A 57,671-nucleotide genomic window follows, 5' to 3' on the forward strand; every position below is an offset into this window, starting at 1 on the left:
CGCTTGTTAGCTCATTCAAAAAACTAGCTTTGCGAAACGTTAGTTTCGCGATTTATGACCATTTGACTGGTCGCTCATTGTTCAGTTTTCAAAGAACAAATACTTCGTGTTTGTGCGCCCATGTCTCAGCGGCGACTTGATTAATATATCACATTCGGTCATTCAATTGCAAGCACTTTTTTTAAATTTGTTTTTGCAACTCATGTACCTTCGAGTGACGCGAGAACTAATTTAACATATACGCGAGCCCCCGGTCAAGTGTTCTTTTACTTTTATCGTTTACTAATGTGATCCACTCACAACAATGTCATTTGCAGCCCCAAAATTAATGCTATGCCAGGGATTCCGAGCAGCACTGTCGTCCCGATCGTTATCGGGTTCAGCGGTACTTCCAGACCTGAGATCAACCCCGAATAATTCAGAACGTACAACGTCAATGCTGCCGCAATGAGATGCAAAGCAAATCGCCTCACCCACTGCAGCGGCAATCGATGCCTCAGCATAACAGTAATTAAGAGCAAGGAAGATACAATTAGACTAACCAGCCAAATGATTTTCATCCACTAAGTCCTCCTTTTAAAGCCGACCATTCTACCGGCAATCGTTTCGCTTTTCTGATTAGCATTTCGTAACGCTTCTCAGCCGCACCTATCGCAAATATGGCATAGTCGATTTGATCTTTGCCGAGTGCATTGTCGAAGTACCGGTATGCATTATCCCACTCTTGCTTTGCTGTCTTAATCTCTGCATAAAGTTCCACCTGCTCATCCTGCTCACTCTTCTTTAACTTCAGTGCTGCAGCCTGTTTCTTCGTACGCAGCCATTTGGCCCACATCGCAATCACTCCTCGCTCATTCCTGTTTCCCTTATAGCTCGCAATTTGCACGGCATATAGTTGAAATGTATGAAAGAGAAAGAGAATTAGAACAAGCTTCCTATCCCGCGTTCAATCGCAGTCCAAAGAAAAGCCCCGTGAGAGCAATCTCTCACGGGGCTTTTCTTACAACACGATTATCCTAATTCCCTGCGGCCTTCAAGCGCCTTGGACAAAGTAACCTCATCGGCATATTCCAAATCGCCCCCCACGGGGAGCCCATGCGCAATACGGGTGACTTTGATGCCAAACGGTTTGACTAGCCGCGATAAGTACATCGCTGTCGCTTCGCCTTCTATATTGGGATTCGTTGCGAGAATCATCTCTTGCACACGTTCGTCGCTTAATCGTCTCAATAATTCAGCAATGCGAATCTCGTCAGGGCCAATCCCCTCCATCGGCGATATCGCTCCTTGGAGGACATGATATTGTCCCTGAAACTCCTTCGTACGCTCCATTGCAACCAGATCCCGCGATTCCTGAACGACACAGATAACAGAGTTATCTCTGCTCTTGTCCTGGCAAATTCGGCAAGGATCGGTATCGGTAATGTTGCAGCATACGGAGCAGTAATGCAGGTTGCGCTTGACGCTGACCAGCGCCTTCGCGAAATCTATGACATCGTCTTCCTTCATTTTCAACACATGAAAAGCCAGTCTGGCCGCCGTTTTCGGACCGATGCCCGGCAATCGGCTGAAGGCATCGATAAGTTTGGCTATCGGTTCGGGATAATACAAGGCGCAGCTCCTCTACTCGTTTGGAACGTTAGAATAGGCCCGGGATCTTCATGCCGCCCGTAAATTTGCCCATATCTTTGTTTGCCAGCTCATCTGCTTTAGTCAGTGCATCGTTAACCGCTGTCAGGACAAGGTCTTGCAGCATTTCGATATCGTCTGGATCTACAGCTTCCGGCTTGATGACGATGCTTTGCACGTTCTTATGTCCGTTTATTTGTACAGTAACGACACCGCCGCCTGCAGAACCTTCGATCAGCTTCGTTCCAAGCTCCTCTTGTGCTTTAAGCATTTGCTCCTGCATTTTCTTAACTTGCTTCATCATCTGGTTCATGTTGTTCATCGTGAAAGTCACTCCTCAATTATAGTTAGATTCGTATACCCATTTGCTTGGGATGACATCAGTTGTCTTCAATAACGACAAGGTCTTCGCCAAACAGCTTAACTGCTTCTTCCACCCATTCCGGTTCGGCCGGTGCCGCACCTGCTTCATCTTGTTGAAGCATTAGCAGCTCGCCTGCAGGCGCAGGCCCGTTCTCGGCTGCCGTCTGCCATTCTTTCAGCATGACGGTAGCCAGACGGATCGGGCGATTAAACGCCTCATGCAGAGCCCGTTCGATAACCTCGCGATTGGCAGGCTTCTCTGTCGTTTCCCGGTGGATGGAGTTCTTGAATGCAACAAGGATTGTATTATCAGCGGCCGAGACGGGATCTCCATTCACAAACCAAGCATGTGTCGAAATATTATTCCCTTTCACACGCTGCAAAATGTCGCTCCATCTCATGCGCACCTGCCCTGTCGCTTGGCTCTCCGCCGCAGCAAGGAATGGATCCAGCTTGACGCGGGCTATCGAGCTTGTGCCCCCGCCGGCTGCACCGCCCTTGCCGAAGTTCGAAGCACCTCGCGCGCCGCGCTGCGCCGCTCCGGCCTGATCGCCGCTGGCCGCAGCGCCACCCTCAGGACGCACGCCGCTGGCCACGAGCTGTTCAATCTTGCGCTCCAGTGCATCAATACGCTGCTGCAGGCGCTGCACTTCTCCGGAAGGAGCACCGCCAGCAGCAGCATCAGAGACAACAGACGCAGTAACCTGCGCACTACCTGCCTCCTGCATCGTGCAGATTTTCATCAGGGCGATCTCGAATATCGTTTGCGGCAGCGCAGCATGCTTAATCTCAAGCTGATAGCCGTTAAGCACGTCTATCATGCGAAACAGCAGCTCAGCGCTGAACGCTTCGGCAACCTCACGGTATTTGGCCTGATCGACGATTCGCTCTGTTGCGGCTTTCCCTTGCGGAGCAAGCTTCAACACGAGCAGGTCCCTGAAATAGTATATTAAGTTCTCCAGACACTTATCTGCACTCTTGCCGGCTTGCATTAGCCCTTCCACCAAAGGCATTACCGCCCCGGCATCTCGTGCTCTGATTGCATCTGCTAATTGCTCGAACTGTTCCGCAGCTAGTCCACCGGTAACATCGACGGCAGCATTCAGCGTAATTCGTTCACCGCTGTAAGCCGACACCTGCTCGAGCAAGCTGATCGCATCCCGCATCCCGCCGTCCGACAGTCTCGCAATATAAGCGATTGCATCGTCTTCGGCTTCAATGCCTTCTTCGGTACAAATTTGGCGGAGACGTTCTGTCTGCTCCGGCAAAGAGACTTGACGGAAATCGAACCGCTGACAGCGTGAAATAATCGTAGCCGGCAGCTTATGCGGTTCCGTCGTCGCCAAGATGAAGATGACATGAGCCGGCGGCTCCTCGAGTGTCTTCAGCAGGGCGTTGAACGCTTCGGTCGTCAGCATGTGCACTTCATCGATAATATACACTTTGAAGCGTACTTCAGAAGGGGCATAGCGAACCTTGTCTCGAATATCCCTTATTTCGTCTATACCGCGGTTGGACGCCGCATCGATCTCCACAACATCCATAATCGTTCCGGCCGTTATGCCCCGGCACGCGTCACAGACGTTGCAAGGCTCGGTCGTCGGTCCTCGTTCACAGTTGATGGCTTTGGCCAAAACTTTAGCCGCGGTTGTTTTCCCCGTTCCTCTTGGACCGTTAAATAAATAGGCATGGGATACACGATCTTCGCGTATCGCATTCTGTAAAGTTTGAATGATATGCTGCTGGCCGACCATGTCCTGGAACGTCTGCGGACGCCAGGCACGATATAAGGCGATATGTGACATACGTTCCGTTCCTTTCGGCTGCTTTCGTTCGCGGGGCTGAAATGCCAGCCCCTTCTATTATACACGATGCCGCCAGCCAAAAAAACCGTTCTCCTGCACGTTTCTTCCTTCCCCTTAGCAGAAGGCACTCAAAGTGAGGTTTAGCAAGGAAGCACAACCTGCAGAAGTGCTCCTGTCTGTCTGTCCGCTGCTGTGACACTTCCGCCAAAGTCATGCAAAATTCGCTGGCAAACCGAAAGCCCAAGCCCAGTTCCGTTCTGTTTCGTCGTAACGAAGGGATCGAATATTTTATCAATCAGAGCAGCCGGTATGCCCGGACCTGTATCTTCAATTTCAATAAGCAGGTGCGATTTCCTGCCTTCCCGCACAACAGTGCCTCTTACCGTGAGCGTACCCCCTGCCTCCATCGCTTCAATGCCGTTCTTGCATAAGTTCAGAAACACCTGCTTGAGCATTTCTGCATCCGCCAGCACCCTCGGCAGTTCCAGCTCCTCATCCCAGATTACGTTTACATTATGAAGGAGCGCCTCACTTGCTACAACAGGCATAATATCGCGCAGCACGGATCCCACTTGCACAGAGCTTGTCATCACTTCCTTCGGTTTACTCAGCAGAAGAAACTCGCCGACAAGATGATTGATCCGATCCAGTTCTCCTAACATGATGTCCGTGTACTCCTTTTCTTTGTTCATTTCGCGTTCGATCATCGTTTTGCGGAACATTTGCAGAAACCCTCGAATCGCCGTCAGCGGATTTCGGATCTCGTGCGCAGCCCCCGCCGCAATTTGGCCAATCATGGCGAGTCGATCACTTCGCTGCACCTGCGTCTCGAGCGACCGCAAATTGGTGACATCCTTGAATATGATATAAGCACCTTCTCGGCCTTCTCCACAACTGCGAAGCAAGCCAACATCCATGAGCAGATCGCTTCGCTTGTCGTCGTGAATCCAGGTGATCGGATAGTTCCGAACCGGTTCCCCACTCTCCAGCGCCTGACAAATAAGTGCATATTCCTTCTCCGCGCTTGCGAAAAATGACGACAGCTGTTCATTAACGAGAGCTGACTTCGCAACGCCAAGCAATTGACAAGCAAGAGGACTGATATCGAAAATTTGCAGTGTCTCCGGGTGAAGCAGGATCACGCCGATATGCTCATCCTGCAGCATGGTTTCCCCAAAACGTTCAATGAGGCTAGTGCCTTGCCCGGCTTCTTGATTATATATGAAGAGCAGACAACGAATTCCCTGCTCTGTTTGTGCAATTATAGGTGCGGCCGTGGCATGCATGACAGTGCCGCCGGCTTTGCGTATATGTATCGAAATGGAATCTCGAGAAGGAAGAAGCAGATGCTTCACGATTGCTTCTATAGAATGTTCAGGTTCAGAACGAAAGAGCTTGCTCTCCGCAATGCCGCGGAAAGCAGAATGAAGCAAGTCCGACTCCGTATAGCCCGTTTCTTTCAAAAACTGTGTATTAACATGGACCATTCTGGCGGACTCATCCAACACAACAATCATTGTACCAGCGAACTGCGCACAATAATTATCAAGCGCCTGCAGACTCAAGTGAACAATAGAAGCAGATGGTATATCGTACATGCGTTATCCCCTTTACGTAGATCCAATCCGTCTCTATTCCTTTCGTCCACAAAAGTTGATAATCCTGCCAGAACATAAAAAAACATCCATATTGACTCGTTAAGAGTCAACCATGGATGTCGTTTGTTGTTGTTAGGACCGTGCACCTAACTTCGATTAATGTGACATGGACGGCACTTCCACTCCCAGCTCTGGTCAAGCACTCCTCCGGCACATGAGCTAACCTGCTTATGGCTGCTTCCTTCCGGACCTGACCCGTTCACAAGCGCCCATTGCGGAGGACCCAACCGTCAACACTGTTCATGAACACCAGCCCCACATCAGCATAACCTCAGAAAAGGGATTCAACCTCGCTACAGCGGATTGCGAGCTACAGGGCACCGCTACCTCCCCGTCTAGCACGGCAAAAATAAGTATAGCTTGTTCTATCTCAAAGTGCAACCGCCTATTGGATGGAAGTTGTCACTGGGTTGTCATTGGAGTCAACCTGCCGCTACCCCGCCATTCGGACATGCACCTTATAGCGAGGGAAATTATCCCGCAATACGGCAAGTGATTTTACCCGCAGTTTCTCTTTATCTACACCAGGTTTAGCCTTGATGTTCACGTACATTTCAGGTCCTTGGAACATAATGTTGGTTCTTTCAATGCCACTGACCTTCTTCAGCTGCTGCTGCGCAAAATCCCCGTCACTATCATAATTCAAGAATTGACCATTGCGGTTCGGCAGATGTGGGTTGCTGTTGGAAAGCCCCATGTAGCCGTCATGACCATACGAGTTCGAATTATAATTGTTGGTCGCGTCTTTATTGTGTCCGCATGCGGATATCGAAATCGCAGTCATGAGTGTTAGCGCGCTAAGCAGAACATGCTTCTTTCGCATAAAAAAACCTCCCTTTAACCAATAGGATGGCTGAGGGAGGTTCTTGTATTCTGCTAATTTCCGGAAATCCCGGCCAACAAGGCTTAGATACCGTATTTCTTTTTGAATTTGTCGACGCGACCGCCAGCATCCAGGAACTTCTGCTTACCCGTGAAGAATGGGTGACAATTGGAGCAAATCTCTACGCGCAGGTTCTGTTTGATCGAACCAGACTCGAAGCTATTGCCGCAAGCGCAAGTTACCGTTGTGATGTGGTATGTCGGATGAATACCTTGTTTCATCTCGTTCACCTCTTTCTGCCCTGAATCAACATGTGGATCCAGAGTGTGTTACAAACATAAGAAGAGTATAGCATGGCCGTCTTCTGAAAAGCAATGCTTTTGTGGGCCGCCCACAGCTTACCAAGCGAGCACTATTAGGACTGCTTTACCGGCGCCGGAGGCACGTGGGTATAGGAGCCAATCACAACATCGGGCAGTTCATCCGCAAAGATTTCCAGCATCTGCTTCATGCCGTAGATCTCCCCTTGCGGTTTCGGAATAAGCTCCAGGTAGCTTTCCGGATCGATATTCAAATTTCGCATTTGGATGAGCTTCAAGCCTGTGCGTTTGACGAAACCGAGCATCGCTTCGATCTCTTCCTCACGATCCGTAACACCAGGGAAAATAAGATAGTTGATGGATGTGTACACACCTTTATCCGTTGCGTAGCGAAGTGATTTCTCGACATTCGCCAGGTTATAGCCGCGAGGCTTGTAATATGCGTTATAGTGATCATCGAGCGCACTGATGGTACTGACGCGCATCAGATTAAGACCCGCATCAACGATGCCGCGGATGTGATCCGTCAGACCCGCATTGGTATTGATATTAATATAGCCCATCGAGGTCCGTTTGCGGACTTCGCGCATAGCGTCGATAATAATTCTGGCTTGCGTCGACGGCTCGCCTTCGCAGCCTTGTCCGAAGCTGATGATGGACTCCGGAGCAATGAGATGCTCCATCATCACGTCAACGATTTCTTCTACCGTCGGCTTAAAGTTCATGCGTGTTTGCGGTGCTACGAAGCCGCTATCGTCGGGTTGCTCCGAGATACAGCCATAGCAGCCGGCATTGCAGGAGAAGGAAACAGGAACTGCACCTTCCCAGCGCTGCAAGAAAGTATTGGATGCCGTTAGGCACTCATAGCCAAGCGCGCAATTCGACAGATGCTTGTAGAGCCGGTTCTCCGGATATTTGGCAAGCAGTCGCTCGACACCGACATTCAGTTCATTCGTGTCGCAGTTGAGCGGATTCCAGCGTTCCGGATCGTCGGATTTCTGCGCAGTCACATAGAAGCCGTCTTCCTTCCAAACGACAGCAGAATAACCAAAGAGCGGCAGCTTCTGTGTTTTGTCACTTTTCATATAACCCGGGATGCATAAACGAGTATAGCCCTGTGGCAAAAGTGCTCCAACCGCCTGCACATTGCCCGGCAGCGGACGCATCTCACCGGACGCATTATGAATGCCGATCGGCCGCGTATGCGGCAGTCCGACCATCGTTGCACCCTCAGGAAGAGGAATCAGCTCATCCTCCATCAGCTCAACAATCATATCGCCGCTGCGGCCAAGACCCGTCCAATCGGGATGATCGAACAAATTACCGTGTTCGTCTGCGTAAACGAGATTCATGGTGTACCTCCTAAAAGTTTTGCCGCACGCTTAATGAAATACTGCGTGAGCAAAACGACTTCCAATCTATGTTACAGGTGTCGTGCGTGTTGACGGTCTTCTCGATGCGCTTGTGGCACTGCTGCTCGAGCCTGAGCTCGGTCTGCTGCCACTTGAACTTGTGCTGGGTCTGTTTCTCGGCGCAGGTGGCGGCGTAACAGCAGAAGTGTCCAGTGAGGCCAGGAACTCCTCGTTATCCTTCGTATCCGCTAGCTTCTTCAAGAAGCCATCTACAAACTCCATGGAATCGTTCATGTTCTTACGAATCGCCCATACTTTATCCAGCTGCTCTTTGGTCAAGAGCATCTCTTCGCGGCGCGTTCCCGAGCGGCGAATATCCAGTGCAGGGAAAATACGGCGTTCTGCAAGCTTACGATCCAGATGAAGCTCCATATTGCCCGTACCTTTAAATTCTTCATAAATAATATCATCCATACGCGAGCCCGTTTCGATAAGCGCAGTTGCCAGAATCGTCAAGCTGCCGCCTTCCTCCACATTACGCGCAGAACCGAAAAACCGCTTCGGACGGTGGAATGCCGCCGGATCAATACCACCGCTAAGCGTACGTCCTGATGCAGGTACAACCAAGTTGTATGCACGAGCAAGACGCGTGATGCTATCCAGCAAAATTACGACATCTTTCTTATGCTCCACAAGTCGCAAAGCACGCTCCAGCACCAATTCCGCTACTTTAATATGATTTTCCGGCAATTCATCGAACGTCGAAGCGACAACCTCGCCTTTCACAGAACGAGACATATCCGTTACTTCCTCCGGGCGCTCATCAATGAGCAGTACAAATAATTCGATTTCCGGATTATTGGTGGAAATGCTATTGGCAATTTCTTTAAGCAGCAATGTTTTCCCCGCTTTAGGCGGCGCTACGATAAGTCCGCGCTGGCCAAGGCCAACAGGCGCAAGTAAATCCATAATCCGTGTAGATAATTTAGGCTGGGCGGTTTCGAGAACTAATTTCTTTTCGGGATAGAGAGGAGTAAGGGCTGGAAAATGAAGGCGTTCTGCAGCATGTTCGGGGCTTTCTCCATTAACGGCATTTACTTGAAGTAATCCAAAAAAGCGTTCGTTTTCTTTGGGAGCTCGGCATTTGCCTGAAACTAAATCTCCTGTACGGAGGTCAAACTTGCGGATTTGCGAGGCTGAGATGTAGATGTCCTCTGGACTTGGTAAGTAGTTAATCGGTCGTAGAAATCCGAAACCTTCCGGTAAAATCTCAAGTACTCCCTGCATAAACATAAGTCCGCTCTGCTCCGCTTGCGCGCGCAGTATTGCAAAAATCAATTCTCTCTTCTTCAGCTGGCCATAGCCCTGAATTTGATGCTGTTTGGCCAGTTTATAAAGCTCCGTGAGCTTCATCACTTCAAGATCCGCGATCTGAAGTTCAGACATAATATCACCACTTTTATCAAGGTTCAAGGTGAAACGGCTATCGCTGTCGTAATGGCGGCGCAGCGCATTTCACTCCGTGCAAATATTTCCAAGCCTCATCCATCATTGCCGGAATCAGCCTACTCTATTCCATCGGCTGATTCCTATAGCAGAATAGCATCCTGCTATTCTCCCATTCCGGCTACTCGCGCCAAACGTCTGCGCCGAGCATCCGCAAATTCTCGACTAAATTGTCATAACCACGGTCAATATATTCCACGCCCGTTATCTCCGTAACGCCTTCGCTCACAGTTAATGCCGCCACCACAAGCGCCGCGCCTGCACGCAAATCAGCTGCACGCACTTTCGCCGCATTCAGCGCACCGCCTTCGACAATAGCCGAACGGCCTTCCACCCGAATGTTAGCGCCCATTCGCGTTAATTCCGGGACATGCTTGAAGCGATTGCTATAAACATAGTCACTTAAGATGCTTACTCCCGAAGTCTGTGTCAACAGGCTGGTCATAGGGGATTGCAAATCCGTGGCGAAGCCGGGGTACACAAGGGCTTTCACATCGATTGCTTCATACTTCGGTTGTCCTACAATACGAATGGACTCGTCCATTTCATACACATGAACACCCATTTCTTGCAGCTTTGCCGTTACTGCTTCCATATGCTTCGGAATGACATTATCAATTAATACGTCACCGCGCGTTGCCGCGGCGGCAATCATGTAAGTGCCTGCTTGAATTCGGTCAGGTATGATGGAGTGTCTGCAGCCATGCAGCCGTTCAACACCTTCGATACGAATCGTTTCTGTTCCGGCACCTTTGATCTTGGCACCCATCGCGCTTAGAAGCGTAGCTACATCTATGATTTCAGGCTCTTTTGCCGCGTTTTCGATAATGGTAGAGCCCTTGGCCCGGGAGGCCGCAAGCATAATATTGATCGTCGCCCCGACACTTACAACATCGAGGTAAATCTTCGCGCCGCGCAGTTCCTTCGCCACAATCCGTACGGAGCCGTGGTCGTTGGTTACTTGTGCACCAAGCGCTTCAAAGCCTTTAATATGCTGATCGATTGGGCGAGGCTCGAAATTACAGCCGCCCGGCAAACCGATTGTCGCTTCGCCAAATCGGCCAAGCAGCGCACCCATCAAGTAATACGATGCACGAAGCAGCTTTACTTTCCCGTTGGGCATCGGAATGGATTGCATGGCGGAAGGATCAATGACGATAGAGTCCCCGCTCCAATGTACATGTCCACCAAGCTCTTCTAAGATTTCACTGTATACGGCGACATCGCTAAGGTGAGGCAAATTATCAAGCGTGACCGTTGATTCCGCCAATATTGCCGCAGGTAGTAAGGCAACTGCACTATTCTTCGCGCCGCTGATTTGCACGGTGCCGCGCAGCGGACGTCCGCCGCGGATCATTAATTTATCCATCAGTTCTTATTATCCTCCCATCCGGAAGAGAGCAACAAAACGAGCAGCCGCTATCCAGTACATAACATAAACCCTATATGCCACAAAGCAAGCGCTCCTTCTATCAAGAGATTTCTTGACGGACGGGAGCGCCTGCTTCTGATTCGCGCTAAACGCGGCTGTTCGATTCTATAGCTTTCGGAAGTTAAGCCTGGTTGCTGCTGCCGAACAACCGGATTTTCTCTTGAACGACTGCTTTCATTGCGGAACGAGCTGGTACCAAGTATTTACGCGGATCGTACACCGATGCACTTGCGCCAAGCACTTCGCGGATCGCGTTTGTGCAAGCCACTTGGTTCTCTGTATTTACGTTGATTTTGCCTACGCCTGCAGCGATGGACAAACGAATCGCTTCGTCTGGTACGCCGGAACCGCCGTGCAATACAACAGGTACCGGAATAGCATCCGATACTTTTTGAATGATATCATAATGGATTTTTGGGTCGCCTTTGTACATACCATGAGCAGTACCTACAGCGATAGCCAAGCAGTCAACGCCTGTTTCTTCGTAGAAACGGATTGCTTCAGCCGGCTTAGCAAGCGATGCATCTTCTTCGTCAACGCTGATATCATCCTCAACGCCGCCGATTGTGCCAAGCTCACCCTCAACGGATACGCCCATAGCGCGAGCCGCTTTAACCACTTGTTTAGTCAATTCGATATTTTCTTCTAGTCCGTAGTGGGAACCGTCAAACATAACGGAAGAGAATCCTGCTCGGATACATTTCATCGCAACTTCAAAGCTGCTGCCGTGATCCAGGTGAAGTGCGATTGGCAAACCGGATTTCTTCGCTGCTGCTTCAGCAATAGCAACTGTGTACTCAATACCCATATATTTAAGGGCGCCTTCAGATACACCAAAAATAAATGGCGAGTTTTCTTCCATTGCGGCTTCTGTGATCGCTTGCGCGAACTCCAGGTTGTTCATGTTGAACTGGCCGACCGCGAATTTGTTTGCTTTTGCCTTTGGCAGGAATTCATTCATCGAAACGAGTGGCATGGTTCTCTACTCCTCCTAGTGTTTTATGAAGCTTACCGCTTCATAAATTTGTCTTTGATATGCGACGCTTCGCAAAACCGCCTCAGCACGAGTGCCGACAACCGGCATTGAAGACATGCGCTTATATAACGAAAACACGCTTCAAATATCGCACCAAATGATTATAACACAATCATGAATCGTTTGGTACAAGTCTTGGAAATCGATGCTTCGTACAGTCTGTAACGCGGACAAAAAAAAGCAGCAGGACCCTTGTGCTTAGGATCCTACTGCATACCAGCCGCCAGCTTCTTCGCTGCGCAGTTGTAAGTTAACCGCCATTCGCATCTCATCAATATCGAACGGCTTAGTGAAATGCATAAGCGCGCCGTGATCAGTCGCTTCTTTAATCATGTCAAGCTCGCCATAAGCGGTCATCATGATGACTTTGATGTCTTTATTGATCGCTTTGACATGCTTTAATATTTCCAATCCGTCCATACCCGGAATTTTCATATCAAGCAATACGAGATCCGGTGCTTCGTTTCTCACAATTTCCAGTGCCAACTTGCCGTTAGGCGCTTGGAACGTTGTGTAGCCCTCGCTGCTGAACACTTCCATCAGCAAAATACGAATACCATTCTGATCATCGACAATTAAGACTTTCTTGTTTTCCAACTTGAAACCCTCCTATGAATGTACGACAACCATCGTCACGATTGGATTTGAATTCCATATTCGTTAATGATTTCGAGCCATGGCACTCATATTCCTGCTTTTGCTGGAAAAAAACTTCAAAACGATTAATTCTCTGCTTTCTCCAGCGCCGCTCTTACGAAACCACGGAACAATGGCTGCGGTCTGTTCGGACGGGAAGTAAACTCAGGATGGAATTGAACGGCCAGGAACCAAGGGTGTCCCGGAAGCTCAACCATCTCAACAAGACGGCCATCCGGGGATGTACCCGTAATGCGCAGACCTGCGGATTCGATCGTTTCACGGTATTCATTGTTGAACTCATAACGGTGGCGGTGACGCTCGTATACAAGCTCATCATCATACTCACGCGCGGACAAGGAGCCGGGTGTCAGTTTACAAGGGTATAGTCCAAGGCGCATCGTGCCGCCCATATCTTCAATGTCCTTCTGCTCCGGAAGCAGGTCAATAACCGGATATTGCGTAAGCGGGTTAATTTCGGAGCTGTTCGCATCCTTTAATCCCGATACATTTCGTGCATATTCAATGACTGCTACTTGCATGCCCAAGCAAATACCGAAGAACGGTACTGCATTCTCACGCGCATAACGAATCGCAATGATTTTGCCTTCGATACCGCGATCGCCGAAGCCGCCCGGTACCAATACGCCGTGCACACCGTGCAATTTATCTGCAACGTTCTGATCGGTCAATTCTTCTGCATTCACCCAGCGCAACTTCACATCCGCATCCGCGTCGAAGCCTGCATGGCTTAGCGATTCTACAATACTCAAGTATGCATCATGAAGCGCAACGTACTTACCGACAATCGCGATTTCAGTTGTACGGCTAAGCTGCTTCACACGGCGAACGAGTGCTTCCCATTCCGTCATATCAGGAGGCGTGGTTGTCAGCTTCAAGTGATTAACAACGATATCATCGAGTCCTTGCTCTCGTAGATTCAGCGGCACTTCGTAGAGTGTCGATGCATCGCGGCATTCCACGACGGCATTCGCATCAATATCGCAGAACAACGCGATTTTGCGTTTCAAATCGTCTGCCAGCTCATGCTCCGTACGACAAACGATCACATTCGGCTGAATGCCGATGCTTCTCAGTTCCTTCACGCTATGCTGTGTCGGTTTGGTCTTTACTTCGCCGGCTGCTTTAATGAACGGAATCAGCGTAACGTGAATGTACATCACGTTATCCCGACCGATATCGCTCTTAATTTGACGAATCGCTTCCAAGAACGGAAGGCTCTCGATATCGCCTACGGTACCGCCGATCTCCGTAATAACGACGTCCGCGCCTGTTTCTTTGCCTGCACGGAATACGCGATCCTTGATCTCGTTCGTGATGTGGGGAATAACTTGAACCGTTCCGCCCAAATACTCACCGCGACGTTCTTTCGAAATAACGGTGGAGTAGATTTTGCCCGTCGTCACGTTGCTGTTCTTCGACAGATTGATGTCAATGAATCGCTCATAGTGACCCAAATCCAAATCCGTCTCGGCACCATCGTCCGTTACGAAAACTTCACCGTGCTGGTATGGACTCATCGTTCCCGGGTCCACGTTGATGTACGGGTCGAACTTCTGGATCGTCACTTTCAGACCGCGATTCTTGAGCAAACGTCCGAGAGATGCGGCCGTGATCCCTTTGCCCAGCGATGATACAACACCGCCTGTTACGAAAATGTACTTAGTCACTGATGATACCCTCCACGCCTGTATGTTAAGTATAGGTTCTCCAATTTCCGAAGAAAAATGGTCGATAAAAAAGAAAAAAGTGACACCCGTATAAACGGGGCACTTTCTGTTTTTGGCTTATTGCCTGCATGTCCGAACTTGAAGCCCATGCAATAGTTTACTCTGCGCAGATACCCCATGTCAAGAGACTCAGGGGTCCCGCAGATTCGAATCTATTTGTCTTCTTCTTCTTCCTCGTCGAAGTCATCCTCAGCATCTTCTTCGTCAGCCGCTCCATCTGCGCCTTCTCCGTCTTCAATGCCGTCTTCTTCAATTTCTTCGTCGTCGATGACAACTTCTTCGTCTACTTCCGCTTCTTCTTCAGCTTCGTCGAAGAGCTCTTGATCCTCATCATAAGAATCGAAGTCATCTTCTTCTGCAGCGTAAGTTTCCTCTTCCTCATCCGGATAGAGATCGTCGTCGTCCTCTTCATCATTGATGATACGGGAACGCTTCGCATTACCGACCGGATCCTCGTTCTTCTCAACCGGATACCAGCGTTTCAATCCCCACATATTGCTGCCGACGCACGCGAAACGTCCGTCGATATTAATTTCTGTATATACTTGCGCAATCACTTGGTTGATTTGATCTTGGGAAAAGCCCCGAACTTTGGCAATCTCCATCATTAGGTCGCGATAGTAAAACGGCGTATTAGCCGCTTTCAGCAATTCAAATGCCAAATCAACCATCGGCATTTCCTTGATGCGCTCAGAATCGATTTTCAAGACAATCTCGCTGCTCATTTCGGACACTTCCTCTCATGTCAAACTGCTTGAACGCTAGAAAACCGACTTCGCTGTCCTAGCAGGAGAAATCGTTTGTGCGTTAGCAATCCATTATCAAATTATAGTAAAACCTATTTCTTTGGAAAAAGCAAGCGCCCCCGCCTATGAGAGCAAAAAGAAAAAGCGAAGGAGGCGCCTTCGCTTTGACTGTATCCTTCCGGATGAGGCGTTGCCGCTGTTTCCGGTTATAAGAGCCCGTTAATGACTCTTGGTCTATACTATGTGCCCGTACGGCGAATGACACGGTTTGCAGCCTAATTATGTGAAAAAAGGCAAGTTGCTCATACAGCTTGTTGCGCTCGTTCATACAATACTGCAGCATGATTCGCCATGGAGGGGAAGCCAACTTGGACAGATCCGCAGTTCTCCGCCTGCTGCACAGCGCATTAACTCATACCACGTCAGCCGCCAAGCGACGAATCGTCCGCTTCCGGCAAAAGAGCGACTATGAGCGCTTCCTTCAAGAATGGTCGAATATCGACAAAACCGCGGCGAATGCGGCCGATGCCATCCGTCATTTGCCATTCATCCAAGGCTTCTCTTTGCGCGTGCCGAATGACCTGCTTCGCTCTCATACCCATGACGGAATTTGGATCGAGAATGACCCGCTCCTAACGGTGCATTCCTCCTCCATATATAAACCGGTGATCCGTGAGAAAGGTATCCCTTGGGGCGTCCAGGAAATTAAAGCGCCGCTTGCTTGGAGTACAACCACCGGGCACCGCGTGAAGGTCGGCGTCATTGATACCGGCGTTGATTTCAGCCATCCGGATTTGAAGCAATCGCTGGGCCGGGGCATCAACCTGCTTAATCGCGGGTCGCTTCCGCATGATGACAACGGACACGGCACCCATATTGCCGGCACCATCGCAGCGGCTAATCAAGTGCATGGCATGATCGGCGTAGCTCCGCGTGCGACAGTCTATCCCGTGAAAGCGTTCGATCAGAATGGAAGCGCCTTTGTCTCTGATATCGTACTCGGTATCGATTGGTGCGTGCGCAACAATATGGACATCGTGAATATGAGCTTCGGCATGAAAACACGGAGCAAGTCGCTGCTGACCGCCGTAACCAACGCTTACAATGCAGGTGTCATTATCGTCGCTTCATCCGGAAACGATGGTAAACGGAAGTCGATCGACTATCCGGCACGTTACCCGCAAACCATTGCCGTCGGTGCAACGAACCGGCTGCGAAGGATCGCCCCGTTCAGCAACCGCGGATTGTATATCGACGTGTACGCTCCGGGCGACAAGATTCTCTCCTCTTGGCTGCGAGGCAAATACAACGAGATGAGCGGCACCTCCATGGCCACCTCGCATGTGAGCGGCGCCATCGCTTTGCTGCTTGCTCATCGGCCAGGAATGTCGCCAAGCGACATTAAGGCTGTCGTCAAACGATCCATGCTGCCTTTAAGGGGCACAAAAGCTCCCCGGATAACCGGAGAGCTCGATGTAATGCGAATGCTTCAGGCCGGGGACCGATAAGGTTCGCGGCCTTGATTGTTGAATAGGCTACATGCGCTCCGGCGCGGAAACGCCGACAAGACGCAGTACGTTCGCAATAGCTGTACGAGTCGCACCAAGCAGGGCGAAGCGCGCTTGCGTTTGAGCCGCGTCTTCGGTAATGACGCGATCTGCACGGTAATAGCTGTGGAACAGCGACGCCAGTTCATAGACGTAGCGAATCAGGCGATGCGGTGCGTATTGCGAAGCGGCATCCGCGATTTCCTGCGGCAGCTCGCCGATTTTGCGTAGAAGATCGAATTCATGTTCCGTGGTCAGCTGGCTCAGATCCACTTCCGCAAGCGGCAGGATCGCAATGCCTTGCTCTTCGGCCTGACGGAAAATGCTGCAGATCCGCGCATGTGCGTACTGCACATAGAATACCGGATTCTCATTGGAAGTCGAGATCGCGAGATCCATATCAAAATCAAGATGGGAGTCCATCGAACGCATCGTGAAGAAGTAACGAATGGCGTCGATGCCGACTTCTTCGCGCAGATCCTCCATCGTAACGGCTTTGCCTGTCCGCTTGGACATTTTGACCTTCTCGCCATTCTGGAACAAGCTCACCATCTGTGCGATCAGAACGACCAGCTTCTGCGGATCGTTGCCCAGTGCTTCCATTGCCGCTTTCACACGCGGAATGTAGCCGTGGTGGTCGGCGCCCCAAATGTTGATCATTTTGTCGAAGCCCCGGCCGAATTTGTCGCGGTGGTAGGCGATGTCCGGCGTCAAATACGTGTACGATCCGTCATTCTTCACAAGCACGCGATTCTTGTCGTCTCCGTAAGCCATCGTGTTCAGCCACGTAGCGCCGCCTTCTTCGAATACTTGACCGCGCTCGCGGAGCGCTGCCAGCGCCTGCTCGACTTGGCCGGACTTGTAGAGTGACGTCTCGCTGAACCATTCGTCGAATTCCACGCGGAAGTCGCCGAGGTCGCGTTTGATCTTATTCAGCTCACGCTCCAAGCCGTAGTCACGGAAGAAGGTGAAACGCTCTTCGTCGGACAGCGACAGCAGACGGTCTCCTTCGGAATCGGCGAGTTCCTTCGCGAAGCCCTTGATGTCTTCGCCGTGGTAACCGTCTTCCGGCATTGCCGCATCTTGGCCAAGCGCCTGCTTGTAACGTGCCTCAATAGAAAGTGCCAGATTAGCTACCTGGTTGCCCGCATCGTTAATGTAGTACTCTCTCGTAACCTTGTACCCTGCAAAATCAAGCACATTACATAGTGCGTCGCCAACCGCCGCACCACGAGCATGACCCAAATGCAGGCTGCCTGTCGGATTGGCACTGACGAACTCTACTTGCACCTTTTCTCCTGCCCCAGTATCTATGCGTCCGTAGTCGGCACCTTGCTCAAGCACTTGACCGACAACCGGATACAAGTAGCTGCGGTCCATCCGGAAGTTAATGAAGCCGGGACCGGCGATTTCGGCGCCTTGAATAGAAGCCTTCTTCATATCCAGGTTCGCAATGATCGCTTCAGCGATTTGACGCGGGTTCTTCTTCGCCAGCTTCGTCAGCTGCATCGCCGCATTGGTGGCGAGATCGCCATGCGCCTTATCCTTCGGTACTTCCAGCACAAATACCGGAAGCTCTTCCCGGGCTGCTAGCCCTGCTGTTACGACCGCATCCGCGATCGCTTGTTTCACCTGCTCATGCAGCTGTACTATCACATTCGTTGTCATGTAAGTCTTCAATCCCCCTGGTTCGCTTATCAAACATTCAATTCATCAATCTTTCAATCATTCATTCGAAAAAAATCAATCTAGGTCAACGGCTTCTGCTCCTGCTCTTGCGCTTGCAGCCGAAGCTGGAACTCGCCTGTCGGTTCATCATTAACAAGCAGTGTATAATGCCATTCGAGCAGCATCGGCAGATCCGGCTTTAACTCGCCGTCGCTCGGTCCGGGCTTAGTCAAATCGCCAAACTGAACCCAGAGCAGCTTCGTCTCCGTCTCCAAATGAAAGGCGGCATGCGCCGATTCATAATGACCGGTACGCTTGGTGCCTGCGACAAATGTCTGCAGCGACTCCACATCGCCGCGGCGCGTGACACTAAGCTCGCCGTCGCGATAGCGAATAATCGTCCGCACGACGCTGTCGCCTTCACCATCGCTCGTTTCCTCGTATCGGACAAATACAGAGGAGCCTTTGCGAAACCACTCACCGCTAAACGTATTCTGTTCCACTTCCCCATCGATGTCGCTTCTCAGTGATATCGTTACATTCGCTCTGTCTGTCATGATCACGGTCTCCCGTCGCCTGAAATGCTTATGTCCTCACTATATACAGGAGCACCTCTAATTTCAATGCCTGCGCCTATGGACAAGCGCTTCTAGATCTGTTCCGGCGTCCGTAACCCGAGCAGGGCCAGCCCTGAACGCAGTACGCCTGCAACCGCCGCAGTCAGCAGCAGCTTCGCTTCGGTTTCCGCTGGGTCATCTGTCAGAATGCGTTCCTGGTGATAGAAACGATTGAAGCGTTTGGCCGCATCGAGCAGGAAACGTGCCACAACCGCCGGTTCATTCTGGCGAAGCGCGCCGGCAATCGCTTCGGGATAGGCGGCCAGCAGCTTCATGCACTCCCATGCCGCCGACCCCGAGAGATAGCTGGCCAGCTCACTGCCGGTAACTGCCCCGGATAAGCTGCGCGATTCGGTTTCCGCCAGCGTCAGCTTCCCTTTGGCCAGCAGCTTGAATGCTCTTGCCGCGGTGTACTGCACATACGGACCGGTTTCCCCTTCGAAGCGAAGCGCTTCATCCAGCGAGAAATCCACCTCCAGCATCCGATGGTGAAGCAAGTCACCGAACACAATCGCACCAATACCCACTGCCTCAGCGGTATCCTGTGCATCCGCCAGATCCGGATTTTTCTCTGCAATAATCGCCGCAGCCTTGGATACCGCCTCGTCCAGCACCTCATCCAGGAAGATAACCTGACCTCTGCGCGTGGACATCTTACGGCCTTCGAATTTCATCAGCCCAAATGCCAGATGGCGGCACTGGTCTGCCACTTCTTCACCCATACGCTTCAAGACGGCGAACACTTGTTGAAAATGCAGCTTCTGCTCCGCGCCTACCACATACAGCAGCAAATCCCCGCCCATCTCCTTCTTCCGATAGAGCGCCGTAGCGAGATCGCGCGTAGGGTAGATGGTCGTGCCGTCCGACTTCAGGATGAGGCATGGCGGCAAGCCTTCCTCTTCCAAACGGACCACCTGCGCACCGTCGCTTTCTTCAAGGAGCTCTAGCTCTTGCAAGCGAGAGACGACAGCAGCCATCTTGTCGTTATAGAAGCTCTCACCCAGCGTATAGTCGAACTGCACACCAAGACGACTGTACACACGGTCAAATTCCTCCATGCTGAACGATACAAAATAACGCCACAATCGGTGCGCTTCCTCATCGTCGTTCTCCAGCTTCCAGAACCAGTGGCGCGCCTTTTCTTCCAAAGTCGGGTCCTTCTCCGCTTCCTCATGGAACTTGACGTACAAACGCAAGCTCTCACGAATCGGCTCTTCCTTAAGCTTCGCTTCGTCGCCCCAGCGCATATACGCTTCCATCAGCTTGCCGAATTGCGTGCCCCAGTCGCCGATATGATTGACGGTGATAACCTCATAGCCACAGCTGCGGTACATCTGAGCGAGCGCATTGCCGATCATCGTAGAACGCAGGTGACCGACGCCGAAAGGTTTGGCAATATTCGGAGAGGACATATCCATGATGACGCGCTGACCTGCCCCGATCTGCGATTGCCCGAAGTCGGCAAGCAGCAGCGGCGCAAGGAGCCTCGGTGCCCACTCTTCCCGTACGAGGAAGAGATTCAAGTAAGGGCCCTTGGCTTCGGCGCGAAAAGTCGGTGACACGCCCGTGCCGGCACCGGCACCGCCGATCCGCTCCGCGAGCTGTGTAGCTATTGCCGCCGGCGCGCGCTTCAGTTCACGCGATAGGGCAAAGCAAGGGAATGCGACATCACCAAGCTCCGGATTTGGCGGGAGCTCCAGCAGCGATACGATGTCTTCGTAAGTCAGCGTCGGTACATACGGCTGCAGCTGTGCAGCGGTCCACTGCAATAACAGGTTCATCATGATCATCCTCCCCGAATGTGGTCACAACCCTCTTGAGACAAATAAAACCCCCGTCTCTAATAAAGAGACGGAGGTTGATTTCCGCGGTACCACTCTTCTGGTTTTCATTATGGCTGCACGAACAACGAACTGCAAACAGCGGCGGCCATGCCGAAAACCTCTCAAGCACGATAACGGGGTGACCGGATTCATCTACTTACAGAGACAGAGGCGTATGCACTTCAATCGAGCCGCCGCACTGCATGATTCAATGAATCTACTCCCGGGTCCGCTTCCCTTACGCCGCTGCGCCGGCTTTCACCAAGGATGATTCGCTCATCCAGCCCGGCTCGCTGCTAGCACCGATCTGCAAGGTACTGTCCCGTTCATCGTATGTAGCTGTTATAACTGACTGTATTTCCCCTATTATATGCAACCTCGCCAAAAAAGCAAGCCTCTTTATGAGGTTTGCCTAGGTCTGCTCGAGCGGAATTAAATAAGGCAGCACTATCCGCCAAGCTTCGATCCGATCTGCAGTCGAGCGCATCGCAGCCGTTGGTATCGGACTGGTCGACGGCAGCTTGAGCAGCGTGATCCTGCTGAGTTCGGGCAAGCTCCGGAAATACTTTAAGAACGTGTCATGCGACTTGGCCCCGTTACACACAATGCAGCTAATCTCCGGATATTCCGCAAGCAAGCCCGGAATGTCATTGGGCTGTTCCTCGCGAATGTTCACGTCGAGGCTGCCCTCTCGCTGGCAAGAGGCAATTACATCCCAGAGCGCAATTCCACGAGCCTTGGCAAAAGCGAGCCGTTCCTCGTATTCTTCAGCCGGCGTTTGGCCGAACAAGCCATACACCACCGGCCATAGATGATTGCGCGGATGAGCGTAATATTGATGCTTCGCAAGCGAAGCCGTTCCAGGCATGCTGCCAAGGACAAGCACCCGCGCACGAGCGCCGATCTCCGGCGGAAATGAATGTACTCTCATGAAGCAGTCCCTCCCCCTCTTCTCCATAGGAAAACAGAAAGAGACGTATTAATCAAGCCCCATCTAGAGCTGGGGCGATGCCGGCGGCGTGCCGGTCAGCCGTTCTATTTTGCGACATATATCATGCTGCCACTCCGTATCGCCTGTCATCGAAGCCAGCAGCGAGAGATTGTACAAATTCGCAACTTGTCGGCAAATCATCGCGTTCACCGCCAAGCAATGCTCAAAATCCGCCAGCTCTTCCGCCGAGAGTTGCCTCTTGCTACGTACCGTCCACAGCTCCGCGAGCCGCTCGTGAATTGGCAATAAGCTCATAACTTGCTCGCCCCCTCAATTGTTAGACTACTACTATTCATTATGACCAAAAAATGAAGCCCTAAGCGGTGGGCATACGGTAGTACTCTAACCAGAGCTGCTTTATTGTTATTTTATAGCTGATTCCGGCACTCTGAAACTTGACCGCCGAAAAAGAAGAAGCCTGATTTGGGAGGTGATTACGGGCGGATTATGGGGATTTAGCGTGCGAATTCAGGAGCGATTATAGGGGTGATTCAAGGAATGGATAAAGGAATGGATTGAGGGAGCAATAAAGCTTGCCGAGAAAATCTAACGAATCGTAGTAGCCTTATTCGGCCGATATTCGCGATTTCTATAATCTAACGAACCGTAGGGGTCTTATTCTGGGATAATCGGCTCCAATATACTCAAAACCTTCAAATAAGGCCTGTACGGTTCGTTAGAATTTTCTCAAGGCTTTTTTCGGGCAAATAAGGCCTGTACGGTTCGTTAGAATTTTCTCGATGCTCTATTCGACAAATAGCACCTGTACGGTCGTTAGCGTATTCGCGATCCACAACCCGCATGCAGCCCATGCTAGGAGCCCCTCATTTTCTAACCAACAAAAAAGGACGGGAGCATCGCCCCCATCCTTCGCTATTATTTAATAAAGCCAAGCAGCATTTCGCGGATGACTTTCGCCGCGACGATTTGTGTTTGTTCTGTCGGGTCGTAGGCCGGTGCTACCTCAACAAGGTCACAGCCGACAATGTTAACGCCGGAACGAGCGATCGCGTGAACCGCATCGATCAATTCCTTCGACGTGATGCCGCCGGCTTCCGCCGTACCTGTTCCCGGTGCTGCCGATGGATCCAGCACGTCGATGTCGATCGTCAGATAGACAGGACGGCCTTCAAGCTCAGGCAGTACTTTCTTCAGTGGCTCAAGCACTTCGAACGGGTGGAAATTGATGTTCTCGCGCGCAAATTGCCACTCTTCGCGGGAGCCGGAACGGATACCGAATTGGTAGACGTTCTTGCCGCCGATTAGGCCGGCTGCTTTGCGAAGCGGTGTGGAGTGCGAAAGCGGTTCGCCTTCGTACGACTCGCGCAGATCCGCATGGGCATCAAAGTGAATGATTGCCATGTCCGGGTACTTCTTGTATACCTCTTGGAAAATCGGCCACGAAACGAGATGCTCGCCGCCAAGTCCTACAGGCATTTTGCCGTCATCCAACACGCCGCGAACGAATTCACCGATCACCTCAAGCGAGCGAGCCGCGTTGCCGAAAGGCAGCAGCAAATCGCCTGCGTCGAAATATTCGATATCTTCTAAACTGCGATCCAGGTACGGGCTGTACTCTTCCAGACCGATCGACACTTCGCGAATACGCGGAGGGCCGAAACGGGAGCCTGGGCGGAACGATACGGTAAAGTCCATCGGCATACCGTAAATAACGGCTTTGGACGTGTTATAGTCATCCGAGCTAAGGATAAACACGTTGCCGGAATATTTTTGATCGAGTTTCATAGGTTGTGTAGGTCTCCTCTTACTTCACCAGGTCTTCCACAAATTTCGGCAGAACGAAAGCCGCTTTGTGCAGACGTGGGGAGTAATATTTAGTGTCGATCTCCGGGATGCTGGACTCGTCCACTTCAAGCGGATCGTATTTCTTGCTGCCCATTGTGAATGTCCACAGGCCGCTCGGGTACGTTGGCACGTTAGCCCAGTATACGCGGACGATCGGGAACACTTCTTTCACATCGCGGTTTACGTTCGAGATCAGCTCCGGTGTAAACCAAGGATTGTCCGTTTGTGCTACGAAAATACCGTCTTCCTTCAGTGCATCGTAGATGCCTTGGTAGAAGCCGCGTGTAAACAGGTTTACCGCAGGGCCAACCGGCTCCGTGGAGTCAACCATAACCACATCGTACTCGTTCTTGTGATCGTGGATGTGCATGAAGCCGTCGTTAACGATCACTTCTACACGAGGGTCGTCCAGACCGCAAGCGATTTGTGGAAGGTACTTCTTGGAGTATTCGATTACTTTGCCATCGATGTCAACCAGAACAGCCTTCTCTACGCTCGGGTGTTTCAGGATTTCGCGGATTACGCCGCCGTCGCCGCCGCCAACAACAAGCACTTTGCGCGGATTCGGATGCGTGTATAGAACCGGGTGAGCAACCATTTCGTGATAAACCCACTCGTCTTTATCTGTTGTCATAACCATGCCGTCCAGAACAAGCATCGTACCGAACTCTTCCGTCTCGATCATATCGAGCTGTTGGAATTCCGTTTGCTCGCTGACATACGTTTCTTTTACTTTCATCGTAATCCCATAAGTCGGGGTCTGTTTCTCCGTGTACCACAATTCCATTGTTAAGTCCCTACTTTCGTTTATGTAGTGGTGCTATTGATCATATGGTCCAATGTTTCAATCTGTATTATAAGTTAACGGGGGGAAAAAGCAACCTTTTGCCAGCGTCGCACAAAAATTTCATATTACGCAAACCCTCTTTCTGAATAGGGTGTCCCATTGTTTTCCATACTAGTTGGATAAAGCGGACTTTCTTTCGGTTAGGAGACTTGCACATGAAAAGATGGATGAAACATGTATACAGGCAGGGCGGCGTTATGAAGCGTCGACTGCCTGTTTCTATTCAATTGGAAAAATGGATGCCGCTGCTGAAGCATGTGAAACGGTGGCTCATTTATTCGGGAGCGGCGCTGCTGCTGCTGTTTATATGCGCCTTCGGCTTCCTCTATTATTTGCGGGAACAAGCACTTCCCGCTTCGGCGATCAGCCAAACTTCGCAAATGCTCGACGCGCAGGGCCATATCATCGACACGTTTCATGCCGGTGAGAACCGCGAGTCGGTGCCGCTGAAGCAAATTTCGCCCTATCTCGTCGAGGCGACGCTCGCTATTGAAGATCAGCGATTCTACGATCATCTCGGCTTTGATATGAAAGGGATGGCCCGTGCAGCGCTGGTTAACGTAGAGAATATGTCACGCAAGCAAGGGGCCAGCACGCTGACTCAGCAGCTCGCCCGCAACCTGTATTTGACGCATGAGCGGACCTGGTCGCGCAAGCTGAAGGAAGCCATGTACACGATTCAGCTGGAGATGCATTACTCGAAGGATGAGATTTTGGCGCTGTATTTGAACCAAATCTATTACGGTCACGGTGCCTATGGCGCAGAAGCCGCAGCGGAGCTGTATTACGGGAAACACGCGTCGGAGCTTACTTTAGCCGAAAGCGCGATGCTTGCGGGTATTCCGAAAGGCCCTAAATACTACTCTCCCTATATGGATATGAAGAACGCGAAGGATAGGCAGCGCACCATCCTCCAAACGATGGTGGATCAAGGGATTCTGCTGCAGCCTGATGCTGAAGCGGCAGGCGCCGAGCTGCTTCGGTTCGTGCCGCTCGGAGCGAGCAAGCAAGCCGGAACTGCGCCATACTTCCGCGATTATGTACGGTATATGGCGGTCGATAAGCTTGGCATCGACGAGCGGACGATGAGCGAAGGCGGCATTCGCATCTATACGACGCTGGATCCCGATGCGCAGCGTGCGGCGGAAGAGGCTGTCGCTTCCGGAATACCGGCGGATTCCGAGCAGCAGGCTGCGCTCGTCTCCGTCGATCCGCGTACCGGCTACATCAAGGCGATGGTCGGCGGCCGCGATTATAGGACCAATCAGTATAATCGGGTTTTTGCCAAGACGCGGCAGCCGGGGTCGGCTTTTAAACCGATCCTATATCTGACTGCCTTGCAAGAAGGTGTGTTGACGCCTGTTTCGCAGTATAAAAGCACACCTACAATCTTCACCTATGATGAAGGCCGTAAGACGTATTCGCCGAGCAACTACAACAGCAAATACGTCGGCGATTTCATTAATATGCGTCAGGCCATCGCAAGCTCCGACAACATCTATGCGGTCAATTCCATCATGACCGTCGGACCGGAGAAGGTCATCGCCATGGCTCGGAAGCTTGGCATCGAGAGCCCGATGAAGCCGGTTCCATCCTTAGCGCTCGGCACATTCCCTGTAAGTCCCTTCGAGATGGCGTCAGCCTTCAGCGCGTTCGCTAACGGCGGTGTACGCATGGAGCCAACGGCAATCCTGCGCATTGAGGATGCCAAAGGCGAGGTGCTGTATGAAGCGCAGCCCGCTTCCTCCACCGTAGTCGATGCCGCGCATGCTTATGTGCTCACCAGCCTGATGGAGAGCGTGTTCGAAACCGGCGGAACCGGCAACCGCGTATCGGCGATGATTAAGCGCCCTGTCGCCGGCAAAACCGGCACGACCGCGACGGACGCTTGGCTCGTCGGCTATACGCCGGAGCTGGCCACCGCGGTATGGGTCGGCTACGATAAAGGCCGCAAGCTGACGCCTGTAGAAGCGCGCCGTGCCGCGCCGATCTTCGCCTCCTATACGGAAGCTGCGCTGTCCGCCATTCCGCCGAAGATCTTCCCGCTGCCGGATGGCGTCGTATCCGTCTACATCGATCCGCAGAGCGGCAAACTCGCCGGGAAGTCTTGCCCGGACCGGCGGCTCGAATCATTCGTCAGCGGCACCGAGCCGGTAGAGGTGTGCGGCGTTCACGGCGAAGGCGATGCTGCGGGTTCGACGGACGACGGCGCGCAAGCCGAGCAGACGCGCCACTGGTGGAAGCACCTCAAGCGCTGGTGGTCGAATTAGCGCTTGGGGAGCGGATCGCGCCGCTTGGCCGCTGCGATGGGGCTTGCCGCGGGTTTGCGGGGGCCGCTACGGTGCAGCCCGGAGGCTAGCCGCGGGTTAAGGGACCCGCGGTGCGGTGCTGCGGGGACTAGCCGCGGTGGAAAAGAGTTGCTTCGTCATCCGGGTTCTCGGATGGTATGAAGCAGCTCTTTTTTTGTGCCGTTAGGCACTTTCGAACGCATGTCGTACGCTTCTTCGTACGAATTCAGGCGTTGCACTCGCATGTAGACCTCCTCGTACGCTTCTTGGCTCGAAAAACCGCATTTGGCTCGGATGTAGACCTCCTCATGCGCTTCTTTGCTCGAAAACTCGCATTTGGCTCCTATGTAGACCTCCTCGTGCGCTTCTTGGCTCGAAAACTCGCATTTGGCTCTCATGTAGACCTCCTCGTGCGCTTCTTGACTCGAAAACCCGCATTTGGCTCGCATGTAGACCTCCTCATACGCTTCTTGGCTCGAAAAACCGCATTTGGCTCGGATGTAGACCTCCTCATGCGCTTCTTTGCTCGAAAACTCGCATTTGGCTCGGATGTAAACCTCCTCATGCGCTTCTTAGCTCGAAAAACCGCATTCTGCTCCGATGTAGACTTCCTCATGCGCTTCTTAGCTCGAAAAACCGCATTCTGCTCCGATGTAGACTTCCTCGTGCGCTTCTTTGCTCGAAAACTCGCATTTGGCTCGCATGTAGACCTCCTCATGCGCTTCTTGGCTCGAAAAACCGCATTCTGCTCCGATGTAGACCTCCTCGTACGCTTCTTTGCTCGAAAAACCGCATTCTGCTCCGATGTAGACCTCCTCTTGCGCTTCTTGGCTCGAAAACTCGCATTTGGCTCTCATGTAGACCTCCTCGTGCGCTTCTTGACTCGAAAACCCGCATTGGCTCTCATGTAGACCTCCTCGTGCGCTTCTTGGCTCGAAAACTCGCATTTGGCCTGTATGTAGACCTCCTCGTGCGCTTCTTGACTCGAAAACCCGCATTTGGCTCGCATGTAGACCTCCTCATAAGCTTCTTGGCTCGAAAACTCGCATTTGGCTCATATGCTGCCACCTACAATCCTCTTACTAACCTCCAATATTCTATGAGCGGTATCCAGTACCCCACTTAAGCTAAATTCGTGGATTTCCGCTCAATGAACGGTAACCGGCACCTCTCCTCAAGCTAAATGGCTCTATTTCGTCCAAGGAACGATAACTGGTACCTCACATTGCGATCGCATCCAATAATGTGTGGTTCTGGGGACTACTCTTGGACTACTTTTGGTGTTTTCTCGCCAATGTGTGGTTCTGGGGACTACTCTTGGACTACTTTTGGTGTTTTCTCGCCAATGTGTGGTTCTGGGGACTACTCTTGGGCTACTTTCGGTGTTTTCTCGCTAATGTGTGGTTCTGGGGACTACTCTTGGGCTGCTTTCGTCGCTTTCCCACCATTGTGGCGCTCTTGGGGTTACTCCGTCGTGTGCTATTTCCTTCGTTTCCACGGCAAGCAAAGTGCGAAAGTGAGCGGTTGTGCGGATTGACACTCATTTTGCCGATTGGATAAGATAGCTGAGTAAGGGTTGTGGGAAATTGTGTAAGAGTCTACGTCTGATTCACCACTATGGAGAGGATGTGTTCGCTGTTGTCAGGACTACTCGGCAATAAAGTCATTACGCAAATCGGCATACTCGTTAACGATATCGACAAAGTGAGTCAGGCTTATGCGGATTTTTTTGGGATTGAGAAACCGCAGGCCATCATTACGGACACGCTGGATAAAGCGCAGACGGAATTTAACGGTGCTCCTACTCTTGCTCGGGCTAAGCTTGCTTTTATCGATATGGGCTCCTTGCAGCTTGAACTAATCGAACCGGATGAACATCCGAGCACGTGGCGAAATTATTTGGACGAGCATGGTGAGGGGCCGCATCATATCGCTTTTGAAATTGAAGGCATGAAAGAGAAGATTATGCTGCTGGAGGGTAAGGGTTTCCCGCTTCAGCAAAAGGGTGAATATACAGGCGGACGGTATGCTTATATCGATACCATTCCGGCACTGAAGGTGCTCGTGGAGCTGCTCGAGAACGACAAATAGGAGTGATCAATGAGCATGAATATACTACTAACTGGCGCTAGTCGCGGACTTGGTTTAGCGATGGCCGCCGAAGCACTAGAGCGCGGACATGCTGTTATTGCCGGGGTTCGCGATGTGGGCAGCGAGAAGCTGGCAGCTCTCGGGGCAGCATATGGAGAGCGACTTACGATCGCTGAGCTCGATGTTGCCAGCGAAGAGAGTGTGGCTCAGTTGGCTTCCACATTGAAGCGTGAAGGCCGAACACTCGGCGCAATCGTTAACAACGCAGCCATACTCAATGCGCGCAACACTCAAATTGAAGAGCTCGATATGAACGATGTCGCGCAAGCATTCGAAATTAATTTGTATGGGCCTATGCGGGTGGTGAAGCATTTTCTGCCTCTGCTTACGGAGGAGAATGGCGCGCTTCTAAATATCTCTTCCGAAGCAGGCAGCATTACGAACGCCTATCCGGGAGACTACCCCTACAGCATCTCGAAGACGGCGCTCAATATGTTCTCGCAGCAGCTTCATCGCTATTTGATGAATCGCCCTATTCAGGTGCTCAGCATTCACCCCGGCTGGATGAAGACCGATATGGGCGGCGAAAACGCCCCGACCGACCCACGTGCCAGTGCCCGCGGCATCGTGGACTTATTGGAGCGTCGCATAGTCCCGGAAGCGCTCCGTTTTCAATTCGTGGACTACACAGGCAAAGAAATGTCGATCTAGCCGGAAGGAGGGATGCACGCTTCAGTAGCGCATCTCTCCTTATGGGGACAATGTTGCAAAATGTGCAGCATTATTGCTCAGTATGATGCTGATTTCTTGAAATGCTGCTCAAAAAGCAAGATTTCGGCGCACGAGCAGGCTTATTCGGGGATAAGGCCATGGAATGTTGCAGTTTAAGCAACAATGATGCTGGATAATCGATAAAACAGCTGGAATGTTGCATATTCCGCAACAATTGTGCCGCGTGTGTTGAGAAGGCAGTTTTAGTGAATTCTAATGGCCAATGCGACAAGCTACGCCGCGGGTTCTGCCGCGGGTGAGAAAAAAAAGCCTCTGCAGCTACGGCAACTTGCCGTCTGCAGAGGCTTTTCTTATGTTTTCGACTGGAGCGCAGCAACGCCTTCCGTTGCATCGGCGGGTAAGGCGGCATCCGCCGTTCGCTCATCGCCGCTCCACAGCTCCTGGAAGGTCGCGCTTGTGCGCAGCAGCTCTTCGGCTGTGCCTTCCGCTTCGATGCGGCCGTCCTTCATGACGATAATATGATCGGCATGCGTCAATGCCGCTCTGCGGTGCGAAACGACCAAGCAGGTCGCGTCGCCTCTGCTCTGGAACAGCCGCTCCCACAGCTTCTGCTCGGTCTCGACGTCGAGCGCACTCGATACGTCGTCGAACACATAAAGCTGTGCGTCGCGCACGAGCATGCGCGCGGCTGCCGTCCGCTGCATCTGTCCGCCGGAGAGCTTCACGCCGCGCGGGCCGATCATCGTCTCCAGGCCGTTCTGCAAATGGTCGAGGTCATACTCCATCACGGCCGTATGAATCGCCTGCTGCAAGTCATCCCCTTGCTCCTGCTGTCCGAGCAAAATATTGTTGCGCAGCGTATCGCTGTACATACGAGGGATTTGGGCCGAATATGCACTGTTCGACGGGGTGAAGAAGGCCCCCGAATCGTGAACCGGCTTCCCATTCCACGTAATCGTCCCTTCATCCTTCGGCAGCAACCCCAGCAACGTGCGGACAAGTGTGGTCTTCCCGGAACCGATTGCGCCGGTCACAACGGTGAACGATCCGCCCTTCAGCGCGAGCCGAATGTCCTCGATCCCTCTGCCCGTCTCCGGAAACCGGTAGGTTAAACCTTCGACCTCCAAAGTACGCAGCGGCTCACTAACAGCATTATCAGCCTCTACCTTCACCGCTGCCGCTGCAGTATTCTCCTTCATCGCGCTCCCTTTACCGAGCCGCAGGCCTTCCTTCAGTATAAGCACACCAGCCGGCGCGCCTTGAAGCAGCCCCTTTAGCCGATCCAGTGCTACACCCATCTGCTTGAAATACGTGATGAATTTGCCCACATTCGTGATGATTGAGGTAACGAACGTCAAGTAGTAGACAAACAACGAGAAATCACCGACGGTGAAGGTACCTCCCCGCAGCTTCTGACCAGCCAGCAGGAGGATGAGTCCGATGCCAAGGTTCACGGAATTCGTAAAGATGGAATCCAGCGCCTCGCCCATCAGCTTATCCTTCAGCATCGTTTGGCGCCTCGTATCATTAAACTTCCGGAACCGCTCAATGACACGTTCTTCAGCGCCTGCAATCTGAATGGCCTGCACATTGCCGAACATCTCGCTGATCGCCCCCGTCACATGAGAAGTCGCTTCGCGACTCGCCGCGCGGTACTTCTGCAATCTTGAGGTCGACAGCTGCGCAACCGCAATAACGATAACGAGCGGCACGAAAACCAGCAAGGTCATTTGCGCGTCGATCCCAATCAGAATATAGCTGGAAACCAAGGCGAAGCAGGTCATTCCGAACACATCGACCGACCAGCTGGCCGCTTCCTCGGACTGCTCCACGTCATCGCGGAAATAGCTGATCGCTTCTCCCGGCGAACAAGGAATCGCACGGGCACCGGGCTGCTTCAGCACATGCTTCAGCATATTGCGCCGCAGCATCATCCCCATGCGGAAGCGAAAATTAACGTCGGTTATAAACCCGACAATGATTAGAACAATACGTGCAAGAGCCGCAGCGAGCAGCAGCGCGATGATCCCCCAAGTGCCCATCTTCAGCGAAGCGTCTCCCGTGAGCGAATCGAAGAACTCCTTCGTGATGAGCCCCGGTATAATAGGCACCATGTAAATGACCGTCCAGGCGGTCGCATTGATGACGTAACGCCATGTCCGGTACGTAATGAGCCCCATCAGAAATCGAAAAGTCGTCATACGAGCACCTCCTCAAGGCCGGTTGCCAGCATGGCACTGAAACGCGATGCCGGATCGGCTGCAAGCGCTGTTCTGCTGCCTGCTTCGATGACGCGGCCGTTCTCGAGAATCAGGATACTGTCAGCACGTTGTACGGTAGCCAATCGATGCGCAATGATAATACAAGAGCGGTTCGCAAGCAGCGTGCTAATAGCCTGCTCAATGCGCTGCTCCGTCATCGGGTCAAGCCGCGAAGACGCCTCATCCATAATGACAAGACCCGGATTCGTCAGAAACACACGGGCAAAAGCGAGCAGCTGCGCTTCCCCCGCAGAGAGACTTCCGCCGCCGGAGGCGAGCCTGGTGTCCAGCCCCTCCGGCATCGCCTCATACCAGCTCGTTAACCCTAGCTGATGTAGGACGGCTATGATTTGCTCATCCGGTATCGAGTCATCATAGAAGGTCAGATTATCACGGATCGTGCCCTCCATAATTTCAATCGTCTGAGTAACCATGGCCACACGGTTGCGAAGCTGACTTAGCTTCAGCTCGCGGATATCCGTCCCACTCAAGGAGACGCTTCCTTCCTGCGGATCGTAGAACCGAAGCAGCAGCCGGGCAAGCGTCGACTTCCCGCTCCCCGTCCGGCCGAGCAAGCCTAGCACCTCGCCGGGCTTCAAATCCAGAACCAATCGGTCAAGCGTAGGCTCGCCCGTACCATCCTCGTAGCTGAAGGTGACTTCATCAAACTTCACACCGAGCGCACCCTCTGGAAGCGTTGCACCCGGTCCATCCACAAGAGCAGAGTGCGTCTCGAATAAAGCGCGAATACGCGATATGCTGGCGTCCGCTTTCTGCAAATCCTCCATCTGCGTGCGAATCTTCTCAATCGGCTTTGCAAGCAGCTCTGTATAGTAGAAAATCAAATACACCGTACCAATCGAAATAGAGCCTGCCTTCCATAGATACGCACTAATAGCGAAGGCCATCGCATTCCCTAAAGCAAAAACAACGATGGTCGTGCTCCACATCGCGCCAAAACCAAGAAAAGCCTTAACGCGAAGCGGCAGCATCCGCTGCAGCATGCCGTAGAAGCGATTCATAACGAATCCTGATGCCCCGTTGGCCCGAATATCCTCCGTTCCTTCCAGCTGCTCGCCGATGAATCCGTACATATCGGCATTCGCTTGCCGCCAATCCTTCCACAGCGGTGCTGCCATCTTCCGTATACGCTGAATGACCAGAATGGCCAGAAACACAAACACCGTCATGCCTGTGCCGATCAACCAGCTTTCCCGAAACAGCAGAACCAAGATGCCCACCATCAGCAAGAAATTACCGACCAGATTAATGATCATGCTGGAGAAGAAATTCGCCAGCGCATTCACATCACCGTCTACCCGTTCAATAATAGCCCCGGATGTATGCGTCTTATGAAACGGCATATCCAGCGACAAGCAGTGAGCAGCCAAGTCGCCGCGCAGCACATTGGTAGTTTTCCAGCCTACGTTCTCACTGAAGTAGGTGGCTGCGACCGATACCGCCCCTTGCGCAAGGGAGAATCCAATAAACAAACAAGCTGCGATAAGAAGCGGCTTCATACTGCTTTCCGATTGTGCGGTATCAATAAAGAAGCGAATAATTTGAGGGTTGACGAGCTGCAAGCCAATCGATAGGAAGAGCAATAAGGCAAGGCCGATTAATGTCCGCTTCTGCGGGAGCAGATAGCGCCGGAGCAGCTCCGAATATTGATTGCGCGATACGCGCGGTAAATTCATTCCAGTTCCCCCTAATTTTAGAACAAACGTTCTGTCCTACGACTATACCATAATTAGGATGCACTTCGAAACAGAATAAATAATAAAAAGCCGCTTCACCCTTCTCCTCATTAGAGAGACGGCAAACCGGCTTTATTACAGCACAAGTGCATGTTATACGTTACGTGTTATCCATCAAAATTATACGTTCAGCGCTTCCTTCAACTTATCCGGCGAGCGGTCCCACCACTCCTGATTGTTGGTGACGAGCAGCTTCTTGAGCGCCGCTCTCTCTTCGGTTCCAAGCTCGTCGAGCACGAACCGGCGCTTGATCGCATAATCCAGGTTATTCACGTGCTGCGCAAGGATCTTCCAGCCTCTGCGTGCTTCTGTGTCCACCAGCATCGGGCAAGCGGTTGCCCCTGCATAGAACGAACCTTCTTCATTGCGATCAACGGCTACCCAGACGATCCAGCACAGACGGCCGTTAGGCACATCTTCCTTGTTCGTGCTGAATTTGATCCCTTTCTCGATCTTGCTCTTCGCATGCATCGCACCTACATCAATGTAAGCCTCGCCGTTATCGATCATGACGCAGGATACGCTGCTGAGGTCAATCGTCCCTGCACCAAAGCCTTTATGTTCCTTATTGCTCACCACGTTCAAAGAGAGAGACTTCTTCTCTTTCTTCTCCACGGGCTGTTGATCTTTCTCTTGATCACTCATCTTACGCTTCAACTCCCATCTAAAAACGCTACGATTCCACGTCCGGCGCGGTTTCCGCGCCTGTCCGCACATTAATTCCATTTTAGCTAATAATCTCGGAAAAGCAAACATATACATGCTTTAGATGCTTGTCAACGGGAGGGAATCTTTCAATGAATCCACGTCACGCCAAACGTTTTCTACTCTTTGCCCTCGTCGCCGTGATTCTGGGCTTAACGGCAAGGCAAGGGTTCGGAGATGCCTGGGTTTCGCAATATACATATGCCTCCGCTCCTGCCAAGAAAGACACGGCGCCGAAGCCTGCTGCTCCGTCAACCGCGCCGGAGCCCGATATTGTGATGCAGCCAAAGCCGGTAGCGCTCAGCAAAAGGGTTACGGAGTACCACATCGATGTGAAACTCCAGGAGAATACGCACATGTTGGTCGGGGAGCAGTCTGTCACATGGACAAACCCCGGCAGGCAGCAGGTGTCCGAGATGTATTTTCATCTATACCCGAACGCCTTCCGCTCCAAAGACACGACCTTCATGAAAGAATCCGGCGGTCAGCTCCGCAATGATAAAGCGACCTCGGACAGCATCGGCTATATGAACCTGCTCTCCCTAGAGACGACCGAAGGTTACAGCCTTCTTCCGCGTCTGCATTACGTGCAGCCCGATGACAGCAACCCACATGATTTAACGCTGGCCAAGCTGCGGCTGCCGCAAGCTGTCGCACCGGGCAAAAGCGTCACGCTTCGTATGAAATTTGAGGTCAAGCTTCCGGAAGTGTTCGCGCGGATGGGCTACTCCGGCAACTTCATCATGGCGGGCCAGTGGTTTCCGAAGCTTGCCGTGTACGAAACTGCAGGCACACGCGGCCGAGCCGCCGAAGGCTGGAACATTCATCAGTACCACGGCAACTCGGAATTTTACAGCGACTTTGGCATCTACAGTGTGAAAATCAACGTCCCGGACAGCTATAAAGTAGCGGCAACCGGCTTCCAAACCAAACCTTCCGTCGTGGCAGCCGGCCGCAAAACCTACCAATACTACGCCGATGATGTGCATGATTTTGGCTGGTCGGCCTCACCGGATTTCGTCTATTCAGAGGAACCTTTCTCCACAGACGGCGTTCCGGGTGTTCGTATCAAGCTGTACTTGGATCCGCTGCACGCCAAATTCAAGGATCGCTACATGCACGCAGCCAAATCAGCACTCTCCAAATATGCACAATGGTATGGCGCTTACCCCTATACCACCCTCTCTGTCGTAGTTCCGCCTAAAGGCGGCAACGGCGCAGGCGGGATGGAATATCCGACACTCATTACTGCATTTGCCGCAGAGAACGAGAATCCCGGCTACGATCTGGAGCGAACGGTCGTCCACGAGATCGGCCATCAATATTGGTACGGCATGGTCGCTTCCAATGAATTCGAAGAGGCTTGGCTCGACGAAGGTTTCACCTCCTATGCCGAGGACAAAGTGATGGAGAGCGAATACGGCGTGGAGCCGAATTTGCCGGTGGAAGCAAGCTACATGACGAACCCTGCACCGCTGAAGCAGCTTTCCTGGTCCTACCACAGCAACAATCACTATGCCGAGAATGTATACATGCGCGCGAAGCTGGTGCTCTTCGGCATCGAGAAGCAGGTCGGCGCCCAGACGATGCGTAAGATTATGCGGACTTATTTTCAAAAATATAAATTCAAGCATCCTTCCACCGCCGACTTCCAGCGTGTCGTGGAGTCCGTAACGAAGTCCAAGTGGAACGACTACTTCAGCCATTTCGTGTACGGGGATGCCATGTCCGATTACTCGGTCGCTTCCATTCATGTACGTCCAGTGAAACAAGGCAATGAGACGCAGTACGAATCGGTCGTACTCATCAAGAAGACAGGCGGCAGCTCCGGGCCGGTGTCGGTCGTGTTCCATTTTGCCGACGGTACGCTGATGCCTAAAGTGTGGGACGGCCAAGAAACCCACATTCAATATAAAATCGTCCACTCCTCCAAGCTGCTGTGGGCCGCCGTCGATCCGCACAACGACAACGTGCTCGACAACAAACACATCAACAACTTTATGAAAGCCGAGCTCGCAGAGAAATCACGCACACGCTGGAGTGTCGGTGTTTCCAAGCTGATTGAGAGCATCTTTGCTTGCATCGCATGGTGAAGCCTAGCAAAAACTTTCCGGGAGGTGATGATAAATGAGAACGCATCTGAAGCAAGGCTGGCGACTGACCGTTAAGCACTTCTACATTATCATTATGCTGTTTCTATATGAGCTGATATGGGGCTTCTTCCTCTATCGAACCATTGAAGGGATAACCGTGCCGCTTCTAAAAAGATTCCCGGACAGCATCGGCAGCAGTGGTACAGCCGTTCAGCTCTTCATGACGGAAGCACAGTTCCAGCTCATCAAGACCGATCTGATCCGCCCCTATGTCTGGCTCTTCTGCGGGCTGCTGGCCGGGCGCATTGTGATCACCCCTTTCCTGAATGCAGGGCTGTTCCACTCCCTCCATCATGTAACGGACGAGAACGGCACGAAATTTCTAAAAGGCATCCGCGCTGCTTGGAAGCCGGTTGCGCTGCTCTACTTGGTGGAAACAACACTCACGCTCCTGCCGGCCATTTGGCTGCTGCCGAGGGCATTAACGAAACTATTAGGAAGCAACTCGCTGCTGGAGTTTGCACAGCAAGCCGGTCCGTGGGCGGGTGCTTGGCTCGCTTGGGCGGTTCTGATCCACCTGCTCTTCCTCTCCATGCAGTTCGGGGCAGTCGCCGGAACCGGCGCCCTCCGCTCCCTATGGACATGCATTGCGAATTTCCTGCCTTTCGCCGGTATTTCGCTTCTAATGTGGGCAATTGGAGCCGCGCTCAGTATGACCATTGCTTCCGTATCGCTGCTGTGGGCAGGTCTGCTGGCGCTCATCCTGCATCAAGGTTACCAGTTGATCCGAACCATCATGAAGGTATGGACGGTAGCCGCCCAGTACGATGCTTGGCAGTCGAAACAGGTCTAATCCATGCATGGAGGCCGCCCATCATGTCATGTTCATGACAGTGGGACGGCCTCCTTTTTCACTAATTACTGGCATATTAAAGACAAACTCCTCGGGTAGAGCGGGTTTTTTTGACATGTGCTTCATTTCAAGATGAGACATGCTTTGCACGGTGGGCTGATCGCGGGCGAGCCCCATAAATCGCCGAAACTAGCGGCCACTATACGAAAGTGAGAGATAAAAGGTTGCATTCTAATAATTTTAATTTGTGAACAAGTTGTGAACTAGGGAGGAGAAGGAAGAAAATGATCGAATAATTATGCCTAGAAATGAAAATTTTGCCGAATTCCCATCACGGGAAACGGGGGAACCATCTTGGGTGAATTGATCCCGACATCCGCAAAGCAAGACGCGGCATGCCAGAGGTGATCATAGGGAGCCTTCAACCGAACCCCACAGCTAACCTCGTAGGCACTGGAAGGAGTTTCCCGTTTTGAAAAAGCTTTCTGCACTTTTGATCGGACTGGCGATGCTTCTACTTTTTCAAACAGGAAGCGTTTTCGCGCAATCCAAAATGGATGGGGTCATCTCAGATCTGATCGGTACACCTTATGTGTACACCGGTACTACAACGAAAGGGTTTGACTGCTCCGGATTCACCATGTACGTGTTTAATAAACTCGGCGTGGATATCCCGCATGCATCCCGTTCGCAAGCACAGCTTGGCAAGAAAATCGCGAAAGCGGATTTGATCGCCGGCGACCTCGTATTCTTTAATACGACAGGAAAAGGAATCTCGCATGTTGGCGTCTATGTTGGCGAAGGCAAGTTTGCACACTCCTCCACCAGCAAAGGTGTAACCATCAGCGCACTGAGCGATTCCTACTATTCCAAACGGTATGTTACAGCACGCCGCGTGATGAGCCCGGAAACGTATGAGAAATACGCGGACGAGCCTACTGACGTTGCAGATGGCGGCGGCGACGAGTAAGATTGATTATTGCACCTGCCTAAGGTGCCTGTGTGAGCACAAAAGAAGCCGCAGCTGTTCGTCCTTCGGGACAAGCACCTGCGGCTTCTTTTGTTCTATTCGATGGTATAATCGGCATTACCGCCTTAAGTAGCGCACCCACCAGAACGTTCGGCCAACCTGGACATCGAGCTTGCTGCCGAGCGGCGCAAACAGATCATGCAGCTCAATCGGCGTCGCACAGCCCTCGCTTCGGCGGTCGGCCATGACGACGATCGCGCCTGAGGCAAGCCGCTCATGCCAGGCCTCGAGGAAGTGCTGACGCTCCCCCGCCGGCAGCTCGCCGAGGCAGAAACAAGCCAGCCCCGCATCGAACGTATCGGCCACTGCTTGGAGTTCCTCTTGACGGACCGCCTTCGTCACCGGCGTCGTCAGTCGCGGCGTTCTCGGTCCACTCACCCGCAGTACGCGCCGTCCCGCCAACGTATCCGTTAAACCAACCTCAAGCTTCTTCCACTCTGCTCGCCGACTCTCTATGCTGTCCCGCCATCCTGCCATCCCGGATTCCTCCTTTTTTCTAAGCTTATGTGACGAAGCTTAACAAATGACCGATTTTTAGCAGGTTAGAGCGGCGAGGACTGTCTAAAGAGGAATCGATTGACTCATGATGAATAGTAGGATGATAGAGGTGGGGAACGGCGCGTGCGGTTGGCGCGGCGGGGAAGGCGATGGATTGGTGGAGAAGGCAGACGGAGAACGTCGACGGATTGATGGCTGGTGCCGTGGAGAAATGCGTGGCGCGTCGGCCGGGGCCGAGAAGGTCATTTCATTCGGTGGAGCTGCTGTTAGCCGGGATGACGCTCCGGTGCCGGGGACAGCGACAGTGGTTGCAGGCTAACGAATCGTGGAGGTCTTATTTTAGGGGAAATCGATACTTTTCGATTCTAACGAACCCTAGCGGTCTTATTTAGGTGAATATGGATGGAAAAGGGCTATTTCAGTCCAAATAAGACCTGTAGGATTCGTTAGAATTTCAAATTGCGTTATTTGGCCGAAATAAGGCCTGTGGGATTCGTTAGAATTAATAATTGAGTTCGTTTGCAGATATATGGGCTCTGGATGGCGCGTTCCAGTGAAACTAACCAGCTGGCGGTGTCTTTTGGAGATGAAATTATACATTTTGAGTACTTGAATAGAAAAGGAGCTTCCGCTATGTCACTCTCATCCCCCGCGCTCGCGGGATTTCATAAGACGCTGGCCGGTTGGTTCTGGCATACTTTCGGCGAACCTACCCCTGTCCAACTGGAAGCATGGGCCGCCATTGTGGAAGGCCGTCATACGCTGATTGCCGCGCCAACCGGATCGGGCAAAACATTGGCTGCACTGCTGCCATGTTTGAATCGCCTTGCTCAGCGCAAGCTGGCTGCTGCTGCACGGGGTAAAACCCTGCCACCCGGTGTGCGTGTGCTATATATTACGCCTCTTAAGGCGCTCAACAATGATATTCAACACCATTTGGTCGGATTTATGCAGGATATTGAACGGTTTGAGAGTGAATCCGGAGAGGCTGGCGGCGACACGGCCGAAGCATGGCCGGGCATCCGCTCCGCGGTGCGGACCGGCGATACGCCTTCTAGCGAACGGGCGCGCATGGCTCGGCGCCCTCCCGACGTGCTCGTGACAACGCCGGAGTCCCTCTACCTGCTGCTCACCTCGGACAAAGGTCGCACAATGCTTGGAACCGTCGAGACCGTCATCGTCGACGAGATCCACAGCCTTGCCGGCGACAAGCGCGGCGCGCATTTGTCGCTCTCGCTGGAGCGGCTGTCCGCGCTCGCGGCTCAGCCGGTGCAGAGGATCGGCGTGTCGGCGACGCAGAAACCGCTGACGCGGGTCGCGCGGTTTCTTGGCGGCTGGGAGCCGCAGGCAGGCGCTGGGGTTGGCGCGGCGGCGCAGCATGGCGAGCTTGGAGCGAGTGCGGACGGCAGCGCGGCGGCTCTGCATGGCGAGCTTGGAGCGAGTGCGGACGGCGGCGCAGCGGCGCAGCAAGGCGAGCTTGGAGCGAGTGCGGACGGCGGCGCGGCGGCTCTGCATGGCGAGCTTGGAGCGAGTGCGGACGGCGGCGCGGCGGCTCTGCATGGCGAGCTTGGAGCGAGTGCGGACGGCGGCGCGGCGGCGCAGCATGGCGAGCTTGGAGCGAGTGCGGACGGCGGCGCGGCGGATGCGGAGCCGGTGCATCCGCTCGGCTACGCGCGGCGCCGGGTGGTCATCGTCGAGAGTACGATGACCAAGTCCATTGAGGTCCGGGTCACGATGCCGGACCTCAGCCGCCCTGCTCGCACGCGCGATGGCGTCTGGCAGCCCATCATCGAGCGGATGATGGCGCTGATGGAAGGCGCACGCTCCGTGCTGCTGTTCGTGAACAGCCGCCGCATGTGCGAGCGGCTCGTGCTGCGGCTCAACGAGCACGCGGGCTACGAGCTGGCGCGCGCGCATCACGGCAGCCTCTCGCGCGAGCGGCGGCTTGAGGTCGAGCGCATGCTCAAGGCCGGCGAGCTGCGCTGCCTCGTCGCCACCTCCTCGCTCGAGCTCGGCATTGACGTGGGCCATGTCGACCTCGTGCTTCAGGTCGACTCGCCCAAAGCGGCAGCCGCCGGCATTCAGCGGATCGGACGCGCCGGTCACGCCGTCGGCGATGTGAGCCGCGGCTTCATCATCGCGCGATCGCGCAGCGAGCTGCCTGAGGCGGCAGTGCTCTGCCGTAACATCGGGCGGCGTGACATCGAAGCGATCACCCTGCCGCGTGAGCCGCTCGACGTCTTGTCGCAGCATATGACTTCCATCGTAGCGGCGGAAGATATCAGTATCGATGCATTGTACAGGCTGATAATACAAAGCGAATGTTTCCGCGGCTTCCCACGAACGCGATTGGAGGCTGCGCTCAAGGTATTGTCGGGATTTTATCCGTTCGCACGACCTCTAGTGGAATGGGATCGAGCCACTGACACGCTCCGCAAAAGGGCCAATACATCCATGGCCGCTATTACCGGCGCCGGCACGATTCCGCAAAGCTCCGCTTATCCCGTTCATCATGCAGACAGCCGTACTCACTTAGGCGAGCTTGATGAAACTTATATAGCAGAAAGCCGTGTCGGAGACGTCTTTCAGCTTGGAACCAGCTCTTGGATGATCAGCAGCATCGAGAACGACCGCGTATATGTCCAAGAAGCACCGAATCGCTTCAGCGAGATCCCGTTCTGGCAGGCGGAGAACGCCAGCCGAAGCGTGGAGGTCGGCATTCAGCTTGGTCATTTTCTGGAACAGCTATCCGCAAGGCTGGCTTTGGACGACCCAACGAACAAAAGCGATCCCGAGCTGGCAAGAAGAAGGGAAGACGCCACCATTGACTGGCTCGATGCAGAATATGGGCTCGATCATTATGCGGCTTCCGAGCTGATTGGGCTCGTCCAATCCCAGCATCATGCGCTTGGGCTGCCCACCGAGCGGCGAATCATTATCGAGCATTATCGCGATCTGATGAACCAGACCCGTATCATTATCCATAATCCGTTCGGCAGGCGTATGAACCGAACGTGGCTGCTCGCCATCGAGCGGCAATTTCAGCGGCTCCTGCCCTACTCGATGTACGGCAACGCCAAAGACAACGGCATCGAGCTGGTCGTGCCCGATTGGGACGCCTCCTGGCTGCAGACGCTGTGGCAAATTACGGCGGACAGCGTGGAGTCACTTCTCACAGAAGCGATTACGGGCTCCCCGTTTCTCGGATTATCTTTCCGTCGTATCGCAGAGACGTCGCTTCTCCTCTCCCGCAGTTTCACGCGTACGCCGATGTGGCAGAAACGTCTGCGCTGCGAAGAGTTGTTGAAGCAATCGCTCCCTTATGCCGAGCAGTTCCCTTATCTTGAGGAGGCCATGCGGGAATGTCTGCATGACTACCTCGATACGAATGGGTTAAAACAACTGCTGGAGTCGATCACCGCAGGTCAAATCGAGGTGCTGGTCAAAGAATCGCATGCCCCATCACCGTTTGCCGTTCAATTTCTCGCCGACTACGCCAATATGATGCTCTATGAAGGCGATGGCCTGAGCGAAGCGACACAGCTCCAACTGCTTAGTGTGAGCAAGTCGCTGGCAGGACAGCTCTTCGGAGAAGAGGCCGTTCAACGGGCGGTCGATCCCGGCATTGCTCAGCAGGAGCAGGAGCGACTGGAAACCGGTGGCCGACAAGTTCCCGCAAACGCCGAGGAGCTGTATATGCTGCTCAAACAGCGCGGCGATTTGTCGACCGAGGAACTGACTGCCATTGCCGGTAAATCCGTACCGGGATGGCTGCAAGCTCTACGCGATGCAGGTCGTATCGCGGAGCAACCGTTCGGCCGCGGACAGCGCCGATGGATCTGCGCGGAGGAGCAGGACATGTACGACGCGTTCCCCAAGAGCGAAAGCGCCATCGCTTTTATTGCCGGTCGCTTCGCAGACCACCGGCTTTCTTTCAACGAGGTAGAGCTGCGTGAGCACTACCCCGATCTTTCGCCGGCCCAGGCCGCTCATATCCCTGAGGTGCTGCTGCAGCTGGATCGAATCGAGCCTGCTCCTTTCGCCGATGGTGAGGAAGAGCGGATTTGGACGAGCCGCACCGTAGCCAAACGACTAATCCGACTGACAATGGAGCAAGCGCGAAAACAAGCCGAGCCGATCGCCCCCATTCGCTGGTGCGCTCATATGTCCATGCTCCAGCACGCTCTCTCGGGTTCGCAGCTAAGCGGAATCGACGGACTGCGCATGGTTATCGAACGGTTGCAAGGCTTCTTCTTGCCTGCTTCGCATTGGGAATCCGTCCTGTTCCCTTCCCGTGTGATCGGCTATCGAAAGGACGACCTGGATTTGCTCTGCGCCTCCGGTGAAATCATCTGGATCGGCCGCAAAGAAGAGAACGAGAAGGAAGGCAAAATTGCCTTCTTCCTCTCCGAGTCCAAGCCTCTCTACGCACCGGTTATCGCACGAGCTGTCCAAGCTGCCAACAGCACCAAGCATCCCCGCCTGCTTGCGCTGCTCCAGGAAGGCGGGGCCAGCTTCCTGACTAAGCTGAGCCGCGATTACGGCAAAGTGCCGTCCGAGCTGCTGACAGATCTGCTCGATCTGATCTGGGAGGGCACGGTCTCGAACGACCAGTTCGCGCCGCTCCGCCTGCAGCTGCAGACCAAGGGCAAGCAGCTCGCACGCACCGGCTCCGGCCTTGGGCGCTGGTACTGGACAGGCCCGCTCAGCGAGCAGCCAGTCTTGCCCGTCACGCCCGACCGACCAGCCGTAACTATGCAGCCCGTTCGGCCGGCTCCGCCTGCTATACCGGCTCAGCCCGCTCCGCTCGGCCAGGCCGGTCACCCTGCCGAGCCCAGCCAGCACGCCGAACCAACCGGCTCCGCCCAGCTGCGCTCCGTTTCCTCCGAGCTGTCGGAGTCGGCGCTCCACTGGACGCAGCATCTGCTGGACAGCTACGGCATCGTGTCCAAGGACCTCGTCGCCCAGCTCTCGCCATTCAGCTGGGAGGAGCTGCTGCCGATGCTCAAGCAGCTGGAGCAGTGGGGCGTCGTAACCCGCGGCCTGCTGGTGCAAGGCGTGCAAACCTTGCAGTTCGCGCGCCGCGAGGGAATCGCTGCGGTCCGCCAGCCGCTGCCCGGCCAGGACAATGCCGCCGTCACGGTCCTCGCCGCTACGGACCCGGCCAATCCGTTCGGCCTCGCCGCCGATTGGCCGAGCGTCCGCGGCACCGGATTCGCTCGCAAGAGCGGCAATTACCTCGTGCTGCAGCACGGGCAATGGCGCTTCTGGCTCGAAAATAACGGCCGACACATCGTCGACCTATCTGCTTTATCGACTCCGTCTGACGCGGCCTCGCCAACTGGCAACGCCGCCCGCGCAGCCGAGCTCAAAGAAATCTTCCGCATGCTGCTTCGTCAGCACGGACTCAGCAAAATCAAGATCGACCGCTGGAACGGAGAGCCGATAACCGAATCGGCAGCCGCCCAAGAGATGCTGCGCGCCATGGGCGCCGAGCGCGACAATCGCTCCCTTGTGCTGTGGCCGAGCAACCTTCGTTGACACATGCAGCCTCTCTTTCGCAATCGAGCAACCTTCGTTGTCACATGCAGCCGCTCTTCCAGCAACCGAGCAACCTCCCCATAAACAAACAGCCTCTCTTCCTGCAAACCTATGCTGCAGGAGAAGAGGCTGTTTTGTTATGGAAATCGGTCATATTTTCATATCGTTCCTCTCTCCCATATATGTTATGGTGGAAATAATCTACCACGTGAGGAGCACTGGAATAAATGTCTCGGTTAGTCTATCTAGGTTGTTTCGCTTATCTCGTTGTCGGGCTCGGTCAATTGGTCATCGGCGCTATAATGGAACCGATGGTTCACGCCTATGGCGTACAATATGGCGATGGCGGTCAACTCGTCATGCATCAATTTCTTGGGGGAATGGCAGGCATTCTGTGCGCACCATGGCTCATCGGGAAGATTGGCAAAAAAGCGGTGCTGCTGTCCGCCATCGGCTTCATGACCGTAGCTGAATTTCTATACACCATGCTGCCGCCATGGTGGGTTATGCTCACGATTGCGCCTTTTGCCGGGGTCGGCCTCGGCATGACGGAAGCCGTTGTGGGGTCCTTTATTATCGGAGCATCCGGGGCGAAAGCCAACACTGCGATGAGCCGCGTGGAAACCTTTTTCGGCGTCGGCGCTTTGCTTATCCCGTTCGCGGGTGCAGCCTTAATCGAGGCCGGTTATTGGAAACTGTCCTTTGGAATCGTCGGCGTGCTCGGTGCTGTCACCTTCTTACTATGGTCGATCTGGTGGCCATCCGTTCTGGATCAACCCGCTTCTTCAGCGGGAAGCGCCGACCATGAAGCCCATGCGGGAGTTGCACCCAAGCTCACATCACGTTCTCTCGTTATTCTTACAGCATGCGCGATATTCTTCATTGTTTATGTAGGTCTTGAAATGAGCTATATCCACTATCTGCCATCCCTGCTTGTACAAACGAACGGTCTGGTGGAGTCGTCAGCTACACTCGCGCTCAGTCTCTTCTGGGGTGCGATGGTCATCGGCCGCTTGGTTTCCGGGCAAATCGCCGATCGCATTGGCGGTTCGGCCTACTTGATCGGGACTTGTATCATTACTTCCGTTCTATTCATACTCATGACCTTGTTCACCGGCGCATTACCGGCATTCGTGCTTGCTTTTGTCGTAGGACTCACGATGTCAGGCATGTTTGCGATCGCACTTGTATTTGCCAATCGGGCAACGCCCGGCAGGACCGAGCGGACGACCAGCCTGCTCATGGCTTGCGGCGGTATTGGCGGCGCGCTGCTGCCCAAGGGAACCGGCTGGTTCCTCGACCAGCATGGTCCGGAAGCCGTTCGCTGGTTATTCGCAGGTACGGCGGCATTGATGCTGCTTGTTATTCTCTGGGCTTCCCTTTCATCTCGTCGATCTGCTTCAACGACCGCTTCTGTCCTTATGACGATGCACAAATAATACGCAATACCGACTTGGAGGAGGCCAACCACTGTGAACGATGCGATTTCTCGCCGCAAGCGCGAGCTTATGAATTGCTCAGCTGAGCTGACAATGGATCCTAATCAGCTTCATGCCTTCTGGGATAAGGTACTGCGCAAATATGAAGCTATTCCGCTAGAGCTCCTACGCGAGCGCGCGGACTCCCCTTTCCCAGGTATAACCGTCGATAAAATCACTTATAAAGGCTACGATGACACGCCGATTCACGGCTGGTTTATCGTTCCGCAAACAGCAGCAGGCGCCGGCGCGAAGCTTCCTTGTATCGTAACCTACCCGGGCTATACCGATGACCGCGGTTATCCGGAACGCTACGCGAGCTGGCTGCTTCTCGGCTATGCCGTATTCGCTGTTGATGTGAGAGGACAAGGCGGCGAGACCGGCAATTACATGCCGGAGCTCACAGGCTCGGTGAAAGGCTGGGTTTCCAGCAATCTGCTTCAGCCGGAGGGCTCGTACTACCATGCCCTTACGCTCGATGTCGTTCGTGCCATTGATGCCGCCGCAGCGCAGCCAGAGGTTGATCCTGCGAGACTCGCATCGGTCGGCGGCAGCCAAGGCGGCGGTCTCGCTTTGATCTCGGCAGCGCTGAACCCCAAAGTAACGGCCGTCATCGCGGATATTCCGAATATGTGCAATATGGATCACGGTGTGCTCCATTCCAGCAGCTCCTTATCGGAGGTCGCGCAGCATCTCAAGCGTTATCCCGAGCAGCTGGAGCCTGTTCTACATACGCTGGCCCACTACGACATGCTCAATCTCGCTTCACGCATCAAGGTTCCTGTCTTGATGTCGGTCGGTTGGAAAGACGGCGTCTGTCTGCCGGAGACGATCTATGCGGTTTACAACCGGATTGCATCGGAGAAAGTGATCTTCGATTACCCTTTCAGCGGTCATGAAATCGGGGAGTACCACAATAGGGAACGGATTCTTTTTCTGCAGAAGCAGTTTCGCTAAAATCCGCCAAAATTAGCGATAGACGCATGGCCTCAATCCGCTATAATTTAGGTAAGTCTGACTACGGTTACCTAAAGGAGTGAGCAGAATGATCCGATCCAACTCGCCTCTCGTTCGTACAGCTGCAATCGCGGCTCGTCATGCTGCCCTGTCTCTCTTTACCGGCGGTCTGGCTGTGCCAGAGCCATACTCGAATATGCCATAATGCCCGGGTTCAACCGGGCTGCCCGGAAGAACCTCTGTCACCCGCTGCGCCTTTCACAGCGAGCTGCCGAGGTTCTTTTTGTTCATAGGCAGCCCCTTCCTCGGCAAAATACCGCTTCAGCCGCTGCGCAATCTCCTTCTGGTTGAACAAGTCCGGCGCATTATGACCAAGTCCCTCCATCACGGCGTACGAAGCGTTCGGAATGACCGCCGCTGCCGCGCTGGCACCCTTCAGCAGAAATGCCGGGCTGGTGCCTCCGGCCAGAATGAGAGTTTCCGCGCGTATGGCGCTGTAGTTGCGGACCGTGGAGTCAAGGCGGAACACTTCATCCATCTCTTTAATGAGTGTCGGCAGCTTCTCGCGCAGCTTACGCCCTTCCCGGAACAGCAGGGAAGGAAGCAGCATCAGCTTGATAAGCCAGCGCGGCAGCTTAACCATCTGCTCTGATACTCCTACTCCTTTGAGGAAGGTAACAAAAGCATCCAAGTCCTTCCCCTTCTCCATCTGACGTTTATAGGCGGGCATCCAGTCGGAAGGAAACTCGTCGTCGACCGAGACGGCCGGTTCATACACGGCTAGCTTCTCCATCGCCGACCAAGGCGTCCGCGCTAGTTCCAGTGCAATCAGCCCGCCAAAGCTGTGGCCAAACACATAAGGAGCCCCCGTTGCCTGAAGAACAGCCAAGGCATCCTCGCACTCCTTCTCTATGCTGTACTGCATACCCTGCGGACCGCTGTAAAGGCGACCGCGCCGATCGACGACATACACAGTAAACGTGTCAGAGAGCTCCCGTGCCAGCTTCTCATACTCATGCCCGGAGACGAATGCGCCATGAATGATGACAAGACCGGGGCCATGCCCCGACTGTCTGTAGCCGATGCACGTTCCATCCTTGGAGACGGTGCTGTGAAGAGTATAGCTTTTCTTGTTCTTCAACCCATGCCCTCCTCTGCGGCGCATCTTGTTGTGTAGTAGGTTGTGAGGTCCGGCGCATGGCCGATTATGCAGATGAATGGGATTCATTTTGCCGAAGCTTGAAGTTGCAGCGGACGCAGTTTATCTAATAGAGGAGGCGGAAGATCCATGAAACAATCGATCGTCAAATGTCCCGGGTGCGGTCTGATGCTGCCCAATCAGTACTTTGCGGAGCCCTCGCGTTTTCATGCGTCCGGCGAATGTATGGAACTGTTTAATCAGTTATCTTACTACACGGTATCGCATGGACAGCCCGAATTTATTCATCAGCTGGCATTAGACTCCTACGGTGCGCAGCATTCAGGCGGATTCACGCGTTCCATTACGACCGCCTTCTCGCTGATCGGTCTCTATCTGGTCGTAGAGCATGGATTTACGGGCAAACAAGTGCAACAAGCGCATATGCAGTTAGGTCGCAAAAAGATCACATGGCCCGAGCTCGCCCCACCGCAAACGAGCGCAGCCATTACCATTCAAGAGGTGCTTCAAGCGGAAGCCGGTGAACCTCGGGATGCGATGATTCGCCAATGGGTTCACGCGGTTTGGAGCAGCTGGGCACATGCCCATCCTTGGGTGAAGGAAGCCGCTCAGCCTCTCCTTCCTGCCGAATAGCCAGAAGGGTCCTTTCCAAGCAGCTGCTGCTTAGAAGGGACCCTTTCTAATGATGCGCTTGGATTCTTTTTCATAGTTATCCTATTTTCTCTGTAGCTAGGCTCAAATATACGACTGTTTATTTGCGTCCTCTTCAAAATCAAACACAATTTAAACATTTACCGCCAAACTTCCTAAACAACTTGACTCTATAATGGGCTCTAAAGCTGTCAAAGCTGGCTTGGACCAAGATAAAAGGGGTTGTCCGGATGCTGAATAACATCTCGTTAAAGAAGAAGTTGAGTGGCCTGCTTGCTATTCCGTTGGTACTCTTTGTTGTTGTTTGTTTTTACTTGATTCAAAGGAATAATGCCGATTTGAGTCATATGAAAACAACTATGTACGACGTCAGTGCGCAAACCACTTCGCTGATTCTTAACGCTGACCGCGACATGTACCAAGCACTGAACGCCTATCAAACGATTGATAATGGTCATCTGACCGATGATGAGCTGCAGCTGCAGCAGCAGGATTTGAGCGAGAATATCGGACAAATCGTCGAACGGGTCGGCAATGCCGGTACCATCCTGACCGAGAATGGACTTTCGGCAGAAACGCATGAGCAATCTCACTTAACCGTTCAACAGAACCTCGACCGGTTCAATACCCATTTTGCCGCATGGTCCGACAAGACTGCTGCAGGCACAAGCGATATCACGGATTTCGACACAGCCAGGGAGAGCTTGAATGAGCTTGGTGAATTTCTCGATGCTTATGCGGTTACACAGGCAGAGCTGATTCAGAAGGACAATGTGAGCATGCATTTGTTTATCTATATCATCATCGCCCTCTGTGTGCTGATTATTGGAATTACGGGACTAGGCATCATTCGCCGAATCACAAAGTCTGTCGATCATATACTGGATCGTGTGAAGCAAGTTTCCGAAGGCAATCTTCATAACGACGGTCCGTCTCAGCATTACAAGGATGAGCTTGGCACCATCACACACTCCATCGATGGCATGGCAAACGGACTTCGTGAGCTGATCAGCAACGTGCTTACTTCAGCCGAAGCCGTGACAGTAGCCGCAGCGGAAATTTCGGCAACAACCGATGAAGTTGCCAGAGGTAACATGTATCAAGCCGAGTCGGCACAAACCGCTTCAGAGGTCGTTACGAAGCTATCAGAAGGCGTGCGCACCGTATCGCAGCGCGCCAAGGAAGCGACGCATCTCACCATTAACACCAACAAAGAAGCGATCGCTTGCGGCAATACCGTGCAAGAATCACTAAGCAGCATGAACCTGCTCTCGCAGCGCATGAATGAATTGGAGAAGGATTCGAATCAGATCGGCAACATCATCGGTGTAATCGACGACATTGCCGAGCAAACCAATTTGCTGGCGCTGAATGCCGCGATTGAAGCGGCGCGGGCCGGCGACCAAGGACGCGGCTTCGCGGTCGTGGCAGACGAGGTACGCAAGCTGGCGGAACGCAGCGGCGAAGCTACGAAGCAAATCGCCGATATTATTAAGGGGATGCAACATAGTACGCATGAGAGCGTGAAGGCCATGTCGACCACCGAGACGCTCTATCGACAAGCCGGCGAAGCGCTTGGCAGCATTGTGCTTCGAGTCGGCGAAGTGGCGGAGCAGACCAAAGAAATCGCGTCTTCGAGCGTCAGCCAAGCCTCGCAATCCCAGGAAGTCATGAAGCAGATTGAATCCATTGCTTCCATCAGCGAAGAGGCCGCCGCCGCTGCCCAGCAGACGGCAAGCTCCTCCCAGTCGCTCGGCTCGCTCGCTTATCAGCTTAATACGATGGTGAAGCGATTCCGCATCTAATCGAATCGTTTATGAAAAGGCCGGGTTCCCATTGAACCCGGCCTTTGTTGTGCAAGATAAGCTCCGCGCCGACCGGCTACTTGCGCAACAGCTCCGTGCCTAGCGCCCAAACGGAGCGAAGGCGCGATGATTTGCCATGCTGCTGGATGAAATTGTAGTCCGTCAGCGTGACGCCCGCATCCTTGCATGCAGCGTGCAAATCATCATCGAGCATGAGTCGGTATTCCCATACCCGCTTCTCCCAGTGGGGAATCGCCGCCAGCATCGCGGCATCCTCTACAGCGGGATGAATGTACGTCTCGCTGATGCCCTCGGGCAGGCGGTACATTTTGGCGATGATGGATTGCTTGAAGGACTCGTACGTCTCCCCTTCTTCAATCTCGAAAGGATGCGACAACAGATAGTCCGGGATTGCTACGCCGAGCGTACCCGCGAGCGCCGAAGCCTTGCCTACTGCACGTTCCACGCCGGGAACCGCGGCCATCATATCCTCCGGATGAACGTGGCGGAACAGTCGAAACGGCACTTTCCACTTGGCGCATTTCATCAAGACTTGCGGAATGTGACTGCGGCCTGTCGCTATTCCATACAGACTGCCCATATGGTTGTCTGCATGCGTAATGGTAATGCCCGCTTGGCGCACCCGATCATACTGAGCATCCATCTCCTGCACGACCGCTGCAGTAACGGCACCTCGTTCGAACGCCTCTACGGTCTGATACATATGCCCGCTTGCATCATGCAAGGAAGGATGACCGGTCAAACTTCCCCACCGCAGCGCATCGAATTCGCTGGTCAGCGTCAGGTGCAGCCCAATGTTGGACTGCCCGCGTTTCTTGCACCAAGCTGCCGCTTCCTCGAAGCCCGGCGCCGGAGCCATGATCGTCGCCGACGAAACGCGCCGTTCCTCCAGCAAATGCATAATGGCCGCATTCATCGGCGCGCTTTGGCCAAAGTCATCACAATTGATGATGAGATACTTTCCGTTCCCCTTCATTACGCGCACTCCCTCTCCTCGGGCTACCCTCGCCACCAAGCTGCAGTAGGATAATCCCCACTTCCTGCCGTAACGGTCTCTCCGATCTGCGGAGTTGCAATTGCAACTCCCTGTTCATGTGCCGCCTTTACCGCACGCTCAACCGGATCCGTCCAATCGTGGTAGGCTAACGTAAAAGCACCCCAATGGACCGGAATCAGCAGGCTTCCCCGCACATCAACATGCGCCTTCACCGTCTCCTCCGGCATCATATGGATGGACGACCAGCGCTCATCATATTGACCGCACTCCATCAGCGTCAGATCGAAGGGCCCGTATTTCGTCCCGATTTCTTTAAAATGCGGCCCGTAGCCGCTATCCCCGCTATAGAACACCCGATTGCGCTCCCCGGCTATTACCCACGAGCACCACAGCGTCGAATTCCGATCAAACAATCCTCTGCCCGAGAAATGCCTAGCCGGCATACATGCAAGCGTAAGCCCCGCCAATTGAAGCTCATCGCCCCAATCATGCTCGGAAATTTTCGCCGGATCCACGCCCCACTTGCGAAGCCGTTTCGCTACGCCCAGCGGTACGATGAACCGCGCCGCCTTATCCTTCATCTTCCGAATCGTGCCTTCGTGCAGATGGTCAAAATGATCATGCGACTGAATAATGGCATCAATCGCTGGAAAATCCTCCGCCTGCAGCGGAAGTCCGCCGCTGTAGCGTTTGCCGCCAAAGAACGAAACCGGTGACGGCGAATCCGCGAACATCGGGTCAAACAGCAGCCGTTTCCCTTCCATCTCAAGCAGGAACGCGGAATGCCCGAACCAGGTCACCTGAATGCCTTCTGCCTGTGGTCGAGCGGGCAATGTCAGCTTCTTATACGGAATCGCCTTCGCCGGCTGCCGATTCGGACTGCCCTTGAACTGATCCCGAAGCATGCTGACGATCGCCTTGAAGCTCATATCCATCTTTGTTTCTATGGCGTTGACGAATTTATTATTTTGCCGAGTGGAAGCCATTCGCGATCATGCCCCTTCTAATGTCCAATTGTTCCTTGTTATTCCCATTATAGTGCAAAGCGGTACCCAGCCACCATGAGCGCAGTCTTCTGTGCTAAACTGGTAGTAATTCATTCGATAAGCAGCAAGGAGAAGAACTAGCCGATGAAACTGGTCTCATGGAATGTAAATGGGATACGCGCTTGCGTGACCAAAGGGTTTATGGATTATTTTACGGAGATGAACGCGGATATCTTCTGCTTGCAGGAGACGAAGCTACAGGCGGGCCAAATCGAGCTTGAGCTTGGTGACGACTACGAGAGCTACTGGAATTATGCGGAGAAGAAGGGGTACTCCGGCACGGCCGTTTTCACGAAAATCAAACCGCTATCCGTGCGCTACGGCATGGAAGAGGATTATGAGCCCGAAGGCCGCCTCATTACGCTGGAATTTGATGAGTTCTATCTCGTCACGGTATATACGCCGAATGCCAAACGCGATCTGGCGCGGCTCGACTACAGGATGGAGTGGGAGGATCGGTTCCGGGGCTACCTGCTGGAGCTCGATGCCAAGAAGCCGGTCATCGTCTGCGGTGATCTGAACGTCGCCCATGAAGAGATTGACTTGAAGCACCCGAAGCCCAATTTGGGCAATTCCGGCTTCACGCTTGAAGAACGCGGCAAAATGACCGATCTGCTCGCATCCGGCTTCACCGACTCCTTCCGCTATTTCTATCCGGACCTCGCCGATGTATATTCATGGTGGTCCTATATGCCGAAGGTCAGAGAGCGGAACGTGGGGTGGCGGATTGACTATTTCCTTGTTTCCTCCAGACTTGCTCCGCTACTAATCGACGCGCAGATCGACTGTCACATCATGGGCAGCGACCATTGTCCGGTTGTACTGACGACAGGCGAATTAAGCACCGTTGCAACAGCAGCAGAGTAATTAGAAAAGCCGGGCATTCTCCAACGCGGAGAACACCCGGCTTTCTTATTTATCCCGACAGCTCGTTAGTTCCCATTCCACTCCTGCATGAACCGTTCCACATATTCCTTCATGTAGAGATGCCGCTCCTCGGCAATTTCTTTGGCCGACGCGGTGTTAATGCGATCCTTCAGCTTCAGCAGCTTCTCGTGGAAATGGTTAATTGCCGTGCTTTTCCCTTGGCGATATTCGCCGGGACTCATCTCATCGCGCGGCAGCAGCTTCGGGTCATAGATGGGATCACCTTTCCATCCTGCGTAGAGGAAACATCGTGCAATCGCAATGGCCCCGATCGCATCCAGCCGGTCCGCATCCTGCACCACTTTGCCTTCCAACGTCCGCATCGGCGGATTGGCGCCGCCATTAAACGACATCGTGGCGATGATCTCCATAATATGCGCCTGTTCCGCCTCCGACAACGACTGGCTCGCGAGCCAAGTGCTCACTTTGCGCAGGCCGCTCTCCTTAGACTCGTTCAGCTTCTCGTCCGCCACATCATGCAGCAGTGCCGCAATCATGCAGATCTCCGCATCCGCGCCTTCGCGCAGTGCGAGGCGCTCCGCCATCTGAACGACGCGGTGCACATGCCACCAATCATGGCCGGTGGCATCATGCTCCAGCTCGGCCCGTGCGAACCGTTCCGCTTCTTCAATAACGTGCTGCTTCTCGCCAGGTTGGCGCTGCATGGTCATTACCACCTTTTTCACCATCAATAATCGCTTCGTATTAGTTGCCGCGTTCTTGCAGCTCGCGCCAAACCTTCTTATTGCTGTATTGCTTCTCTGTGCTGATATCCTTGCCGAACCATGCCGGGGGCTCGAACGCCACAGCTGCTTCTTCGGAATCGAACTCCACCTCAAGCACCATTAGCTGAATTTGATCGTAGATATCAATCTCCACGACTTGATCGCCCCAATGAGCGGTGATGCGGTTCTTCGTCAGTGGAACAGCGCCGAATGCTTGGATAATCTGTTCGTAAATCCCCTGCGAAATGTTGTATTCGATCTCCTCACGCGCCAAACCATGGCCGGATTTGAAAGTATGCGTGTAGCTCACTTCATCTGTCGCCAGATCGACGATTCTGCGGACTCGCAGTTCCTGCGGGCCATCAAGCGCCAGATACGTCTGTTCGATTCGATGCTCGGACACGCGCTGTAATTCACCGGTACCCATGAGCTCCTCCGGGAATGCAGTCAATAAAAACTTACGTTCAATTTCTAAAGCCATTACGACATCTCCTTACTGATTGGACTGCTCTGAACCCCATACGACTAGTATAGCTGTCCGCGTTGAACTATGCGACAATGGTTAGAGACCGTAAGCGCAAGCTTATGCTCGGATGTACCGTATAACCGGTACTAATATGGCAACGATGAGGTAGAGGAGGGATTACGATGCCAACTGTTCAGGTTCAAGAGAGAGGTACGTTCGAAGCAGATGAGGGCAAGAAGCTTGTGCTCGTGCTCGAAGACAATGGGGTTGATATTCTACATCGCTGCGGGGGAAATGCCAAATGCACCACCTGCAGCGTAGAAGTACTAAGCGGGGACGCTGGGGAAATGGGCGAAGCCGAAGCCGCCGTTCGTCAGGCTAAAGGGGTCACAGACCCGAATGTCCGCCTTTCCTGCCAAATTCGGGTACATGGGGATCTAACCGTAAATCTGCTCAAGACAGCTGCTTCGACAGGTCTGGAGCCCGGTACGCGTCCACAGGATTAATCCGAATCAGCTATGAGGATGCCAGAATGGCGGTGCCGGAATCCCGGCGCCGCCATTTAACATTTTAACGCGATATCCTTGCTACACCTTGCTCAGCCAAAATCCTTCCGAAGCGTCCTCCCAATCCTCGAACGGATCATTCTCGACCGCCGAACGCGCAGCACTCACGCCTGCCCGGAACGCTTCCTCGGATTCCCAAATCGCCAGGCCGATTAGCTTGCCGGTACGGCTGTCCTGCAAGGTATGTACCTCCCTTAATCCTTCCGCTCCTTCAAGCGCGCTCCCGAAACGGTGCATGGAAGCAATCAGGTCCTCACTCTTGCCCGGCTTCGGATGGTGGATCGACATATGAACAAACATGAACGTCATGCCTCCTTTTAGGCTTTATTTTGTCTATATTGTAGTGGAGTTGTCTGTTGTTGTCACATTCGTCACCTTCAAATTGCTTCCAGCTCCATATTCTGGCACTATGGAAGGTGTACCTATTCTTGAATCGATAAGGAGCTACTCCCAGATGAAAATCCAATTTCATGGCCATGCTTGTATCCAAATCAGCACCGGCGATAAATCCCTTGTTATTGATCCCTTTCTTAGCGGTAACCCCGTTGCTGTTATGAAACCAGAAGCGCTCAAAACCGATGCCATACTGCTGACTCACGCACATCAAGATCATATTCAAGACGCCGCACCGGTCGCCATCGCCAATGATGCGCCGATTGTAGCCATTGTAGAGCTCGCCACTTATATGTCCTGGCAGGGAGCCAAGACAATCGGGATGAATATGGGCGGAACGGTCGATCTGGGCTTCGCAAAAGCCAAAATGGTGCAAGCCTTCCACAGCTCCGGCATCGTGGATATGGAAACCAAACAAATTATGTATGCCGGCATGCCGGCCGGTTATCTTGTTTTCGCGGAAGGGCTGACGATTCTGCACGCGGGAGATACGTCCCTATTCAGCGATATGAAGCTGATCGGAGAGCGTCATTCGATCGATATCGCATTTATTCCAATCGGCGACCACTATACAATGGGACCTGGCGATGCACTGCAAGCTGCAGCATGGTACAACGCGAAGCTTACGATTCCTATTCACCACAGCACCTTCCCGCCGATCAAGCAAGACGCGGAGCTGTTCGTGCGCCGTTTAGAAGAACAAGGACTCAAAGGGAAAGTCATGGCACCGGGAGACGAACTTACACTGGAAGCTAACTAATTCGTTCAGAACGGGGGAATGGGAATGAATCAGGAGCAGCAGATCATCGAGCAGTTCAAGCAAGCCGTCCTTCACAATAATACGGAGGCAGCGACACAGTACATAAACGAGCATCCTTTCCTGTCCACGGGAATAAACGAGCCTTGGTTTTCCTTCGATACGCCTGCTATTGTAGCTGCGGCTGCTGCAGGCAACCGCGAGATGGTCGACGTCCTGCTCGCAAACGGCGCAGATCTACATGCTCAGAGTAGTTGGTGGGCAGGAGCCTTCGGGGTTCTGCATCATGATCATGCCGAGCTGTCCCGCTATTTGATTGAACGAGGTGCTCCCGTAGATATTCATGCGGCCGCTGCGCTTGGCATGCTGGATACGATATCGACTATGGTTCAGCAGGACCCGGGTGTCGTGAATCAGCGCGGACCTGACGGTCAGGTTCCTCTTCATTTCGCTGTTCAGCCTGAGATTATCGATTATTTGCTTGCGCACGGCGCCATAGTCGATATGTGCGATATCGACCATGGCAGCACACCTGCGCAGTGGGCGGTCGATAACCCGGCAAAATGCAATTATCTCCTAGAGCGCGGCGCAGCAGCCGATATTCTCATGGCAATTAAGCTCGGTAACGCGGCGCTAGTCCGTACGCTGATTGAAGACAGCCCAGAGTGCCTACTCGCTCAAGTCGGGCATGGCCGCTTTACATCCGGCGATTCGGACGGCGGTCATATTTACACGTACAAAATAGGCGCCAATGTCAGGCCGCTCTTCCTGGCGGCGACTTGTGGCAACACCGAGATCGTAGAGCTGATTCTCGCTCACAGTTCGATTGAGCAGCGCTTCCTACTGGCTTGCATGCAGGCGGATCATGCTGCCGTGCATGAGCTGCTGGAGCAACACCAGAACTTAGTCGCTTCCTTGTCTGCTGAGGATCAGAGCTTGATTGCCGATGCGGCTTGGGATAATCAGATTGGCGCCATACAAGTCATGCTGGAGGCAGGATTCTATGCGGATGCACGCCGTGATGTCAGTTCTTTCACTGCGCTTCATAACGCGGCGATTCGAGGAAATGTTGAAGCGGTTCAACTTCTGCTGTCGCATGGCGCATCTAACCAACTCACCAATGGATATGGCGGTACCGCACTAGACAGCTGTGCTTGGGGCTCCGTTCATATGCAGAATCAAACGGGAAATTATGCTGCGGTTGCAGAGACGCTTATTCAGGCAGGAGCTTCTTTGCCTCAAAGTGCTTCAGGCAGCAGTGCCGTAAGGGAAGTACTGGTCAGGCATGGTGTGCCAAACTGAACTGACACCGCTGCTATACGAAAATAACGTTAAGATTGGGGGAGAATGCGAGTGCCGGACTGGTCTTATCAAACCTTGTTTCGCCCCCTGCTGTTCCGGCTTCCGAATCGACTTGCCCGCTCCGTTACGCTTGGCGCCATCGGCACCTTAAGTCGCCTGCCGCTCGGTTCGTTCGTCATCCGCACGCTCGGACATATGGAACCCGCTCCTCTGATC

At 53.3% G+C, this 57,671-nt stretch carries 53 protein-coding genes, 1 other RNA gene, 1 riboswitch and 1 other annotated feature (1 of these 56 running past the window's edge); of the genes, 19 read left to right on the forward strand and 35 right to left on the reverse strand.

The window, feature by feature from the left end:
- Positions 1 to 296 precede the first annotated feature (296 nt).
- The 16 genes from AC0YN4_RS25930 to rpoE form a co-directional block, all read right to left on the reverse strand.
- Positions 297 to 560 carry a pro-sigmaK processing inhibitor BofA family protein gene (locus AC0YN4_RS25930; protein ID WP_475783839.1) on the reverse strand — a complete coding sequence of 88 codons (264 nt, stop codon included), beginning with the start codon at positions 558 to 560 and terminating at the stop codon, positions 297 to 299.
- A complete protein-coding gene (locus AC0YN4_RS25935) occupies positions 557 to 835 on the reverse strand; it encodes a DUF2508 family protein (RefSeq protein WP_090985968.1) in 279 nt (92 codons plus the stop codon). The genes AC0YN4_RS25930 and AC0YN4_RS25935 overlap by 4 nt, the downstream gene beginning before the upstream one ends.
- Positions 836 to 1,011: 176 nt before the next feature.
- The gene (gene recR, locus AC0YN4_RS25940) at positions 1,012 to 1,611 is read right to left on the reverse strand and encodes a recombination mediator RecR (protein WP_091225095.1); all 600 of its coding nucleotides are present in this window, start codon (positions 1,609 to 1,611) and stop codon (positions 1,012 to 1,014) included.
- A gap of 28 nt (positions 1,612 to 1,639) precedes the next feature.
- Complete coding sequence (locus tag AC0YN4_RS25945) at positions 1,640 to 1,951, reverse strand: YbaB/EbfC family nucleoid-associated protein (RefSeq protein ID WP_475837157.1); 312 nt, start codon at positions 1,949 to 1,951, stop codon at positions 1,640 to 1,642.
- A gap of 58 nt (positions 1,952 to 2,009) precedes the next feature.
- Positions 2,010 to 3,797 (reverse strand): DNA polymerase III subunit gamma/tau, encoded by a 1,788-nt coding sequence (gene dnaX / locus AC0YN4_RS25950; protein ID WP_475783838.1) that lies wholly within the window; start codon positions 3,795 to 3,797, stop codon positions 2,010 to 2,012.
- Positions 3,798 to 3,937: 140 nt separating this feature from the next.
- Complete coding sequence (locus AC0YN4_RS25955; protein ID WP_475837158.1) at positions 3,938 to 5,395, reverse strand: ATP-binding protein; 1,458 nt, start codon at positions 5,393 to 5,395, stop codon at positions 3,938 to 3,940.
- Positions 5,396 to 5,533: 138 nt separating this feature from the next.
- Positions 5,534 to 5,799: signal recognition particle sRNA large type (ffs, locus tag AC0YN4_RS25960), an RNA gene on the reverse strand.
- A gap of 89 nt (positions 5,800 to 5,888) precedes the next feature.
- Positions 5,889 to 6,278 carry a hypothetical protein gene (locus AC0YN4_RS25965; RefSeq protein WP_475783836.1) on the reverse strand — a complete coding sequence of 130 codons (390 nt, stop codon included), beginning with the start codon at positions 6,276 to 6,278 and terminating at the stop codon, positions 5,889 to 5,891.
- A gap of 83 nt (positions 6,279 to 6,361) precedes the next feature.
- Entirely contained in the window at positions 6,362 to 6,559 is a 198-nt protein-coding gene (gene rpmE, locus AC0YN4_RS25970) for a 50S ribosomal protein L31 (RefSeq protein ID WP_090985975.1), read from the reverse strand.
- A 134-nt stretch (positions 6,560 to 6,693) separates the two neighbouring features.
- Complete coding sequence (locus tag AC0YN4_RS25975; protein ID WP_475783835.1) at positions 6,694 to 7,950, reverse strand: radical SAM family protein; 1,257 nt, start codon at positions 7,948 to 7,950, stop codon at positions 6,694 to 6,696.
- Positions 7,951 to 8,016: 66 nt separating this feature from the next.
- On the reverse strand, positions 8,017 to 9,396 hold the full coding sequence (gene rho, locus AC0YN4_RS25980; RefSeq protein WP_475783834.1) for a transcription termination factor Rho: 1,380 nt from the start codon (positions 9,394 to 9,396) through the stop codon (positions 8,017 to 8,019).
- Positions 9,397 to 9,577: 181 nt separating this feature from the next.
- Positions 9,578 to 10,825, reverse strand: a complete 1,248-nt coding sequence (locus AC0YN4_RS25985) for a UDP-N-acetylglucosamine 1-carboxyvinyltransferase (RefSeq protein WP_090985981.1) — start codon at positions 10,823 to 10,825, stop codon at positions 9,578 to 9,580.
- A 184-nt stretch (positions 10,826 to 11,009) separates the two neighbouring features.
- On the reverse strand, positions 11,010 to 11,864 hold the full coding sequence (gene fba, locus AC0YN4_RS25990) for a class II fructose-1,6-bisphosphate aldolase (protein WP_475783833.1): 855 nt from the start codon (positions 11,862 to 11,864) through the stop codon (positions 11,010 to 11,012).
- 258 nt (positions 11,865 to 12,122) lie between these two features.
- The gene (locus tag AC0YN4_RS25995) at positions 12,123 to 12,521 is read right to left on the reverse strand and encodes a response regulator (RefSeq protein WP_091225104.1); all 399 of its coding nucleotides are present in this window, start codon (positions 12,519 to 12,521) and stop codon (positions 12,123 to 12,125) included.
- Positions 12,522 to 12,646: 125 nt separating this feature from the next.
- Positions 12,647 to 14,251 carry a CTP synthase gene (locus AC0YN4_RS26000; protein WP_090985987.1) on the reverse strand — a complete coding sequence of 535 codons (1,605 nt, stop codon included), beginning with the start codon at positions 14,249 to 14,251 and terminating at the stop codon, positions 12,647 to 12,649.
- 212 nt (positions 14,252 to 14,463) lie between these two features.
- Positions 14,464 to 15,036 carry a DNA-directed RNA polymerase subunit delta gene (rpoE, locus tag AC0YN4_RS26005; RefSeq protein WP_475837159.1) on the reverse strand — a complete coding sequence of 191 codons (573 nt, stop codon included), beginning with the start codon at positions 15,034 to 15,036 and terminating at the stop codon, positions 14,464 to 14,466.
- 389 nt (positions 15,037 to 15,425) lie between these two features.
- On the opposite strand from rpoE, the gene AC0YN4_RS26010 reads away from it, so the two are divergent.
- Positions 15,426 to 16,565, forward strand: a complete 1,140-nt coding sequence (locus tag AC0YN4_RS26010) for a S8 family peptidase (protein WP_475783831.1) — start codon at positions 15,426 to 15,428, stop codon at positions 16,563 to 16,565.
- Positions 16,566 to 16,592: 27 nt separating this feature from the next.
- On the opposite strand, the gene argS (AC0YN4_RS26015) is transcribed toward AC0YN4_RS26010, so the two are convergent.
- From argS (AC0YN4_RS26015) to speE, 7 genes are all read right to left on the reverse strand, one after another.
- Complete coding sequence (gene argS / locus AC0YN4_RS26015; RefSeq protein ID WP_475783830.1) at positions 16,593 to 18,272, reverse strand: arginine--tRNA ligase; 1,680 nt, start codon at positions 18,270 to 18,272, stop codon at positions 16,593 to 16,595.
- 80 nt (positions 18,273 to 18,352) lie between these two features.
- The gene (locus AC0YN4_RS26020) at positions 18,353 to 18,829 is read right to left on the reverse strand and encodes a YwiB family protein (RefSeq protein ID WP_475837160.1); all 477 of its coding nucleotides are present in this window, start codon (positions 18,827 to 18,829) and stop codon (positions 18,353 to 18,355) included.
- 92 nt (positions 18,830 to 18,921) lie between these two features.
- Complete coding sequence (argS, locus tag AC0YN4_RS26025) at positions 18,922 to 20,673, reverse strand: arginine--tRNA ligase (protein WP_475837161.1); 1,752 nt, start codon at positions 20,671 to 20,673, stop codon at positions 18,922 to 18,924.
- A 60-nt stretch (positions 20,674 to 20,733) separates the two neighbouring features.
- Positions 20,734 to 21,051, reverse strand: a binding site (T-box leader).
- 73 nt (positions 21,052 to 21,124) lie between these two features.
- On the reverse strand, positions 21,125 to 21,643 hold the full coding sequence (locus tag AC0YN4_RS26030) for a DNA-deoxyinosine glycosylase (protein WP_475783827.1): 519 nt from the start codon (positions 21,641 to 21,643) through the stop codon (positions 21,125 to 21,127).
- Positions 21,644 to 21,706: 63 nt separating this feature from the next.
- A complete protein-coding gene (locus AC0YN4_RS26035) occupies positions 21,707 to 21,958 on the reverse strand; it encodes a DUF7667 family protein (protein ID WP_090985995.1) in 252 nt (83 codons plus the stop codon).
- Between the two features lie 621 nt (positions 21,959 to 22,579).
- A complete protein-coding gene (gene speB, locus AC0YN4_RS26040) occupies positions 22,580 to 23,449 on the reverse strand; it encodes an agmatinase (RefSeq protein WP_475783826.1) in 870 nt (289 codons plus the stop codon).
- A 19-nt stretch (positions 23,450 to 23,468) separates the two neighbouring features.
- Positions 23,469 to 24,296, reverse strand: coding sequence for a polyamine aminopropyltransferase (gene speE, locus AC0YN4_RS26045; RefSeq protein WP_475783825.1), 828 nt, complete (start codon positions 24,294 to 24,296; stop codon positions 23,469 to 23,471).
- Between the two features lie 299 nt (positions 24,297 to 24,595).
- Between speE and AC0YN4_RS26050 the strand changes: the two genes are divergently transcribed.
- Together AC0YN4_RS26050 and AC0YN4_RS26055 are read left to right on the forward strand one after the other, a co-directional pair.
- Complete coding sequence (locus AC0YN4_RS26050; RefSeq protein WP_475837282.1) at positions 24,596 to 26,626, forward strand: transglycosylase domain-containing protein; 2,031 nt, start codon at positions 24,596 to 24,598, stop codon at positions 26,624 to 26,626.
- Positions 26,593 to 26,715, forward strand: a complete 123-nt coding sequence (locus AC0YN4_RS26055; RefSeq protein WP_475837162.1) for a hypothetical protein — start codon at positions 26,593 to 26,595, stop codon at positions 26,713 to 26,715. Before AC0YN4_RS26050 ends, AC0YN4_RS26055 begins: the two co-directional genes overlap by 34 nt.
- 66 nt (positions 26,716 to 26,781) lie before the next feature.
- Here the strand turns inward: AC0YN4_RS26055 and AC0YN4_RS26060 are convergent, their stop codons facing one another.
- Together AC0YN4_RS26060 and AC0YN4_RS26065 are read right to left on the reverse strand one after the other, a co-directional pair.
- Entirely contained in the window at positions 26,782 to 27,042 is a 261-nt protein-coding gene (locus AC0YN4_RS26060; RefSeq protein WP_475837163.1) for a hypothetical protein, read from the reverse strand.
- Positions 27,043 to 27,267: 225 nt separating this feature from the next.
- A complete protein-coding gene (locus AC0YN4_RS26065) occupies positions 27,268 to 27,501 on the reverse strand; it encodes a hypothetical protein (RefSeq protein ID WP_475837164.1) in 234 nt (77 codons plus the stop codon).
- 778 nt (positions 27,502 to 28,279) lie between these two features.
- On the opposite strand from AC0YN4_RS26065, the gene AC0YN4_RS26070 reads away from it, so the two are divergent.
- Complete coding sequence (locus AC0YN4_RS26070; protein WP_475783851.1) at positions 28,280 to 28,735, forward strand: VOC family protein; 456 nt, start codon at positions 28,280 to 28,282, stop codon at positions 28,733 to 28,735.
- Positions 28,736 to 28,750: 15 nt separating this feature from the next.
- On the forward strand, positions 28,751 to 29,446 hold the full coding sequence (locus AC0YN4_RS26075; RefSeq protein ID WP_475837165.1) for an SDR family oxidoreductase: 696 nt from the start codon (positions 28,751 to 28,753) through the stop codon (positions 29,444 to 29,446).
- A 371-nt stretch (positions 29,447 to 29,817) separates the two neighbouring features.
- Here the strand turns inward: AC0YN4_RS26075 and AC0YN4_RS26080 are convergent, their stop codons facing one another.
- The 3 genes from AC0YN4_RS26080 to AC0YN4_RS26090 all read right to left on the reverse strand — a co-directional run bounded on the left by AC0YN4_RS26080 (position 29,818) and on the right by AC0YN4_RS26090 (position 34,130).
- Positions 29,818 to 31,668 (reverse strand): ABC transporter ATP-binding protein, encoded by a 1,851-nt coding sequence (locus AC0YN4_RS26080; protein ID WP_475837166.1) that lies wholly within the window; start codon positions 31,666 to 31,668, stop codon positions 29,818 to 29,820.
- Positions 31,665 to 33,425, reverse strand: coding sequence for an ABC transporter ATP-binding protein (locus tag AC0YN4_RS26085; protein ID WP_475837167.1), 1,761 nt, complete (start codon positions 33,423 to 33,425; stop codon positions 31,665 to 31,667). Before AC0YN4_RS26085 ends, AC0YN4_RS26080 begins: the two co-directional genes overlap by 4 nt.
- Positions 33,426 to 33,605: 180 nt before the next feature.
- Positions 33,606 to 34,130 (reverse strand): YwhD family protein, encoded by a 525-nt coding sequence (locus AC0YN4_RS26090; protein ID WP_090986009.1) that lies wholly within the window; start codon positions 34,128 to 34,130, stop codon positions 33,606 to 33,608.
- A gap of 152 nt (positions 34,131 to 34,282) precedes the next feature.
- On the opposite strand from AC0YN4_RS26090, the gene AC0YN4_RS26095 reads away from it, so the two are divergent.
- From AC0YN4_RS26095 to AC0YN4_RS26105, 3 genes are all read left to right on the forward strand, one after another.
- On the forward strand, positions 34,283 to 36,283 hold the full coding sequence (locus tag AC0YN4_RS26095) for a M1 family aminopeptidase (RefSeq protein ID WP_475837168.1): 2,001 nt from the start codon (positions 34,283 to 34,285) through the stop codon (positions 36,281 to 36,283).
- A gap of 34 nt (positions 36,284 to 36,317) precedes the next feature.
- The gene (locus tag AC0YN4_RS26100; protein ID WP_475783820.1) at positions 36,318 to 37,136 is read left to right on the forward strand and encodes a hypothetical protein; all 819 of its coding nucleotides are present in this window, start codon (positions 36,318 to 36,320) and stop codon (positions 37,134 to 37,136) included.
- 308 nt (positions 37,137 to 37,444) lie between these two features.
- Positions 37,445 to 37,604, forward strand: a riboswitch (cyclic di-AMP (ydaO/yuaA leader).
- Between the two features lie 4 nt (positions 37,605 to 37,608).
- Positions 37,609 to 38,106, forward strand: coding sequence for a C40 family peptidase (locus AC0YN4_RS26105; protein ID WP_475783819.1), 498 nt, complete (start codon positions 37,609 to 37,611; stop codon positions 38,104 to 38,106).
- Between the two features lie 117 nt (positions 38,107 to 38,223).
- Here the strand turns inward: AC0YN4_RS26105 and AC0YN4_RS26110 are convergent, their stop codons facing one another.
- Positions 38,224 to 38,643 carry a hypothetical protein gene (locus AC0YN4_RS26110; RefSeq protein WP_475783818.1) on the reverse strand — a complete coding sequence of 140 codons (420 nt, stop codon included), beginning with the start codon at positions 38,641 to 38,643 and terminating at the stop codon, positions 38,224 to 38,226.
- Positions 38,644 to 38,749: 106 nt separating this feature from the next.
- Between AC0YN4_RS26110 and AC0YN4_RS26115 the strand changes: the two genes are divergently transcribed.
- The 4 genes from AC0YN4_RS26115 to AC0YN4_RS26130 all read left to right on the forward strand — a co-directional run bounded on the left by AC0YN4_RS26115 (position 38,750) and on the right by AC0YN4_RS26130 (position 46,640).
- A complete protein-coding gene (locus AC0YN4_RS26115) occupies positions 38,750 to 38,983 on the forward strand; it encodes a hypothetical protein (RefSeq protein WP_475783817.1) in 234 nt (77 codons plus the stop codon).
- Between the two features lie 314 nt (positions 38,984 to 39,297).
- Entirely contained in the window at positions 39,298 to 44,205 is a 4,908-nt protein-coding gene (locus tag AC0YN4_RS26120) for a DEAD/DEAH box helicase (RefSeq protein WP_475837169.1), read from the forward strand.
- Between the two features lie 227 nt (positions 44,206 to 44,432).
- Positions 44,433 to 45,644: an MFS transporter gene (locus tag AC0YN4_RS26125; protein WP_475837170.1), complete on the forward strand. Its 1,212-nt coding sequence runs from the start codon at positions 44,433 to 44,435 to the stop codon at positions 45,642 to 45,644.
- Between the two features lie 69 nt (positions 45,645 to 45,713).
- Positions 45,714 to 46,640, forward strand: a complete 927-nt coding sequence (locus tag AC0YN4_RS26130; protein ID WP_475837283.1) for an acetylxylan esterase — start codon at positions 45,714 to 45,716, stop codon at positions 46,638 to 46,640.
- Between the two features lie 214 nt (positions 46,641 to 46,854).
- On the opposite strand, the gene AC0YN4_RS26135 is transcribed toward AC0YN4_RS26130, so the two are convergent.
- The gene (locus tag AC0YN4_RS26135; RefSeq protein WP_475783814.1) at positions 46,855 to 47,781 is read right to left on the reverse strand and encodes an alpha/beta fold hydrolase; all 927 of its coding nucleotides are present in this window, start codon (positions 47,779 to 47,781) and stop codon (positions 46,855 to 46,857) included.
- Between the two features lie 147 nt (positions 47,782 to 47,928).
- Between AC0YN4_RS26135 and AC0YN4_RS26140 the strand changes: the two genes are divergently transcribed.
- A complete protein-coding gene (locus AC0YN4_RS26140) occupies positions 47,929 to 48,432 on the forward strand; it encodes a DUF5946 family protein (protein ID WP_475837171.1) in 504 nt (167 codons plus the stop codon).
- Positions 48,433 to 48,797: 365 nt separating this feature from the next.
- Positions 48,798 to 50,255, forward strand: a complete 1,458-nt coding sequence (locus tag AC0YN4_RS26145) for a methyl-accepting chemotaxis protein (RefSeq protein ID WP_475783849.1) — start codon at positions 48,798 to 48,800, stop codon at positions 50,253 to 50,255.
- Positions 50,256 to 50,331: 76 nt separating this feature from the next.
- Here the strand turns inward: AC0YN4_RS26145 and AC0YN4_RS26150 are convergent, their stop codons facing one another.
- Both AC0YN4_RS26150 and AC0YN4_RS26155 read right to left on the reverse strand, forming a co-directional pair.
- Positions 50,332 to 51,252, reverse strand: a complete 921-nt coding sequence (locus AC0YN4_RS26150) for a polysaccharide deacetylase family protein (protein WP_475837172.1) — start codon at positions 51,250 to 51,252, stop codon at positions 50,332 to 50,334.
- A 23-nt stretch (positions 51,253 to 51,275) separates the two neighbouring features.
- A complete protein-coding gene (locus AC0YN4_RS26155; protein ID WP_475837173.1) occupies positions 51,276 to 52,259 on the reverse strand; it encodes an MBL fold metallo-hydrolase in 984 nt (327 codons plus the stop codon).
- A 144-nt stretch (positions 52,260 to 52,403) separates the two neighbouring features.
- Between AC0YN4_RS26155 and AC0YN4_RS26160 the strand changes: the two genes are divergently transcribed.
- Positions 52,404 to 53,186 carry an exodeoxyribonuclease III gene (locus AC0YN4_RS26160; RefSeq protein WP_475783810.1) on the forward strand — a complete coding sequence of 261 codons (783 nt, stop codon included), beginning with the start codon at positions 52,404 to 52,406 and terminating at the stop codon, positions 53,184 to 53,186.
- Between the two features lie 65 nt (positions 53,187 to 53,251).
- Here the strand turns inward: AC0YN4_RS26160 and AC0YN4_RS26165 are convergent, their stop codons facing one another.
- Both AC0YN4_RS26165 and AC0YN4_RS26170 read right to left on the reverse strand, forming a co-directional pair.
- Entirely contained in the window at positions 53,252 to 53,911 is a 660-nt protein-coding gene (locus AC0YN4_RS26165; RefSeq protein ID WP_475783809.1) for an HD domain-containing protein, read from the reverse strand.
- Between the two features lie 40 nt (positions 53,912 to 53,951).
- On the reverse strand, positions 53,952 to 54,452 hold the full coding sequence (locus tag AC0YN4_RS26170; protein ID WP_475783808.1) for a CYTH domain-containing protein: 501 nt from the start codon (positions 54,450 to 54,452) through the stop codon (positions 53,952 to 53,954).
- Between the two features lie 167 nt (positions 54,453 to 54,619).
- Between AC0YN4_RS26170 and AC0YN4_RS26175 the strand changes: the two genes are divergently transcribed.
- Positions 54,620 to 54,943: a 2Fe-2S iron-sulfur cluster-binding protein gene (locus tag AC0YN4_RS26175; protein WP_475837174.1), complete on the forward strand. Its 324-nt coding sequence runs from the start codon at positions 54,620 to 54,622 to the stop codon at positions 54,941 to 54,943.
- Positions 54,944 to 55,024: 81 nt separating this feature from the next.
- On the opposite strand, the gene AC0YN4_RS26180 is transcribed toward AC0YN4_RS26175, so the two are convergent.
- Complete coding sequence (locus AC0YN4_RS26180; RefSeq protein ID WP_475783806.1) at positions 55,025 to 55,303, reverse strand: antibiotic biosynthesis monooxygenase family protein; 279 nt, start codon at positions 55,301 to 55,303, stop codon at positions 55,025 to 55,027.
- A 154-nt stretch (positions 55,304 to 55,457) separates the two neighbouring features.
- Between AC0YN4_RS26180 and AC0YN4_RS26185 the strand changes: the two genes are divergently transcribed.
- The 3 genes in view from AC0YN4_RS26185 to AC0YN4_RS26195 are tightly spaced (at most 51 nt apart) and all read left to right on the forward strand, a layout consistent with a single transcriptional unit that may run on beyond the window.
- Entirely contained in the window at positions 55,458 to 56,156 is a 699-nt protein-coding gene (locus AC0YN4_RS26185; RefSeq protein ID WP_475783805.1) for a metal-dependent hydrolase, read from the forward strand.
- A gap of 18 nt (positions 56,157 to 56,174) precedes the next feature.
- On the forward strand, positions 56,175 to 57,455 hold the full coding sequence (locus AC0YN4_RS26190) for an ankyrin repeat domain-containing protein (RefSeq protein ID WP_475837175.1): 1,281 nt from the start codon (positions 56,175 to 56,177) through the stop codon (positions 57,453 to 57,455).
- 51 nt (positions 57,456 to 57,506) lie between these two features.
- Positions 57,507 to 57,671, forward strand: the 5' portion of a protein-coding gene (locus tag AC0YN4_RS26195) for a dihydroorotate dehydrogenase (RefSeq protein WP_475837176.1). It continues 1,785 nt past the right edge of the window; the window shows 165 of its 1,950 coding nt (coding positions 1–165); its start codon is at positions 57,507 to 57,509; its stop codon lies off the right edge, out of view.

This window comes from Paenibacillus sp. J22R3 (assembly GCF_056269305.1).

Coding starts and splice junctions, on each gene's coding strand:
- AC0YN4_RS26020 (WP_475837160.1), bottom strand. CDS start 18,829: ATGACAGACAGAGCGAATGTAACGATATCACTGAGAAGCGACATCGAT.
- rpoE (WP_475837159.1), bottom strand. CDS start 15,036: ATGAGCAGCGAGATTGTCTTGAAAATCGATTCTGAGCGCATCAAGGAA.
- AC0YN4_RS26125 (WP_475837170.1), top strand. CDS start 44,433: ATGTCTCGGTTAGTCTATCTAGGTTGTTTCGCTTATCTCGTTGTCGGG.
- AC0YN4_RS25955 (WP_475837158.1), bottom strand. CDS start 5,395: ATGTACGATATACCATCTGCTTCTATTGTTCACTTGAGTCTGCAGGCG.
- AC0YN4_RS26150 (WP_475837172.1), bottom strand. CDS start 51,252: ATGAAGGGGAACGGAAAGTATCTCATCATCAATTGTGATGACTTTGGC.
- AC0YN4_RS26035 (WP_090985995.1), bottom strand. CDS start 21,958: ATGAGCTTATTGCCAATTCACGAGCGGCTCGCGGAGCTGTGGACGGTA.
- AC0YN4_RS26120 (WP_475837169.1), top strand. CDS start 39,298: ATGTCACTCTCATCCCCCGCGCTCGCGGGATTTCATAAGACGCTGGCC.
- AC0YN4_RS26075 (WP_475837165.1), top strand. CDS start 28,751: ATGAATATACTACTAACTGGCGCTAGTCGCGGACTTGGTTTAGCGATG.
- AC0YN4_RS26080 (WP_475837166.1), bottom strand. CDS start 31,668: ATGACGACTTTTCGATTTCTGATGGGGCTCATTACGTACCGGACATGG.
- AC0YN4_RS26180 (WP_475783806.1), bottom strand. CDS start 55,303: ATGTTTGTTCATATGTCGATCCACCATCCGAAGCCGGGCAAGAGTGAG.
- AC0YN4_RS26190 (WP_475837175.1), top strand. CDS start 56,175: ATGGGAATGAATCAGGAGCAGCAGATCATCGAGCAGTTCAAGCAAGCC.
- AC0YN4_RS26115 (WP_475783817.1), top strand. CDS start 38,750: ATGATGAATAGTAGGATGATAGAGGTGGGGAACGGCGCGTGCGGTTGG.
- argS (WP_475837161.1), bottom strand. CDS start 20,673: ATGATGAACCTGTTATTGCAGTGGACCGCTGCACAGCTGCAGCCGTAT.
- argS (WP_475783830.1), bottom strand. CDS start 18,272: ATGACAACGAATGTGATAGTACAGCTGCATGAGCAGGTGAAACAAGCG.
- rpmE (WP_090985975.1), bottom strand. CDS start 6,559: ATGAAACAAGGTATTCATCCGACATACCACATCACAACGGTAACTTGC.
- AC0YN4_RS26060 (WP_475837163.1), bottom strand. CDS start 27,042: ATGAGAGCCAAATGCGAGTTTTCGAGCCAAGAAGCGCACGAGGAGGTC.
- AC0YN4_RS26050 (WP_475837282.1), top strand. CDS start 24,596: ATGCCGCTGCTGAAGCATGTGAAACGGTGGCTCATTTATTCGGGAGCG.
- AC0YN4_RS26130 (WP_475837283.1), top strand. CDS start 45,714: ATGAATTGCTCAGCTGAGCTGACAATGGATCCTAATCAGCTTCATGCC.
- fba (WP_475783833.1), bottom strand. CDS start 11,864: ATGCCACTCGTTTCGATGAATGAATTCCTGCCAAAGGCAAAAGCAAAC.
- AC0YN4_RS25945 (WP_475837157.1), bottom strand. CDS start 1,951: ATGAACAACATGAACCAGATGATGAAGCAAGTTAAGAAAATGCAGGAG.
- AC0YN4_RS26085 (WP_475837167.1), bottom strand. CDS start 33,425: ATGAATTTACCGCGCGTATCGCGCAATCAATATTCGGAGCTGCTCCGG.
- AC0YN4_RS26090 (WP_090986009.1), bottom strand. CDS start 34,130: ATGAGTGATCAAGAGAAAGATCAACAGCCCGTGGAGAAGAAAGAGAAG.
- AC0YN4_RS25930 (WP_475783839.1), bottom strand. CDS start 560: ATGAAAATCATTTGGCTGGTTAGTCTAATTGTATCTTCCTTGCTCTTA.
- AC0YN4_RS26170 (WP_475783808.1), bottom strand. CDS start 54,452: ATGGCTTTAGAAATTGAACGTAAGTTTTTATTGACTGCATTCCCGGAG.
- AC0YN4_RS26065 (WP_475837164.1), bottom strand. CDS start 27,501: ATGAGAGCCAAATGCGAGTTTTCGAGCCAAGAAGCGCAAGAGGAGGTC.
- AC0YN4_RS26140 (WP_475837171.1), top strand. CDS start 47,929: ATGAAACAATCGATCGTCAAATGTCCCGGGTGCGGTCTGATGCTGCCC.
- speE (WP_475783825.1), bottom strand. CDS start 24,296: ATGGAATTGTGGTACACGGAGAAACAGACCCCGACTTATGGGATTACG.
- AC0YN4_RS25965 (WP_475783836.1), bottom strand. CDS start 6,278: ATGCGAAAGAAGCATGTTCTGCTTAGCGCGCTAACACTCATGACTGCG.
- AC0YN4_RS26110 (WP_475783818.1), bottom strand. CDS start 38,643: ATGGCAGGATGGCGGGACAGCATAGAGAGTCGGCGAGCAGAGTGGAAG.
- speB (WP_475783826.1), bottom strand. CDS start 23,449: ATGAAACTCGATCAAAAATATTCCGGCAACGTGTTTATCCTTAGCTCG.
- dnaX (WP_475783838.1), bottom strand. CDS start 3,797: ATGTCACATATCGCCTTATATCGTGCCTGGCGTCCGCAGACGTTCCAG.
- AC0YN4_RS26165 (WP_475783809.1), bottom strand. CDS start 53,911: ATGCAGCGCCAACCTGGCGAGAAGCAGCACGTTATTGAAGAAGCGGAA.
- AC0YN4_RS25935 (WP_090985968.1), bottom strand. CDS start 835: ATGTGGGCCAAATGGCTGCGTACGAAGAAACAGGCTGCAGCACTGAAG.
- AC0YN4_RS26155 (WP_475837173.1), bottom strand. CDS start 52,259: ATGGCTTCCACTCGGCAAAATAATAAATTCGTCAACGCCATAGAAACA.
- AC0YN4_RS26175 (WP_475837174.1), top strand. CDS start 54,620: ATGCCAACTGTTCAGGTTCAAGAGAGAGGTACGTTCGAAGCAGATGAG.
- AC0YN4_RS25975 (WP_475783835.1), bottom strand. CDS start 7,950: ATGAATCTCGTTTACGCAGACGAACACGGTAATTTGTTCGATCATCCC.
- AC0YN4_RS25985 (WP_090985981.1), bottom strand. CDS start 10,825: ATGGATAAATTAATGATCCGCGGCGGACGTCCGCTGCGCGGCACCGTG.
- AC0YN4_RS26160 (WP_475783810.1), top strand. CDS start 52,404: ATGAAACTGGTCTCATGGAATGTAAATGGGATACGCGCTTGCGTGACC.
- AC0YN4_RS26100 (WP_475783820.1), top strand. CDS start 36,318: ATGAGAACGCATCTGAAGCAAGGCTGGCGACTGACCGTTAAGCACTTC.
- AC0YN4_RS26030 (WP_475783827.1), bottom strand. CDS start 21,643: ATGAGAGTACATTCATTTCCGCCGGAGATCGGCGCTCGTGCGCGGGTG.
- AC0YN4_RS26145 (WP_475783849.1), top strand. CDS start 48,798: ATGAAAACAACTATGTACGACGTCAGTGCGCAAACCACTTCGCTGATT.
- rho (WP_475783834.1), bottom strand. CDS start 9,396: ATGTCTGAACTTCAGATCGCGGATCTTGAAGTGATGAAGCTCACGGAG.
- AC0YN4_RS26185 (WP_475783805.1), top strand. CDS start 55,458: ATGAAAATCCAATTTCATGGCCATGCTTGTATCCAAATCAGCACCGGC.
- AC0YN4_RS26095 (WP_475837168.1), top strand. CDS start 34,283: ATGAATCCACGTCACGCCAAACGTTTTCTACTCTTTGCCCTCGTCGCC.